Origin of the sequence: Paenibacillus plantiphilus (genome assembly GCF_927798095.1) — a bacterium.
GTDB lineage: Bacteria > Bacillota > Bacilli > Paenibacillales > Paenibacillaceae > Paenibacillus_Z > Paenibacillus_Z plantiphilus.
In genome coordinates this window covers 173,015-230,685 of sequence record NZ_CAKMMF010000008.1, presented here as the reverse complement: position 1 = coordinate 230,685, position 57,671 = coordinate 173,015, and the positions used below count along the sequence as shown (strand labels likewise).

Here is a 57,671-nt window from a genome sequence, read left to right as displayed (position 1 = left end):
TTCGCTATTCCTCCGAGCAGCTTAATAAAGTCATCCTGATCGATTGTAACCGTTGTCGCATCATTGTAATTTTTAATCCGGAAGCATCGCTGGCAAATTGCCGGCTCCCGCTCAAGCGCTGAATCCGGGATATAGCCCGGTTTGTCATTCGCTGTTGTCTGCAGCTTCACGCCACAGCCAGCGCATCCGCCCTCTACCAACTGCTTATTCGTCACTTCTTGTGTTCCTCCTCGGGCCATAACCCTTTTTTGCGTAGATTATAGAGGGCAATTCTCTCGATCCTCCGATTAATGCGGGTCATCACGCCTTCATCATTCGGCGCAATAGGACTTACAAGAATTGTAAATAAACCCATCCGTCTTCCGCCCAGCACATCTGTCAGCATCTGATCACCGATAACAGCCGTTTGCTCCACTGGCAAACCGAGCTCTTTAAGCGCTCTATGGAACGCCTTGTTCGCAGGCTTGCGGGCCGCATGAACGAAAGGAATCTGGAGCGGGCTTGAGAAATTGGACACGCGCGTCTGATTATTATTCGAAACGATGACAACCTTAAAGCCAAGATCGCGCACATGATCAAGCCATTCCACCAGCTCCGGCGTGGCGAGCGGCACTTTGGCGCCGACAAGTGTATTGTCGAGATCTGTAATAATCCCTCTTATGCCCTGCTTCTGCAAAGCATCCATATCAATATTATAAATGGTATTGACGCGCATATGCGGCAACAGCCGTTCAAACATAGTTTCGACTCCCCTGCTATCGCTATCATCGAAACTATACCATACAAAGGGAATTCCTTGCAAAGGCCGCTTGCAGCCTGAAAAACCGGTCGGGAGGATGCTGCGCATCATTCCGACCGGTCTTGTCAGCTTATTCGCTTGCGTAAATTCTTGATTGTCGCATCGAACTGCTCGGCTTCTTCCTTGCTTATCGTTCCATTGCTGTACATCGCCTTCTCAAACACAACGATCACGAATGACAGCTCCCTCTGCAGCGGGGACATCCGCTCAGACCACTGTGATATCGTTTCGCGCACGGTCTCATGCGTGCCACGATTAAGTCCCTTCTTGCGGCCGTAATGGATAAGCCGGTTTGTATCCCTGACAATCCGTTCATTTACAGTAGCAGCACCCCAGCGATAATGGTTCCATAACCCGGCAATTTGCCGTCTTTGCCATACTGCAATGACAAGCAGGAGCACTACGAATGCTGCTATAGAAGACCATAGCGGTATATTGAAGCCTTTTGTGCCTGCCTCTTGCATGTCAGCAGACGAATCAGCTTCGATATCTGAGGTATCCACACTTTGATTTTCCGGCATGGCATAAGGGAATGTGAAGCCAGCGGTAGGCTCGAAAGGAAACCATCCATAGCCTTCAAAATACACCTCTACCCATGAATGCGCATCCGCGTTCCGCACCGTATAAGTGCCTTTCCCCTCTGGATTCATATCGACACCGATCGCATCTCCCAGACGCAGCGTTTCCGGATCGATAGGCAGGCTTCCGGGCGCATAGCCTTTCACCCAACGGGTAGGAACGCCGATTGAGCGTGTCATGACAGCCATCGCGGTTGAATAATAATCACAATAGCCTTCCAGCATTTCGAATAGGAAAGCATCTACGAAATCCTTGCTTTGTCTCTTCGACAGGTCAGGCTCATTCGTATACTTGAAGTTCGTTTGCAAATAGGCTTCGATCGCCTTGACCTTATCATAAGGTGTAGCTTCATTCTTCGTAATATCGAGAGCCAGCTCTCTTACCCTTGACGGCAGATCCGAAGGCAGCTGCAAATACATCGATGAGATCTCCGATGCAGTCTCTGCTGCAGCTACGCTGCGCAGCTTATTCACATCCAGGACAGGAACCTCCGAAATGATGGAATATTTGTCAGGGTAGTCTGTTTTACCGGCAGGCAATCTCAATTCCCATGACTGCGGCAGCCATTCGAGACTTGGGAGGTAGCTCTTAATCTCATTAACCGATACGATCTGAGATACCGGACTCGCACCGAACAACACCGGATACGTATTCTCACTCAGAATGTTGACGGATTGGTCCACCCGTATCGTCTCGACATTCTCCTCTATGCCGCCGGATTCAAGAATCTGTTCTGGCACAATAGCTCTAACCGATGCCTCAGCCTGCTCTTCCGGCGATTCCTCCCAGCCGCTCCCCGTGTACAGCGCTCTGGTCTCGCCTCGCCAGTAGCTCTTTCTCGTTGTCGTAATGTCCATGACCGGAGAATAATCAAATTTGAAGCCATTGCCGAGCTCCTCATCATTGCGGCTGTAGCCTGAGGCGCTGTTCCCCTTGCTTTCGCTGCCGGAGCCTGTCCCTTTATCACCGATTACGGATATGACTTCCTCGCCCCTTGCTTCTTTCCAGGCGGTATAGGGGTCTTTCAGTATGGGATCAATAGAAGGAACGAATATTCCTGCGCCCATAACAAGCGTAATAATAAGCAGCACCGGCAGGAACAGGCTTACCGGATATTCAAGCAGATGCGCCCAGCTCTCAGGATGCTTCTCCTTGAAATTGAGAAAATGATTGGCAACCAGCCAAGCAAGTCCAATAAATACCGTCCACGCAATCTCCCCCCACAGATAAACAGGTGAGAGCAATGAATCCGTAATTGTAAGGGAGAGCAGGATGAAGCTCAGCACAGCAATTATGCCGAGACGCCGCTTGCTGCACAGCAGGATGACATGGAAGCCAGCCCAAATGCCGAGACTTAGCCAGAGATAAGGCGTAAGCGGCTGGAACTGCCACTCAAGCCATTCCTTCCAATCGCCCAAGCTGCCGATCTCACCAGTAAAAGATATCCATTCGTAATCCGTTAATGCCAAATTAATCAGGATCAAGGCCAGAAGCTGTACAGTAATTGACAATGCTTTGGAGGAGATGAGTGCGGCTGCGACAAATGTCGTCAACAGTACAGCATGAATAATCGTGTACGTCTCATCCCACCAATAACCGTCAAAGCAGCGAATCCAGGCAAAAATCAGCAATGTCGTAAAAACGATGGTTAATTGCGTGTACCAGTTCGCTATCAGCCACTTACCCAAGGATCGATACATACTCATGAGGCACTCCCTCCTTCCAGAGCAGCGGGCAGCTCCTGAAGCGCGCTGATTGTATGCACGATGAAACCGTTGCGCTGCAGCATCTTCAGCCATTCCTTGCCCTTCCCGCCAGGCTGAGGCACGTCATCGCCATTCCTCTTCAAATGAATAAGGACGGGAACGACTCCTCTCCGTTTCAGCCATTCCATGACAAGAACAATTTCTTCTCCTGTCTGAGGACTGACGATTACCGCAAACGAGCCACTCGGTACAAACGAGGCGGATTGTCTAATTGCCCGATATAATGGTGTGTTCCCGTCAGGCTGCACGCTTACGAGATGATTCATAATAAGCTGCCGCTGGTTCGGGCTCGTATTGGGAGCAAAGCCCTCATTGGTATCGCCGACCGAAATAATTCCTGTCGCTGTAGAGCGGCGGAAGCCGAAGTCCAGCATAGAGGCAACGATGGATACGGCAAGCTCAAACTGTTCCGGCCGATCATATGCGCCCGCATAACGGTCCAGAAGGAACATCGTCCGTGGCAAAGACTCTCGTTCGAATTCTTTCGATTTCCATTCACCGGTTCTCGCTGTCGCATTCCAATGGATACGAGAGAGCTTGTCCCCGTAAATATACTCGCGCACCCCGTTGATTTGTGTTGTTTCCTTGGCTGACAGTCGCGAAGCGGTCGTTGAATAAGGACCCTTTGCCCCCCGTTTCAGCTGCTGCCAGCTGCGGATCGCGATTGTACGCGGGTAGACGTAGACAGGCTCTGTTGATTCAAATGTTCCCGAATGCTCGAACAACCCAAAAATATCGCAGGTCGAGCATTCCGTATGCGTAAATCGATAAACGCCTCTCTCCAAGGGTGGTGTCGTATACGTGACATCCCCTTGTCTGCGGTAGCTGGGCACGAACGAAGCCTCGAACGGTATTGAGCCGCCGTTCTGCCGCAACAGCACATCCCGAACAAGCACATATGGAATCGGCCATACTCCTGGAATCTGTACAGAGATGACGACGTCAAGCTTGCTTCCGGCCATCAAGTGCTGCTCTGCGCCCGAATTATGCGACAGCTTCCTGACGCCTTCAACTCCGGCGATTCCGCTCCAGCGTCCCAGCAGCAAATAAAGCAGCAGCACGTTGAAGATACAAAACAGCATAAAGGACGTCTTGCCGCCCTGAAAAAGCAAATACAGCAGCGAGCCAGCATATAGAATGCCGAGCAACCGCCATCTCATCTTCATTGCTTGTGCCGTGAGCATGAGATCTATCGCTCCATTCGCACAGGGACGTTGGTGCTATGTAGGACAGCGTGAATAACATCTTCTGCTGTCAAACCGTTCATTCTTGATTCTGTATGAAGCAGAATGCGATGCGCGAGCACAGAGGCAGCCAATGATTTAATATCATCCGGTATCAAATAATCACGCTCCTGCAGGTACGCCTTCGCTCTCGCAGCTGCAAGCAGCGATATCGCCGCACGCGGGCTGGCTCCCAGCTGAACACCGTTGTGATCCCGAGTCGCGCGCACAACACGAATCAAATAGTCGCCTACCGCTTCATCGACATGAACACGCTTCACATCCTCCATCAGCTTGGCAACCTGTTCAATATTCGAAACTGCGGACAACTGATCCGCCGGCGCGGTGGAGTTTGGCAGCATGATCATCTGGCGTTCCGTTGCCGCGTCCGGATAGCCTAACGTAATCTTCATCATGAACCGGTCAAGCTGCGCTTCCGGCAGCGAGTAGGTTCCCTCGAACTCTATCGGATTCTGCGTAGCGATGAGTACAAACGGATTAGGAAGCTGGTAGGTTTCGCCATCTACCGTCACATTGCGCTCCTCCATCGCTTCAAGCAATGCGGATTGCGTCTTCGTTGTGGCCCGGTTAATCTCATCGACAAGCAGCAAATTCGCCATCACTGGACCCGGTCTAAATACGAATGCCTCATCCTTCGGATGATAAATAGCAACACCTGTAATATCAGTCGGCAGCAAGTCAGGATTGCATTGAATTCTGCGGAAATGTCCGCCTATCGTTTTCGCAAGCGCTTTCACAAGCTGCGTCTTTCCAGTACCGGGCACGTCTTCGAGCAGTATATGTCCGCCGGCAAGCAGAGCGATCATTAATTGTTCAATTTCATTGCTTTTCCCCAAAATACAGCTTTCCAAATTGCGACGTATAGCAGCACACAATGAATAATCTGTCGTACGGTTTTCCATGTCTCTAGACCCTCCCGGATGTTATGTAAAATTCACCATTCTATTATTTTACAAAAAATACAACAGACAGTACAGCTAATAATTCACCAAAAAAAATTGGAGAATCCTACAGGATAACGTTTCTCCGCCGCTGGCGTCTCGAAAAGACTCGCTAATCACGCGCAGAACGAGCTTGCTGGCGCAATAGAACATAGAAAAGCCCTTCAAACCGCCGGATGAGGGCAATGTGAAGGGCTTGATTACATATTGAAACAGCTCCCGGCATACGGCAGCGTGCGCTGTCGCATCACAGGCAGTCGCTCGCGCACTAGCCTTTCGGTCTGACCACAAGCGCTGCCAGAAAGGAGAAGATGATCGCGGCGGAAATGCCTGCGCTCGTCAGCTTGAAAATGCCTGTAATGACACCAATCCAGCCATCCTTTTGAAGCTCGGTCAATGCTCCATGAACAAGCGCGTTGCCGAAGCTCGTAATCGGAACGGTTACTCCCGCTCCAGCGAAATCAATCATCGGCTCATACCAGCCGATACCGTCTACAATCGCCCCTGCTACAACCAAGGCCGCCATCGTATGAGCAGGCGTAAGCTTGACCACATCGAACATGAGCTGTCCCAGAACGCATATTGCCCCTCCAACTACAAAGGCCCACAAATAAATCATGCTTGTACACTCCTTCCGTTATGGCTGCCGCGCTATCGCGACTGCATGGGCAATGCAAGGGATGCTCTCCCCCTGCTGATAGGACAACGGAGACAGCAGCGCGCCGGTCGCTACGACAAGAATCCGTTTCAGATCGCCATCTTTCTTCAGCCGCTTCAGCAGGTGGCCATAGGTTACAACCGCTGAACAGCCGCAGCCGCTCCCTCCCGCTTGAACCTTCTGCTGCTGCACATCGTAAACCATTAATCCGCAATCCGAGAATACCGTCTGATCCATCGGAACCCCGTCTCGCATAAGCAAATCGTTAGCAATGGGATGGCCCACGCCTGCAAGATCGCCGGTCACGATCAGATCATAATCTTGGGGCTCGCGCCCCGTATCGTTGAAATGCGCTTTAATGGTATCCACAGCAGCAGGCGCCATCGCCGCTCCCATGTTGAATGGATCTTTGATCCCCATGTCGGCAATCTTGCCGATCGTCGCGCATTCAACTACCGGACCTTCGCCGTCAGCAGCGACTACGACCGCTCCCGAGCCTGTTACCGTATATTGCGCGGTCGGCGGCTTTTGCGAGCCGTATTCCGTTGGATAACGGAACTGTTTCTCAGCCGTGCAATTATGACTGCACGTACCGGCCAGCACATATTGCCCGGAGCCGGAATTGACGATAAGCGAGGCGAGCGCCAGCGTCTCCATGGAGGTGGAGCAGGCGCCAAAAACGCCGATATAAGGAACGCCCAGCGATCGTGCCGCAAAGCTGTTGCTAATAATTTGATTCATCAGATCTCCGCCGATAAAATAGTGCAGCTGCTGCTTGTTCACTTTAGCGTTCTTCAGCGCAAGATCAGAGGCTTGCTCCAGCAGCAGACGTTCCGCCTTCTCCCAGCTCTTCTGCTGCATGTCCAGCTCGGGATGAATCAGATCAAAATCAGCGGCAAGCGGACCCTCGCCCTCATCCGGCCCGACGACTGTAGCTGCTCCGATAATGACAGGACGTTTCTCAAACCACCACGTTTGTTTTCCTTTGAGCATGTCAGTCAGTGCCCCCTGATGCCAAAAATCATATAGATGATACCGACGAAAAAGGCGGCTACTGTGCCATAAACGATAACCCCGCCCGCCAGCTTGAACATATTGCCGCCCACGCCAAGCACAAGACCCTCGCTGCGATGCTCCAGCGCTGCCGAGCACATGGAATTGGCGAAGCCGGTTACGGGCACAGCGCTGCCGGCTCCGGCCCATTGTGCGAGTTTGTCATATACGCCCATGCTCGTAAGAACGACTGCAATGAAGATAAGAACGGCAACTGTAGGATTGCTTGCATCTGTCTTGGACATGCCAAAGACGTGGACAAACATGTCTTGAAGCGCTTGTCCGATCAAGCAGATGGCCCCTCCAACGACAAAAGCTCGTAAGCAATTGGCCGCTACCGAACGATTAGGCTCATGCGATTTCGCGAACGTCTGATACTCTTTAGGCGACATGGTCATTTTTTTATACTTGTTGCGTGCTGCGTTCTTGGTGGCCATTGTTTTAAACACCCCTAAAAGTTTTTGCGTGCCCTGCCCGACTTGTCGAGCAAAAACTTGCTTCGGAAGCATAAGCTTCGTTTTTGCGTGCCCTGCCCGACTTGTCGAGCAAAAACTTGCTTCGGAAGCATAGGCTTCGTTTTTGCGTGCCGTGCTATTTGAACAACGTCTTACCCAAGTATTTGTAATAAACGGTTTCATTATGCTGACAGGCATCCATCATTTGCAATTCTCGCAGCACGATGAAAAATAATGTATCTTAATTGACAACAAAACCGTCTGGACGGTATAGTAAATTGAGAGGTGATAACGATGAATCGTAATTCTAGACGCCATGCTGTCTTAACTGCTGCTTCCTATATTGTAAAAAATCACGGTGTCGAAAAACTCACACTTGAAGCTGTGGCCAAAGAAGCTGGAATTAGCAAAGGCGGATTGCTCCACCACTTTCCGAGTAAGGAAGCTTTACTCATAGGAATGGTGGAAGAGTTGACAGACCATTTTGTTGCGGACGTTACTGCCAGGGCGGCCAATGCAGCTGCTAGTGCTGGCAAGTGGAGTCGAGCATATATGGAGGCAACCTTCGATGATATTAATAAAGGCGGTATTAGTACAGCATTTACGGCTTCACTATATGCAAACCCCGATTTACTCGTAAAGCTGGAGCGTGTATATTCGGATTGGCAAAAAAATATGGAAAACGACGGGATTGACCCCGTGCAAGCTACGATAGTCCGGCTAGCGGCCGACGGGCTGTGGTTCTCAGAATTGTTTGGATTAGGAAAGATCGACGAGGATTTGCGCGAAAAGGTAATCCACAGCTTGAGAAATATGATCGATTAAGGAGGGGATATTGTTGAACTCATATTTCTTATTAGCTATAGCCATCTTAGCCGAAGTATTCGGCAGCTCTATGCTTAAAGTATCCAATGGCTTTAAGAAGCTGTTCCCTTCTATAGGAGTAATCATCGGGATGGGATTAGCGTTATATTGCCTGTCTCTAGCTCTTAAGGCCATACCATTAGGCACTGCCTATGCGATATGGTCTGGTGTAGGAACTGCTTTAACTGCATTAATAGGTGTCATCGTATATAAAGAAGGCTTTAGTTTCAAAAAACTAGCAGGTCTGGCCCTGATTGTTGGCGGCGTCGTAATTATGAAGCTTACTGGCGGCTCTCATTAAGTTGTAGAGAAAAGGAGGCTGTATGATGAAAGGATATATTGCACTAGCAATATCTATTGCCGGAGAGATATTTGGCACTTCAATGATTAAATTGTCCGCAGGCTTTACTAATCTAATTCCTTCTGTTGGTGTCATGACAGGTTTTGCGATAACCTTTTATTTTTTATCCATAAGTCTTAAAACGATTCCATTAAGTTTGGCTTATGCCATATGGGCGGGAGCAGGAACAGCTTTAACCGCGTTGATTGGCATATTGATATGGGGAGAACCATTCAGCGTTTATACAGCTGCAGGACTAGTATTAATAATCGGGGGTGTAGTGTTATTAAATTCCTCTAAAAGTCCGGAGAGCGTATCCGAAGGTCAAAGCTAGTATAGGTTTAGCCCTCTAATGGGAACTCCCGATAGCACGATGAAAGCAAAGCAGCGGCAGTCTAAGACTTGATTTTCGAGTCCTGGTCCGTCGCTGTTTTCTTGTATTGATTCGGGCTAAAATCTGCTGTTTGAGCAAACAGCTTCATATATGTAATCAAAGCTGCCTGCAAACATGGCAGCCCGCAATCATTTCAACTGTACCTCCGGCCTAAAGCAGAGCAATTAGAAGAAGCAGCACAAGCAGCACGTAAAGCACAAGCGCCAGCACAATGATGTTTCGCCTCATGCACGAGCAGCTCCTCTCGGGTTGGTATAGGCTACTGTACAGCTTATGCGGACAGGTGCGGATGCGGAGATTGTCCTTCAAATATACTCCCTTGCGGTGCAGCTTATTTTGTACGGCATTTTCTTTTGACAAATTGTAGAAATTTAATTAGGATATCAGAAGTAGTTGAATCTGCAAGACGAATGAGGGATGCTAATTGGCAAAGGTTGATCTGGCAGCTGATTCTGCCGCTGAGTTTCGCATCAGAAGTATCATGATTCCGCTGGTTGCTATTATTGCAGGCGTCTTCATGGTCATTCTCGATGCCACTGCGATGAACGTTGCGATTTCGCATCTGGCGCTGGATTTCAACACGACGATGGTTACACTGCAATGGACGATCTCCGGCTATTTATTGGCGCAAGCCGCCGTTATTCCGCTAGCAGGCTGGCTCTCAGACCGATATGGGGCCAAAAATATTTTTCTCATCTCTATCGCACTCTTCACAATTGGCTCCATTCTGTGCGCAACACCAAATTCGGCAGAATGGCTCACTGTATTTCGCATTTTGCAGGGGCTTGGAGGCGGAGCGGTGCTGCCGGTCGCAATGGCTTACATTTTTCGGTTAAGTCCGCCTCATAAGGTCGGAACGATCATGGGGATGATGGGCATGCCCATTCTGTTCGCCCCTGCAATTGGCCCCACTCTCTCCGGCTGGCTGGTTGAGTTCCATTCCTGGAGATGGATTTTTATCATCAATTTACCCATCGGCATTATGTGCGTTCTGCTTGGCATGAAATATTTGCCGAAGGTTGAACGCAACGCAGTAGCCGGCATGGACTGGCTTGGCATGCTGCTGGGCCCAATCGCTTTTGCCGCTTTATCCTATGGTGTCAGTGAAGGTGCGACTAGCTGGACCTCAGATAAGACGATAGCCGGGCTTGTCATTGGGGGCGCGGCATTGATCGCCTTCATTATCGTCGAGCTTAAGGTCCGCACGCCGCTGCTGGAGCTCCGAGTGTTCCGCTCTGTCGATTTCTCGCTCGCTATTGTGGTGCAGTGGATCGGACAGTTTGCGCTTTATGGCGCTATATTTCTGCTGCCCCAATTTCTTCAGCAGGCCCGCGGCTTCGGCGCATTCGATACCGGTCTCATTCTAATGCCGCAAGCGATCGCCTCTGGACTTATGATGCCCGTCAGCGGCTGGCTATACGACAGATTCGGTATCCGTTGGCTGGTCGTAGCAGGTCTAACTCTTATCTCTGGCGCGATCTATCAATATTCTTTGGTCGATGCGACGACAGTTGGAAGCGATCTGCTCATCCCGCTCATTATGGCAGGCTCAGGCATGGGATTAATGATGATGCCTCTCAACACTCATCTGATGGGCAAAGCGCCGCGCGAGCTTGTCAGCCGCGTAACCTCCATAACAAACGGCTTGCTGACAGTTGTAAACTCATTTGCAGTCGCTTCCATCGTCACTATACTGACCGCCAATATTGAAAGCAGGCAAACAGCAGTAATGGAGTCTGCCGTGCAAACAGCAGAATCAAAGCTTGTCCTCCCCGAGCTATTGAAGGGAGCGGCTATGAAAGGCTATGACGACACGTTCAGTGTCATGCTCTTCATCGCTATCTTTGGCGCTGTACTTGGCTTAACACTGCGGCGCAACAAGAAAATTTCCGATAAGTCCCAGGCGAAGCAGGCTCAGATTGAAATCATGCATGGTTAACTGAAGGTCATTGCAACGAATGACCTCTGAACCGCTTCCACAGTCTTACTTGTGCGAAGCGGTTCATTTTTGTCCAAATAAGAGATACAATGAAGGTATATGCTTTTGTTTCGGGAGGAGATTCATCACGTGACCAAGCGACCATTTTATTTTCTCGCTCGAATCGTTCTGATAATGATCATTACGTTGGCAGCTCTTCCGCTTAAGGAAGCCAGCGCGGGTTTCTTTGATCGGATTTCTGATATTTATAATGCGCCTGAGAGAGTAGAGGAGCTTACGGATTCATTCAGGAAAGAGCAGGAGCGGATGACGCAGGAGCTCAGCGATCAGAAGGATCGGCTGCTGGAGGCCCAGCAGAGCGCGGAACAATATGCGCGTCAGCAGGAAGAGCTGATGAAGCAGAATGAGCAATATCAGCAACAGAATGAGCAATTAATCAATCAGAACAATACGCTGCTCCAGCGGATGGAGGCGATGGAGGCTGAGAAATCGGAGCGGAGCCAGCTCTATCGCAAAATTATAATGTCCGTTCTCGTAATCGTCGGTCTGGGACTTCTCTATCTGCTGTCGATTCGCATATGGCGCTATAATGTCTGGCGCAAGCATAAGCGTTCAGGCGGGGGTGCGAAGCCGTGGATGTAAAGGTCCCTACTCCACTCGGCCATGTACGCGTCTCTCTCGACAATGAGGACACGCTCCATGTTCTGCACCCCAAGTCCATCCTTGCGTATCAAGGCGCGCCTCAATCTCGCGAGGATCGATTCATGGATCTGGCCGGCGCCTATAGGAAAAGAAAATGGATTCGCTCCAAGCTGGTAGGCCAGAGTGAGTTCATTCTCGGACTGCCTCCTGGCTGTCAGCTGGAATCGGTTGCGATCGGGCCCAAGAGCGACCTGATGTTCGATTTTCGCCATGTCATGTTCTATACGGACGGACTTCATATGAAGAGCAAGATTCAAAAAATTAAGACAGCCTGGATTACACAAGACTGGATCAGAATGAAATTCACCGGACCTGGGACACTTGGCATTATTACGACAGGCGATCTCATCACGATGCAGCTCCACCCATCCATTCCATTGTATGTGGAGGCTGGCTCGCTGATCGCTTATCCAGACAGCGCGAGGATCAAGCTGGCCGTATACGGCAATCAGCTGGCCAGTCAGCATATGAACGTGCAATGGGAAATGACCGGCTCTGGGCCAGTTCTCATTCAATCCGGTTCGCGTGATGCAGGTCTGATGGAGCAGTTGCAGGGCGGCGGCATTGTCAAGCGAGTTCTAAGAGAACTGCTTCCTTTCGGAAGTATTTATATTAAATGAGCGATTCATAGACATCGTATAATCGGAGGCAATCATGTCGGACTATATTATTCTGGATATTGAGTTTAACGGCCGCAAGTTTGCCAGCGACAAACCAATGGAGGTTATTGAGATCGGGGCAGTCAGATTGAATGCATCACTGCAGCCGATGGATGAATTTTCTGCTTTCATCAAACCGATCTTTTTTGCGAAGCTGAATGGATTTATTAAGAGGAAGACTGGCATACCCCAAGAGGAAATTGACAGTGCGGCAAGATTCCCGGCGGTCATTGCCCAGTTCATCCAATGGCTGAACAGAAGCGATGCCTTCTTATTGATCACATGGGGCGGCGAGGATCTCAAGCGGATCGTTTTCGATACCCGGATGCACAAGCTGGACGATTCCTACTGGCTGGCTGCCAACTACTTCGATCTGTTGAAAGGCTTTCTGCGCTATAAAAATTTAACCAATGATGTCAGCGTCGAAGGTGCGTTGTCTGAGCTGGGCATACCATCGACAGGCTCTGCACACCGTGCTCTGGATGATGCGCGCATGACCGCTGATGTGTTCAGAAGGGTAATCGACGGACTGGATTTCGCCCATACACAGCAGTTCAAGGATGTCTACTCCAACGCCAAGGAACGAAGAATGGTGAAGGTAGCGGTACGGAATATGGCTGCACAAAAAATGGTCCCCCAATGGGAGACCGTTGTCGAACAATATTTGAAGGACAGAATATCGCTTGACGATCCTCGAAAGCTGGCCGAGCTCAAGCAATATTTTGCCGCAGCGGTAGATAATCGCCACCTCTAAGTGTTTGGAAAAATCCAGTGCCTGCGCACTCGCTTCGTTTGTAGCGGGTGCATGATACTTTACGAGCAATGGCTGACAGGGAGGTCCCTGCCAGCCATTATTCGATTTCACATTATTCAGAAGATGGAAGCCCATCCGATGACGAGGTCAAGCTTGTAGCCGTAACGTCTGCAAGCATTGCGTTTACTCTACCTTTCTCCCATCTACCCCGTCTGACCAACCTGCTGTACGCCTGCCGCCTTCTTATTCGCTGCCGATTTGCGGACGAACAGGAGAATAAGCAGCACGATGCCAACCGCCCCCATACCGAAGAACAGTCCGCCCATCATCCACGACGGGAGCCAGGTTCCAAGGATGAGACCTGTCGAACCGACGACGTTGGCGACAAGGAATTCCATGCCGCTAATAGCCATGTAGGGACCACGATTATGAGCGGGAATTATCGATGCCAGATAGGTCTGCTTCATCGTAGCAAACATGACTTGTCCACAGCCTGCCAGACACATGAATGGAATGAGCAGCCAAATTTCATTGCTCACGCCAAGCACACCGTAACCAGTCGCGCATAAGAAGATCCCAACAGCCATTAACCATTCGCCTGAAATACGTTTCGCCAAAGAGACGATGAATATGGATGCCAGGACGATGACCAGCGCATTCACTGCGATCAATAATCCATACATCCGAATGCCATCCAGCATCAGAACACCGCCAAAAAGCTCATAAAGCCGTGTCCCAAATTCCTTGTCCAGCCGGACGCTAGTATAGTTTTTCGACAAGTATTCCAGTGACAATGCCAGCGCGGATGCAAAGACGAATGCAAGGAACATCCAATCAGTGAATACGACACGGTATTTGGCGAGAAAGCTCTGCGACGGCTTAGGAATGGCTGCGCCTCCGTCACCAAGTAACGGTTCTGCAGAAGAGACAGCATCCGCCTGAGGCTTGCTTTCTCGAATGAAGAATACAAGGACCCCAAGCGATATGAACGAAGCAACAGACATGCCGATGCAAAGCGTAAACAGTTGCTCGCGGAACAGCAGGCCGCCACCCAAGCTTCCAATGAGCAGCGCGACATTGTTGATCCAGTAGATCGTACTATACACTAAGGTACGATTGCCTCCGTTGCTGCTGTCGACAATCATCGATTGAATGGCAGGCATGCTCAACGCGGCGCTGGCATTGATAACCAGCATCGTCGCATAGGTCATTTCCGGCGAAGTCCACCATTGTGAGTTGGCCGCTCCCATTACCGCTATTGAGAATAGACGCGCACCTTCCGCGATAATCATCGTGCTGCGGCGACCAAGCCTGTCAGTAGCAAAACCTCCCAAGCCCCCGCCGATGAAAATGCCGACTACATTAAACAATAAGAGAATACCGGCCATCCGTTCGCCAAAGTGCATCGATAAATATATCGCCATAAAGGGAAAGACCATACTGCCTACCAAGGTGCTTAGAAACGATTCTCCGATTCGAAGCTTTATATTGGGATGCAGATCTCTCAGCTTGGCGCTCGGCGCTTGTTTGTTGGTTGGTTCATTTTGTATCGTTCCCATCTACTTCGCCACCGTTGTGGTCCGGCTGATGATCACTTGGGCCATTTCTTTCGTTAGTCCTTGAACATGAGGCGGCTCCATCATGCTCATATGCTCGCCGGTAACCGCATAGGTGCGAATGCCGCTGCGCGACATCGACTTCCATGCGCGCGGATCAATCGGCTCATGTCCAAATGCAGAGCTCTCGGTTACATAGAAAATATCGATTGTCGATGAGATTGGTCCCGGATATTCGTATCGCTGCAGCGCTTGCCCGTTGCGCACCATCACATCAACATATCGGCGGGCTGTATCGGCTGTTACTGCCTCTGGCATATCTCCGCGTTCCTTGGCCCGCTGGAGAACAAGAGCGCCTTTCTCCTCGGAAGACAGCCCGTTCAGACTGGCACGGTCGATATCATACAAAACTGCGAGATATTCCCACACATCTTCTTCGATCGCCAGCTCTGATTGCACGATTCTTGCCTCATTATAACGTGTATCGAGAAGTCCGATAAAAGCCACCTCTTCGCCCAATTGCTCCAGCCTCCAGGCCATGTCATAGGCTATCGTCCCGCCTAGCGACCATCCCGCAAGCAAATACGGACCTTGCGGCGCGACTTTGCGAATTTCTTCTATATAACGCCGCGACATTTCTTCCAATGTGGAAAGCGGGGCTTCATCCGACTCATAACCTACCGATTGAATGCCATATATGGCATGGCCATCTTCAACAAGGCCCTCAATAAGCCCCTGATAGACGAGCACGCCGCCGCCCTGAGGATGAATAAGGAATAATGGCGGCTTATCCTTAGCGCCTGCCCCGCGCTTGAGACAAACCAGACATTCACTTGCAATCGTATTCCCATTGTCAATGTATGCAGCAAGCTTCTCGGGCGTAGGCTCTCTCAAAAGTGCAGCCAACGTAATTTCCGCCCCAAACCGCTTGCGAATACCGCTCAGCAGAGCTAGCGCCTTCAGTGAATGACCGCCAAGCTGGAAGAAATCATCGGTCATGCTAATAGGACGCTTGCCGAGCACCTCCTCCCATAGACGCAGCATCTCCAGTTCAACCCGAGAGCGAGGAAGAATGATGACCGTATTGCTGTTCCTATTCGACTCCTGATGCTTCGCAATATGGACCAGCTCCTTGCGGTCCATCTTTCCATTTGCATTCAAGGGAAGCTCCTTCAGGATAGTGACAGATGTCGGCAGCATATAATCCGGCAATACCGCAGACAGCAGCTCCAATATCGCTGCTTCATGAAGACTGCTGTCAACGACTGGAACTGCGAAAGCGGATATCGACAGATCAGCGTCTTCCCCGATAACGACAGCCGCAGCATTCTGCACGCCCGGCAAGCTCGCCAATACTTGCTCGATCTCTCCAAGCTCAATGCGATAGCCGCGGATTTTGACCTGATGATCAACTCTGCCTATGAACTCAAGCAATCCGTCCGGGGACATGCGAACAGAATCGCCAGTCCGGTACAGGCGTCCTTCCAAGCTCGGATCAAATGGGTTCGGTATGAACTGCTGTAGCGTCAAGCTCTCATTGTGCAAATAACCGCGCGCCACGCCGACGCCGCCAATGTAAAGCTCGCCGATTACACCATGCGGAACAGGCTCCAGCTGCTTGTCCAGCACATACGCCTGAATGCCGGTTAAAGGCTCGCCAAGCGGCACTGTGCCGCAGGCAGACCGCCCCCGTTTGGCATCCACCCGGTATGACGTGACACCGATCGTCGTCTCCGTTGGTCCATAGTGATTCATAACGATGCAGCTAGGGGCAAGAGCCATTGCCTGCTCCACCACCTCCCAATGCAGCGCTTCCCCGCCAAGAATAAGACAGCGTCTCGGCAAAATATTGCCCTGCTGCGCAGCAAGCAGCGCTTTCAGATGCGAGGGCACAATCTTCAAGCAATCGATTCGGTTGCCTTGAAAATATTGGGCCAGCAGCTCCGCATCCGCTGCGCGTTCCTTCGAAATCATATGAACCTCGCCGCCCCCGCAAAGCGCAGGGAATATAGCGGTGTTGCCGAGATCAGCCGCAATCGTAGTCACCGTTGCGTAGCTGGCTCCAGCTCCAAGCGGCAGCCGGTCAGCGATTGCCGCTGTATAATTAGCCAAGCTGCGATGCTCGATGACGACTCCCTTCGGCCGTCCTGTAGAGCCTGATGTATAGATGACGTAGACGGCATGATGGGGTGCTGGACCGTCAGCCAAATTATCCGCATCATGACGAAGCAGCAGCTCCGCATCCCTGTCTACATTAAGCTGTGGAAGATTCAGCCTCTCCAACAGGCTATAAGTCGCTTCATGTGTAACAAGTAATGACAGGCCTGAATCACGAACCATATCGCCCAGCCGTTCCAACGGGAATGAAGGGTCCATCGGCACATATGCGCCCCCGGCCTTCATAATCGCCAGCAGACCGACAAGCATATCTACAGATCGCTCCATGCACAAACCAACAAGCACCTCGGAACCAACACCGCGTGAACGCAGCTCACGGGCAAGACGATTCGCCGATACATTCAATTGTTCATAGGTAAGACGTTCAGCTTCAGCTACGACAGCTGTGAAGTCGGGATAACGCTCCACCATTTTCTCAAAGACACGATGGATCAGCTTCGCTTCGCCCACTGGATCGGTTGCTCCCGTCGTCAGCGATGATGCCGCTCTGCGAACGATTGCTTGCTTGTCCCTCTCATTCAGCAAGGGCAGCTCGCCGATAGGAAGCTCCGGTGAAGCTGTCATCGCATCGATCAGCGTGTGGAACGCCGACAGCCAGCCCTGAATCGTGGCCTCCTTAAACAAGCGGGTGCAATAATTGAGGTGCAGCGTCATTCCGTGCTCGCGCTCTACAAACGTAAAGTTCAGATCGAACTTCGTCGTTCGGGTATCCACCTCCCGCAGCTCCCATGCCATCCCTTCTGAAGGACGCATATACTCCTGCTGGCGCATCATTTGGAACAAGACATTTACTAGCGGCGGACGAGAGCGGTCTCGCACCGGATTGAGCCTGTCGACGATCAGATCGAACGGATATTCATGATTCGCGTAAACGTCCAATGCCAGCGCTTTGCAATGGGCCAGCCACTCGCTGAAGGGTTGTAATGTATTCAAGCGGAACCGAAGCGGAAGCGTGTTGACGAAAAATCCGATTAACGGCTCCAGCTCCAGCCTGCTCCGACCAGCATCGGGTGTGCCTATCAACAGATCCGTTTGTCCGGTCAGACGGCACAGAAAGGTTGATACTGCCGCCATCATGAACATGAACGGTGTCGTATCCGTATCCCTTGTCAGCCTTTCAATACGCTCCACTGTCTCCTTGCCAAGCTCCAGCGAGGCGATATGACCATCATACTGCTGTGTCTCAGGACGCGGATAGTCGGCAGGAAGCTCCAGCACCGGCAGCGTCCCTTGAAGCAAATCGAGCCAGAACGCCTCCTGCTTTGCCAAGGCGCCGCCTTCCAGCCGCTCGTTCTGCCAGCTCGCGTATTCTTTGTACTGAATGTCCAGTGTAGGCAGCACCGCATCTGTTCGGTTGGCCCAGGCACTGTGAAGCGCGGCGATCTCATGGACGAACACTTCCCAAGACCATGCGTCGCCAATAATATGATGCATATTCAACCAGATCCAATGACGATCTTCCGCCTTCTGAATGACGCATACGCGGAATAATGGACCCTCGTGCAGGTCGAAAGGAACACTTAATTCCCTGTCGGCAGCCATCTCCATATGCTTCTCCTGCGCAGCTTCATCCAACTTCCTGATATCCTCATATGCGATGGGAATGTCATTGCCATCATTGATGACCTGCAGCGGTATTCCGTCCTCCAAACGGAAGGTCGTTCGAAGCAATTCATGACGTCTGACTACAGTCCGAATAATCGCCTGGAACACGTCCAGTTGAAATGCTCCGACAAGCTCGATGGCAACCGGCATATTGTAGGATGCATTGGCTGGCTCCGACAATTGAACAACGTATAATCTTCGCTGCGCGTGTGATGTGGGATAGTGCTCCGCCAGGGGAAGCGGCTTGATCGGCTCATCAGGCACGCCCTCTCCCTTGCCCCGCTCCACCCGTTCTGCCAGCTCGGCAATCGTCCCAAGCTCGAACATCTCCTTCAGCGTAAGCGTAACTCCGAATACTTTGCTCAGCCGAGAGCGCACCTGAGTCATCGTCAGCGAATGACCGCCCAGCTCGATAAAGGTGTCCCGAATGCCAATGGAGCGGACATTCAGCACCTCCTGCCAAATCGTGCGAATTGCGAGCTGAACAGCGGTTGCCGGCTCATCATCTGCCGATACCCCGCGTTTCTCCGGTTCAGGAAGCCGCTTGCGGTCAACCTTGCCGTTCGCGTTTAGCGGAAGCTCTGCGAGCCGGACAAAGTGATCCGGCATCATATAGAAAGGCAGCTTATGGTGCAGCAGCCGCTCCAGCTCTTCCGTATCGGCTTCGCCAACGAAATAGGCCAGAATCCGCTTTTGCCCATTGGAATCCTCGCGAACCAGGGACACACAATGCCGCACGCCTTCATGCTGACGAAGCGTCTCATCGATCTCGCCGAGCTCGATCCGATGCCCTCGCACCTTCACCTGATGATCGCCGCGTCCCAGAAATTGAAGCTGACCCGCATCGGTGAAAAGGCCAATGTCGCCGGTACGATACATTCGCGGCCCTGTTCCATCCCGAAACGGATTTCTGACAAAGGCCGCTTGCGTGCGAACCTCATCATTCAAATAACCGCGCCCCACGCAAATACCCGTAACGCAAATCTCGCCTGGAACACCCTGCGGCACTGGTCTTAGGCTATCATCAAGCAGGTACAGCTTGGAGGAAGCAATCGGTACTCCAAGGTGAACATAGGGATATTGGGTCGATACATCGTTGTCGACAAGTGCATGCAGCACATCATCCGATGTTTCCGTCGCCCCGTACGTATTGATAACGGCAACATGAGGATACGCCTCGCTCCATCGCTGCCATTGCGAGACAGCCAAGCCTTCTCCTGTGGATAGCATCGCCTGAAGCACGGGCAGTCTGCCCTCTGACGGGGACAGAACGGTCCTCGTCTCCAGCAGCATCTCGATCATCGACGGCACAAGCTCCAGAATCGTAATCCTATCCTGCTCCAGCGCGTGAAGCAGGTTCAGCGGGTCCTTCGCAATGTCATCCGGATAGATGACAACCGTCGCTCCCGTCATCAACGGCGCCAGAAACTGCCAGACGGATATATCAAAGCAATGTGACGCATTCTGCGCTGCAATGCTGTCTGCATTCATGCCGGAGACTTCGATTTTGGCTGCAATGTGGTTCATCATGCCGGCATGCTCAATCATCGCTCCCTTGGGAACGCCTGTAGAGCCTGACGTATAGAACACGTTCGCCAGATCATGCCATTCATTCACAGGCTCCGGATTCACAGCCGCGAAATCGTTGAAATCGAACGCATTCTCCATCCCTGCTGCTATTCCTGTTACTTCCCCTTCATTCATGAGCACAAGCATTGCCTTGGATTGTTCGCCAAGCACATGGAGCTTTGCTCGATCCGCTTCCTGCGGCGCTGTAATGAGCGCCTTCATTCCGCTGTCTTGAACGATCGTCCGCACCCGATCATCGGGATATGCAGGATCAAGCGGCACATAAGCGCCGCCGGCTTTCAGAATGCCGACAATCGCAATCAGCATGTCCAGTGACCGATTCATCCAGACGCCAGCGAGCATATCTCTGCCAAAATGATGCGCGCGCAGTCCATTCGCCAGCTGATTCGCTCTGGCATTCAACTCTCCGTAGGTTAATTGCTCGCTGCCGCATATCGCGGCTGTCCGGTCGGGATGCTCTCCTGCATGCTCTTCAAACTGCAAATGAGAGAGACGATGGAGCTTCTGACCTTGAATGTTGGTGCTGTTAAATTGAATAACGAGCTTCTCGTATTCATCCAGCGGCATAATGGGAAGTCTATTAATCGGCACATCGAGACCTTCCGCAATTCCGCCCAGAACGGTCTCATAATGAGCGAACATCCGGATAGCCGCTTCACGCGTAAATTTATTCTCGTCGAGAATTACGCTGAGCGTCCACGCACTCGAACTGCGCCCCCATCTCCACTGGATAGGAACGACGGATGCTGCATATTGAAGCTCTTTCAGCTCATGCTTCAGCGTTGTGCCTTCAACCTCCGGACACAGGCGGGGATTGTCCCTCACCTCCACACTGCTGTAGAATAATGGTTCTTCTCCTGAATGAACGCCTGCTAATGCAGCAAATTCCTCTGCTGGCAAATACGCATATTGGCGCATGGCATCAAGTTTATCGTTCAGCTCTTGTATCGCACTCGCAGCCGTAGCACTGCGGGAGATCGACAGGCGAACAGGAATCGTATTCGTATAATTACCAATCAAGCGCTCCATGCCAGCGGGTGGAATGCCTCGTCCATCAACCGATAAGCCGAAGGACACCTCCCCCTCCCGTCCGTATACCCGAAGCAGCTCCGCCCAAGCAAATACGAAAAGTGATTCAGGCGATACCCCGTTTCTCTGTGCAATAGTGTCAAGCTGGGCGGACAATTCCGGCGGCAGTACCGTTTTCCATTCTGTCGTACGCTGTGCCAAACCTTTATCGATACGATTCTCCTGCAGCATTCCAAAAGGAATCGATGGCGCAGTGAATGAGGAGAATGCTTCCGCCCATATGGGCTTCGCTGCACGCCAGCCTTGATCTGCAAGCCATGCGCCGTATTGGGCTTGCGCATCGGCTTGGACTTGAGATTGCGCAGACGCTTCATCCAGGACTGCTCCCGCGTTTGGCAGCTCTTGATCTTGCAGCAGAGCAGCATACAGCGCGATCCATTGCTCATGCAGCGTCAATCTGCTGGCTTCATCCAGAATCGCCTCGTGGTAGAACCAGCACAGCTCCGCCTCGTTATCCTGCAAGAGTCGAAGCTCTGCAGCGGCGAGCGGCCCTTCTTGCACATCGAGATTGTGCGTGAATACATCGCCATTGAACTTGCTCGCCTTCACTATTGCAGAATCGTCCGTTCCCGTTACGGTCAATGGATTGGGAAGCTCCTTCAGAACAACCGCTGCCTCACTTCCCCTAACCGTGCGAAATACAGTCCGCAGCACTGAATTTCGAGCAATCAGCTCATCCCATGCCTTGGACAGCAGGCCGGAATCAATCCGGCCATGCAGACTATGCGTGCATCTAACGATGCCTGCCGCTGCGGCTCCCTCGGCCTTCAAACCCGCCGCTCTTTTCAATATTGACCGCTGTACAAATGTCGTCTCCACAATGCGGGCCACATTCTCTTTCGTCACATACGTCATTGCGTCACATCCTCTCTTCGGCCGTCAGACAGACACCTCTGCCAATCCGAGTTCAACAATAATGATCATCCGATGCCATTAATTCACGGCCTATTATTTCTTTCATTTCCGGTTCCGCCGACCGAAGATAGAAATGCCCCCCTGCAAACAGCCGAAGCTGAAAATAGGATGACGTATGCTCGCGCCAGCCCCGAAGCTGATCAAGAGGAACCGCTGCATCCTCGGTCCCGCCGAAGGCTGTAATGGGACAGCCTATTACGCGATCCGTCACATGCCGGTAGGTATCCGAAAGCTTGAAATCAGCGCGCAGAGCGGGAAGCAGCAAACTCCGCAGCTCCTCGCTTTCCCGCAGCCCGCTCCGCGCGCCATTCAACTGCTCCAGGCGAAGGATGAGCTCATCGTCAGACATCGTATGAAAGTGTCCGCTCAGCCGCGGGATGTGGGGGGCCCGAAAGCTGGAGACGAACAAATGCTGCGGCTCTCTCATGCCGCGCCTTCTTAACTCACGTGTCAATTCGAAGGCGATCAGGGAACCGAGACTATGACCGAAGAAAGCAATCGGCTTGTCACTCAGCCCCTGCAGGGCATCCGCCAGACCTTCAATTAGTGCTGGCAAACTATCCATTGGAGCTTCGGCGATTCTCTTCTCCCGCCCAGGCAGACAGGCGGACCATACCTCAACACCGTTCCCGAACGATTGGAACCAGCCGCTGTAGAACGATGCACCGCCTCCCGCATGGGGAAAGCAAATTAAGCGCACGCTTGCTCCCTCATCAGGCGAAGGACAGATCAGCCATTCCACATCAGTGGCTGCCGGCATTTTCCCCACATCTCCTTTATCACGCAAATATTTCATCCCAATCAGCCGTCTCATCCACACTCTGGATGTTCATTCTTGCCAATTTAATAGAGGGATCGTCTCCAAGCTGATTGAGCACATATTCGATTTCGGTCAGGAAAGCATCAATGGACGAAGGATAAAATTTATCGCCGTTATACAGCGTATGAATGGCAATTTCCGACTCCGACTCGTACAAGGAAAACTGCAAATCGTCCTTCACCTTAGACTTGTCATCCTGCACATCGCGGCGGACAGCTCCCCTCCGCTCTTCCTTCAGCGGCCTCGCAGCAATGTCCTGCAGCTTCAGACCATGCGAAGCATTGTTCTGGCCGATCAGCACAATATTGAACAGCGTTTTATCCTCGCCACTCTGCGACCGTGCATCGCGCACGACCAGATCATACGTATATTCCTGATTGGCAAAAGCCTCGTAAGTCCCCGCTGTGACGGATTCGATCACCTCATAGCCGGACGGATTGCCCGACAGGTCTGTGCGCAGCACGACCGGATTGATAAACAACCCGCATACACGCTCCAAATCCGGATGAATGCGCCCGAACATCGTCGAACCGATTGTGATCGTCGTTTGATTGCACCGTTTGGCCAGCCAAATATTCAACCCTGCCAGTACAACAGTAAATATGGAGCCTCCTGTCGCTGCTGCCAGCTGGCGAAGCCGTCCTGCGAGCGGCTGGCCGAAAACATGTCTGCGTGTTGGACTGGCTTCCAGCTCGCTCCGTTCACTAACCGTGAGATTATCGAGGGGCAGCTGCGGCAGCTCCACATCCTCCGACAGCTGGCGTTTCCAATAAGCCCTCTGCTGGTCCAATTCACCGCGCTCCAGTCGATCAGCCTGCCAATGTATAAAATCACGGTACTGTACTACCGGCTGCAGCGCCGCCTCGCCGCCCTGCACCGCAGCATTGTAATAGGCGCCGACATCATCCATTACTACCTGATGCGACCAAGCATCAGCGCCGATATGATGAGCATTGACAATAAGAACATGCCGCTCTGAATCCAGCTTGAACAACGCGATGCGGAAGAAAGGCTCTCCACTGATTGCAAATGGACGGGCTTGCTCCGATGACATGAAGGCTGCAACCTCTCGCATTCCCGCTTCATAGGTTAAGTCCGTCAGATCGCTATAAACAATGTTCGGCAGATGAGTATCCGCTGTTTTCAAATACGGAATCCCGTCCACTTCCTCAACTACCGAGTGCATCATGTCATGCCGCAATGCGGTTCGCCGAAACGACTCCAGGAAAATATCCGTTTGAAGCGGACCTTCCAGCTCTGTCGCCCATACCATTCCAAGCGCCTCATCCTCGGAATATTGCATATGAAACCAGAATCGCTTCTGCGCATGGGACAATTCCACAAGCTCCTCTTGCGGGCGGCTTGGAATCGGTCTCAATGGAGCAGCTGTCGCTGCCGCTTCACTAGCCCCCTTCAAGGCAATAAATCCAGCAATGCTGCCGATCGTTGCATCGCGGAAAAACGTTCGCAACGTCAGCTCCTCGCTAACCTCAAATTCCGCCCGCATACGGTAAACAATTTGTGTGGCGAGCAGCGAGTTTCCACCCAACTCGAAGAAGCTGTCCCTCACGCCGACAGATTGGACGCCCAGCGAGTCGCGCCAGATCCCCGCAATCGCCAGCTCGACCTCTGTCATTGGATGAGCAGTCTCCTCGTTCGCAGGGAGGGCTCTCTCCGGTATCGGCAGCGCTTTGCGATCGATTTTTCCATTTGCGGTAAGCGGAAGCGCCTCTAGAAATACGACATAAAGGGGTATCATATATTCCGGCAGCCTGGACTTTAGCAGCTCGTGAATGGCTTGCGCAGATTGTTCAGCACCCGCAGCCATAACAATATAAGCAGCGATACTGTTCTCGCCTGTCTCTTCCTCAATAATGAGAACGACATTATGCCGAACGTTCGGAAGGCTGTCAATCGTCGCCTCGATCTCTCCAAGCTCGATTCGAAACCCGCGAATCTTCACCTGATGATCGATTCGCCCCATATAGATCAGCTCGCCATTGTCCGTCCAGTATCCGCGGTCTCCCGTCCGATAAATCCGCTCGTCCGGTTCAGTTGGAAAAGGATGCGGCAGAAACGCAGCAGCAGTCTTCTCGGCATCATTGATATATCCCATTCCAAGGCAGCGCCCGGATACATAGATTTCTCCAGGAATGCCGATGGGGACAAGCTCCAGACGATCATCGAGCACATGCAGCTGCGTATTGATTACTGGCTTGCCTATCGGAATACTTGCTATCGACTCATGAGGAGCCGATGCAAGGATATGATGGGTAACATCGTCCGAGCATTCCGTTGGCCCGTAAGCGTTAACGAGCGGAATGTCAGGATAGGAGAGGAACCAGCGTCTAGCAAGCGCAGCCGGAAGCGCCTCTCCCGTTAGAACCAGATAGCGCAGCTCTCTCAGCTTCGGAGCTTCGATAATGCCAGCTTCGATCATGCTGAGGAACGAGCCGAGCATCGAGGGCACAAGCTCAAGAATAGTCAGCCTGTCCGCTTCAGCGCTGTTCATCAACGCCACGACATCCCGGGCGGTCTCATCCGGGTAGACGACCACTGTGCCGCCAGCCATGAGCGGGACAAGACATTGCCAGACAGAGATATCGAAGCTCTGTGAAGCATTCTGGCCGATGATGTCGTTCTCTGTAATTTCCATATCCTTTATTTTGGCAGCGGCGTGGTTGAGCATCCCGAGATGGTACACGCCCGCTCCTTTGGGCAAGCCGGTTGATCCTGAGGTAAAAATAATGTAGGCGGGATCGTCGGGCTCCACCACAACGGCAGCAGCACTAGGCGACAGATCAAGCGCGGACCGTTCCGATAATGCCATTGGATTTACGATCTCAATGTCTCCGCCTGGAAGCTTGTCCTTGCAAGCTTCGGATGCAATGGCCAGTCCAATGTCCGCTTTGGCGATCATATGCTGAATCCGCTGGGCAGGATATGCCGGGTCGATAGGAATATAGATGCCGCCAGCCTTGAACACTGCAATCAGAGCAATCAAATACTGCTCCGAACGATCCATGCAGACTCCCACAGCAGCGCCCTTGCTCACTCCTCTCTCCCGCAGGCAAGAAGCCAGCCGATTCGCCTGCTCTTCCAGCTCGCCGTAAGTCAATGAGCGGCTGCCGCATCGCACAGCAATCCGATCAGCCGTCTCATGCGCCCGAAGGGCAATCATTTCATGGATCGTCCCCGTCTCTGGCAGCGTCCATTGTGTATCATTCCAACGGCGCAGCAGCTCCCGCTCCTTATCCGTCAGAATAGAAAGCTGGCGAATAGCGGTCGCCGGCTCATTCATTGCAGCATCCAGCAGATTGATATAATGCTCCGCCATGCGGCTCATCTGTTCCTCCTGGAAGAGATCAGCATTATATTCAAACATGCAGAACGCATCATTTTCACCCAAATAAATTTCCAGCGACAAATCGAACTTGGATGTCCCCGTGTCCAATAATTCAAAGGAAAACGATAGGCCGGACATGTCCTGTTCGGCAGCCAGCTTGTTCACATTAAACAAGGTTTGGAAGATCGGATGATGGCTCGGATCATGAACGGCATTCCATTCATCGGCCAGCATATTGAAGGGCACATCTCCGTGATCCATAGCCGCCAGCATTCGCGCCTTCACAGTATCCAGCAAATCTGCGAATGGACGGTCGCCTTGAATCTCCGTTCGAAGCGGCAGGGTTCCTGCGAATGTGCCGACTACGTGCTCCAGCTCTCTCCTTGAGCGTCCTGAAGTATTGAAGCCGACGATGATGTCCGAATCTCCTGTATAGCGATTGAGCAGCGCTTGGTAAGCAGTCATCAACGTCATGAAAACCGTCGCTTCCTTATCATTGGCGAAAGCTTTCACACGCTCCAGCAATGGTGCATCCATCGCGAACTTGAACGTTCGCCCTCGATACGTCTGCACGGGAGGTCGTGAAGCCTGAGCAGGAAGCTCCAAGATCGGCAGCACTCCCGCAAGCTGCTCCCGCCAGTAGGCAAGCTGCTTTTCCTTGACCTCCTCCAGAGTCGTCTCCTGCCATGCTGCCGCATCAATATAGTGCAGTCTCTTCTCATCCGCAGCCGCTTCCTCGAACTCGCCAGCGCCACCTAAATGCCGCTCATATGAACGAAGCGTCTCTTCAACAATTCGCATGATGGACAAATAATCGGCGACGATATGATGGACGACAAAAATAATCGTATGCGCCGTATCGCTCTGTCTAACCATCGCTATGCGCACGAGAGGTCCTGCGCTTAAATGGAACGGGGCCCTGCTTGCCGTACGGGCAATACGTTCAATTGCCTCCCCCTGTTCAGCGATTGGTGCATCCTTCACACATACAAGCTCCAGCGGCACATCCATCGTGGCGAGGATGCGCTGGACAGGCTCGCCCTGTCCATTCACCTCGAATATGGTGCGCAGCGATTCATGCCGCTTGACGATATCCCCTAACGACCGATGCAGGAGTTCAACATCAAGAGCCCCAACTAGCCGGACCTGGGCCGCAATGTTATACATAGGCGTCTCCGGCTCCAATTGATCGAAGAACCAGATCGGACGCTGCGCAGCCGAGACAGGGAATGTGTTCCCTGTCCGCTGGATACGCTCAATCGGCTTCATCTCTTCCTTGCGCTTGCTCTGCTTGAGCTTGGCCAGCAGCAGTGCCCGCTGATCCTTCGGCAGCTCATCAAGCCTGTCTTTCCAATGATTCATCATTAACGCTCCATTCCGCCCGAAACTTCTTGAAGCATCCGCTCGATCTCCTCTTCGGACAGCCCTGCCAGTTCATCCAGAAGCGCATCGTCATCCGCCGAGGCATCTGTCAGCTCACCGATCTTGGTCAACATCGTTTCAGCGAATTGTGCAATGCTTGGTCCTGACAGCAATTCCACCACGGTAAAGGAAACACCCGTGTCCTTCTCGAGACGGCTCCTCATCTCCATCGCCAGCATGGAATCGAGCCCCATTGTATTCAAGGACTGCTCCAGCGACAGCTTATCCCTGTTAATGCCCATCACTTTGGAGACGACCTCTATGATCCCCTCTACGATCAGACTCCGCCTTGCATCCATGTCCTGCTCGGTAATAACAGCCAGGAGGAATTCGTCCCCGCTTCTGCTTTCACCTTGACCATCCTCCTGGACGACGTTGCGCGCATTCTCAACCAGCTCTCTCACCATGGCAGGAATCCCGGTCTGATAGTTGCGGTCTGCGACAATCGACCAATCGACCGCAACAACCGTCACATTCGGCCGATCTTGCTCCATTGCCCGTCCCAACGCAAGAAGGCCCTGCTGACCTGAAATCGGGTAATTGCCCCGCTGTTCGAAGAAATCGTTCAACTGCAGCTTCGCCGCCATGCCAACCTCTGCCCATGGTCCCCAGTTGATGCTCAGAGCAGGCAAATCAAGCGATCTGCGATAATAGGCGAAGGCATCCAGGAAGGCATTGCCCGCCGAATAATTCCCTTGTCCGGCCGATGTGAGCTGCGCCGCTACCGATGAGAACATGACGAAGCAATCCAGCGGCTCTCCACGGAGCTGCTCGTGCAGATTCCATACACCTGCGATTTTGGGACGCGTTACAGCTCGGAACGATGCTGCATCCATATTCATTAGCAGCTGAGGCTTGGCGAAGCCAGCCGAATGAAAGACGCCGCGAATAGCTGGCCAGCCCTCTGCCTTGTACTGCTTCAGCCACTGCGCGAAGGCTGCCCCATCCGAAATATCAAAACCTGCGATATGTACGGACGCACCCATCCGTTCAAGCTGGCGCACCGCTTGAATTCGCTCACCGATGACATCACCGGAGTCTATCGCGCTCCATTCACTGCGCTCTGGAAATGTATTCCGGCCAAGCAGAATCAGTCTTCGCGCACCGCGTTCGACTAGCCAACGGGCAACGAGCAGACCGAGACCGCCGAACCCTCCGGTGATCAAATAGCTGCCATCAGCCTTGAACTCCGGCGGAATAGGCGACCCGCAATCGGGCACAGGCTCGAATCGGGCAGCAAAGCGATCCGCCCCGCGATAAGCGAGCTGATCATCGCCCGTCCTTTGCTGCAGCAGCTCATTCTTCAGCATTTCTACCGATTGCGCCTCATTCGCAGCATCCAAATCGACGATGCCGCCCCACAGATCGGCATGCTCTTGATGTCCGATAACCCGGGCCAAGCCCCAGATAGCGGATTGGGCAACAGAAATCGGCTCTGCATTGTGCAGAACTGGCTGTGATCCCATTGTGACAAGCCAGAGCCGCGGCTTCCTCTTCCACTGTAATGAAGCCATCGCCTGCGTTAAATATAGAACGGAGTGGCAGCCTAGTTGTTCCGCCCTCTCCAATTCCTCGCTGCTAAGCTCAGCATTCGCTGCTGCATCCAAGCTCCACATGTGCAAAATGCCAGCAATGGCATCGTTGGTTAAAGTCTGCGGCACATCCTGCAGCAGACGGTTGTATTGCTCCGGCTCCTGCGGATTGATGACAAAGGAGCGATCTCCTCCACTGAAATAACTCTCCCCCGCATGAACCGTGATAACGTTATTCCCAGCCGCTTCAAGCTTGCTTGCGAGCGTATTGGCAGTCTTGTTCTTATCCGCCAGCAGAATCCATGTACCCAAAGCCGGAGCAGTCGCGCTGACATCTTCGGACCGGGATGACGGCAGCTCTTCCGCCGCTGTTTGCTTCCATGTGATACCGTAATAATCCGGCGCTTTGAACGTTGCCGTCTCACGCTGCATCGCGCGAGCGCGGCAGCCGTTAAGCTCGAACCATACACGTCCATCCTCGCCGATGAGCCGAACCGTCGCGACTAATTCAACCTCGTTAAACGACTCCACCTTCGCATGGACCCATAGCTTGCCAGAAGGACGCTTGAACAGCAGAGCGCTCTCAATGCCTGTAGGCATATAAACCGTTGCATCCTCTGGATGCTCCGGAAACGGCATACAAGCAGCCATCGTTTGAAGACAATAATCCAGCAGGACGGGATGAACATCATAATGGTCTAGCGTCGATGACACCTCATCAGGCAGTGAGAGCTCGGCAACGGCCTCCAGCTCACCTTGCCGCAAGCTGTCGATCCCTTGAAAGACTGGACCGTATTCCAAACCGAACAAGCGGAATTTCGGATACAGCTCCGGCTTGTCGAATTGCTTGTCCAAATGCAGCTTGAGCATATCCACCCGTGCTCTGCGCGGTGTCCGAACGAAGCTCGGCCGAATGCGGCCCGACGCATGCAAGGCGCCAATGGCACGCTCCGCGCCGCTTCTCGTGTAAATCTTGAATGCCCCGGTTTCCGCATCCAGCGCAAGTCGCGCCGGCTGAGCGCCCTCCTGCTGCAGGAACATCGCTTTCGCGAATCGAATATCGCTCACATGCACAGCTGGACATTCGCCGAACGTCTCTTGCGCTGCCGCAATTGCTGATTCGATATAGGCCGCTCCCGGATAAACGATACGGCCTGCAATTTGGTGATCCTTCAAGTAAGCAAGCTCGGAGCAATCAATATCCTGTTCCCAGACTGTGGACGTTGCGTCCGCTCGCTTGCCCAGCAGCGGATGCTGCGGAACCCCGGTACGATAGATGCTTGATGATAACGATTCGCTCCAATAGCGCTCCTGCTGCCATGGATAGCCAGGAAGATCAATAAAGCGTCCACTGCTGCCATTTACGGCATTCCAGTCAATCGCAAGCCCATTGGCATACAAGGCTCCTAATGAAAAGAACATTTGCTGCCGTTCTTTCTCATTGCGGCGAATGGAAGGAACAGAAAAGCATGTCCTCCCTTCCTTCGATGCGCACTCCTGAATGGAGTTCCCCAGCACAGGGTGAGGTCCGATCTCTGCATACAAGCGGAAGCCGTCTCCGATCAAAGCCTCCATCGCTTGAGCGAAGTAGACCGGCTCGCGAACATTGCGGAACCAGTAGGCGCCATCCAGCTCAGTTCCATTCACACGGCCTCCCGTTACAGTGGAATAGAGTGGAATGTCAGCTTCTTTCAATTGCAGATCGTCCAGAGACAGCAGCAACTCATCCTTCAGCACATCCATATAATGACTGTGATAAGGCACTTTCACCTGCAAATAACGGACGAATATGCCCTTTTGCTCCAGAGGACGCACAACATTGTCCAGCGAAGCCTCATCGCCCACAATTGTAACGGCATTGGGACTGTTAACCGCCGCGATGGAAACTCTGTCCTCAAAGCCATGCAGCGCTTCACGCGCTTCCGCGAGCGATAGGCCAACCGCCACAAGCTTGCCCTGTCCGGTCGTCGTTTGCTGGAGACGGCTGCGGTGATAGATTACCCGGCACGCATCTTCCAGATTTATTACGCCTGCGGCCAGAACAGCCGCCGCTTCCCCTGCACTGTGGCCTACGATAGCAGCAGGATGAATGCCCCATGATGCCCACAGAGCCGTCAGCGCAACCTGAATAATGAAATTCGCTGGCTGGGAAATTTCTGTCTCTTCCATACGAGAAACATCTTCATTCTTCATCATTTCATCGAGTATGGAGAATCCAGCCTGCTTCTTGAACGCATAATCAGCCTCGACCGCCGCCTTGCGAAACACCGCTTCCTCCGCCAGCAGCTGGCGGCCCATCGCCCACCATTGCGGCCCCATTCCGGTATAGACAAATACGACACCATCGGCGCCATTCTGAGCGCGGCCTTTCCCAATCCCGGGGCCACTCTCTCCGTTCTCCGCCAGCGCCAGTCTCTCCAGCAGCGACTCCTTGCTGTCAAAGCCGATGACAAGCCGTTCAGGATGCTGCTCACGACGCCATACTGCTGTATGCAGCATGTCTTCCAGCCATGATTCGCCAATTCCCTCCTCGCGATTCTCGATGTATTGACGGATGCGGCCAGCCCATTCACGTACCGCTTCTTCACTTTTGCCCGTCAATGGGAGCAGGCGCAGCTCATGAGCCGGTTCTGCCTCTGAAGCCTCTCGTCCCGTCTCCACAGGAGCCGCCTGCAGAACAGCATGGGCATTCGTTCCACCGTAGCCGAAAGAATTGACACCGGCCACTAGCGGCTTCCCGCTGCTGTCATCCAGCCGCTGCAGCTCTGTTGGCACCTGCAATTTCAACGAATTGAAGTCGATATCCGGATTCGCATTCAGGAAATGCAAATGAGGCGGAACGACGCGCTCCTTCAACACAAGCGCCGTCTTGATTAATCCAGCAATTCCGGCAGCCGCTTCCGTATGTCCGATATTCGTCTTGATCGATGATATCCAGCACTTGCTGTCCTCCGCACGTCCTGAGGAAACTACCGTTCCTATGGCATTGGCCTCAAGCGGATCGCCCACAGGCGTTCCCGTTCCATGCGCTTCCATATAGGAGGCTTGTGAAGGAGCCAACCCAGCCTTGGCGAATGTTTCCCGCATTAAAGCGATTTGCGATTCCTTGCTCGGAACTGTAATTCCCGGCGTATGACCGTCCTGATTGACCGCCGTCCCCCGAATTAAAGCATAGACTCGGTCTCCGTCCGCAACTGCCTGCGCGTATGGCTTCAGTACAACAAGCCCAGCCCCTTCCCCGCGCACATAGCCATCCGCCCGATCATCGAACGCTTTGGAGCGACCCGTTGGCGAGAGCATGCCAGCCTTGGATTCCGAGATGAACGGATCCGCGATAATCATCGCGTTAACGCCTCCGGCAATCGCAAGATCAGCATCGCCGCTCCATATGCTCTGACAAGCAAGATGAACCGATACAAGCGAGGAGGAGCATGCTGTATCCAGCGCAATACTAGGACCGCGCAGATCATACAAATAGGATAGGCGCGCAGCAAGCATTGTGAGTGAAACGCCTGTTGCGGTATGAGAGCCAATCTCGTGAAGATTGCTTTCCTTGAAGGAAAGCACCTGATAGTCCATGCAGAAACCGCCGATGTATACCCCAGTCCGGCTTCCAGCAAGCTTGCTTGGCACGATGCCCGCATCCTCCAGCGCTTCCCAGCTTGTCTCCATCAGAATGCGCTGCTGCGGGTCCATATGATTCGCTTCACGCGGCGAGACGCCGAAGAATGCGGCATCAAAGCGGTCAAGCCCTTCAATAAACCCTCCCCACTTGGCATGCGATCGTCCCGTTCGACTCCGATCAGCTCCATAAAAGCTCGACATGCTCCAGCGTTCCTCAGGAATTTCCGTTATCGCATCCGTTCCTGCAAGCAGCATGTCCCAGAACTTCTCCGGCCCATGCGCTCCGCCAGGAAATTTGCAGCCGATGCCAACGATAGCAATCGGCTCCGACGATGCTTGATTGATTGGTTCTTTCATGTCATCCTTCTCCTTTCCCTTCCAAGATCGCTGCCTTATGCCAGCTGTTGGCCCGTCTCGCTCAGTAGCGCCTGCCGCAGATAAACCGCGCCTACTGCCATATCAAATATCGCCATGCCCATCGGATTGAACATAATTGTCTGCTGTGCTGGCAGCGCTGCAAGCACTCCGGCATCTAATAAATCAGCGATGGAGAGCGTATCCTCCTTCTTCAAACCTTTGTGAAGATGCAGCATCTCGATATCCGTTTTCTCCCGGCATACCTCATCCCAATCATCAACGACAATACCGCCCTTGACATCGTCATAAATAGCCGTTGTGTAATCGCGAAGCGACACATTCAGTTGAAGGGAGCCCTGCTTGGGGCTGCGGTCAACATAAGGTTCTTTAGAAACTGTGCAAGTTATGAACACGTCGGCATTGTCGTACGCCGCTTGCCAGCTGTCTACGATGCGAACCTTATCCCTGTAAGCCTCCGGTATATCGGCCTGCGCAATTCCTTTAATATCATAAATAGCAATCTCGGACACGCGATCCCCGATTAGCTCCGCGCACATGCGAAGATGGTATTGTCCGATTGGACCGAAGCCGATAATGCCCACCTTCGCTCCTTGCAGCGGACGAGCCCGATCATATTGACGCAGCATGAAGCCGCTGACCGAGGCCGTTCGTATCATGCTAAGCAGCGCCGTATTAATAATGCCGACCGGTCTTCCCGTATTCGCTTCGTTCAATATGACGACACTATGCGCCCTTGGGATCGACTCCTGAATATTGCTGGGAAAGCTGGCGATCCACTTAATTCCGGCAATATGATAATCCCCGCCCAAATAAGCAGGCATCGCGATAATCCGGTTGCTCTTATCTCCAAATCGCAAATATGGCTTCACCGGCTGCACAAAATCACGATCGCGCATGCAAGCAATTGCCCCTTCGATATGGTGGACCTGCTCCTCCCAATTAACTCCCATAGCATTAATATCCGCTTCATTCAAATACAGCATTGTCCATCTCCTTCATGGCTTATCAGGCCTTTATCTCTTGTTCCAGATGATTCTCCTCAAAATTGCGTACCCAATTATGGTTATAGATCGTGTTCATATAACGTTCGCCGCGGTCAGCAAGAATAAATACGGCATTTGCTGAACGGATACTCTTGTTGTCGGTGAAATATTGTTTGATTGCTGCATAAACAGAACCGGAAGAACCGCCGGCGAACAGGGAATGCTTCAAATAAAGCTCATGACACATCGCTATGGTTGTCCATTCGTCGATCATCACAACTTCATCTATCTTCGCGCTGCTTAGTATGTTGGGAATCATGCTGGAGCCTATGCCGGGTATAAAGCGCTTGCGGGGTTGTCCTCCAAAAATAACACTGCCTACAATATCTACTGCTACAATCTTCGCATTCGGAAATCGTTCCTTCACTTTCTGGGACACGCCTGTTATCGTTCCCCCGGAGCTCACGCCGAGGAAGACATAGTCAACGGAATCGACTGTATCACAGATCTCGTTGCCAAGCGTCTGGTAATACGCCTCTGCATTATAAGGATTCTGATACTGATTGACCCAGTACGAATTCGGTATGCTCTCTTTCAGCTCGCAAACCTTCTTGATTCGATTCAGCAGATAGCCGCCTGTGGCATCCCGTTCCGTTACCTTGTGCACGGTAGGGTCCATCATGCGGATCAGCATTTCGTTCTCAGAAGAAATATTCGAATCGATTACGCAATGGAATTTCAAGCCGTAATAACGGCAATATGCACTCAGCGCAATACCGAAATTGCCGGATGTTGATTCGATCAGGACCGTATCCTGGTTAATCTCCCGCTGGCGCAGCAGCTTCTCGATCAGGAAGGAAGCTGCCCGATCCTTGACGCTGCCTGTCGGATTCATATATTCCAGCTTGGCTAACACTTGAATATGCTCCAGACCTTCCATTTTTAGCCGGACTACTGGTGTATTGCTTGGCGTGTGCAAAATATGCTCTATCATTTCACTTCCCCTTCGCCTTAATGGATTTTCTGACATCCCTTGAAGAGTCTGGGGGTTATGCGTTACAATGAAAAGAGGGTTTTTGACAGCTCGTTTCCGAGCATGGCAAAAAAACCTGCGTACGAGACCGTAAACCATGTGGCCCTGGGAAGCTTTTGGCGACGGTCTTATTCATCCCTCATCATACGAAGCTCTTCTTCATCGATAACCCCTCTACCATTTAAATTGCAAATTGCGTTCTCGCTCAGACATCGCTAATCCGCAATGCCCTACCTCACCCTCACCTCCTCAAATTTGATCCACCTGCTCATCATTTCATGTAAACTCTGTAATCCCGTAACGAACAGCGAATATTGCCGCTTGTGTGCGATCTCTGAAATCCATCTTGGAAATAATATTCGATACGTGCAGCTTCGCAGTCCCCTCAGAAATGAACAGCTTGTCCGCAATCTCCCTGTTGTTGCAGCCCATCCCAAGCAGCTTTAACACTTCCTGTTCGCGGTCTGTCAGCTTCTTGTAGCGCAGCAGCTCCGCTTCGTGCTGATTCGTTGTTGATTTTGCTTTCTTCAGCTCATGGACAAGCTGTTGGGAAATGACGGGTTGAAGCACGACTCCACCTGTCGCCACCGTCATAATTGCACTAATAATAGACTCTGCAGGCATCTCCTTAAGCAAATAGCCGCTCGCCCCTTCATCCATCGCCCGCAGCAGCAGCGCATTGTCGTTGAAGGTAGTAAGGATCAATACCTTTATCGCGGGATACTTCTGCTTGATGAGCCTTGTTCCTTCCACACCATCGACCTTCGGCATATAAATATCCATAACGACAACATCGGGACGATGCTGCTCTGCCAACTCAAATGCTTCAAGACCATTGGTCGCAGTTCCGACAACCTCCAGATTGTTTTCCAGTTGCAGAATCGTGACAAGCCCTTCCCGCATGATCGTTTGATCGTCAACTACTAAGACGCGTATCATCATCTCTCTCCTCAAAGGGGGTTAATTGAGCCGGAACGGTTATCGAGACCTCAAAGCCGCGTCCTACATCGCTGCTAATCTGGAATGTTCCTCCGTGCTCCTCTACCCGATCACTCATGCTCCGCAAACCATACCCTTCCTTCACTAATGCGGTGCCCTCCCCATTATCCAGCATATTCAGTTCAATCTCACTGGAATTGCAATTCAGCTGGATGGCGGTCAGACTCGCTTTGCCATGCTTATGCGCATTCGTCAGAAACTCTTGAACAATGCGATAGATAGATAGTTGCACCTGTTGGGAAACTGCTGTCATATCTCCAGAGGAATGAAACGTAATATTCATTCCTGTTATTGCAGAAAAATCATTAATAAGCGTCCGGATCGATTCCAGAAATGCCGCCTTCCAATCATCATCGCGCATCGCTCTAACCGACATCCGAACCTCTTGAAGCGCTCCTCTGGCCAAATCCTCACACTTGAGCAGCGAGTCATAGCTCTTGTTCTGATCGATCGGATGCAGCTTGCGCGTTACTTGCAGCTGTACAAGAAGCGAGGTTAGCATATGCCCGATGCTATCGTGAATTTCCCGGGCAATGCGACTCCGTTCCTTGGCTGCCGCCAAGCCCTCCACCTGCTTGGCATACTGGCGCAGCTGGTCGTAGAGCTCTGCCGATTCCTGTCTTGCTTGCTGATAATAACGGATCAGTGATCCGATAAAGGTCAGGAATACAACAAATGCTGTATTGACAATAATCGACACAATATCAATGCTGTCCAGCAGACGATACTCCACCGTAAGCAATGTGACCCAATAAAAGACCAGCAGGATCAACCATGCGCTGACGAGATGCGGAGAACGTATCCGCATGAACAGAATAAGACCGACGAGACCAATAATACACTGATCCGGCAGATTGCCGCCGAGAAATACAAATCCATAGCTGCTCGCAGCCAGAAAATCAATTGCTGCTACGAGTAAAAACCATCTCATCTTCTTCGTATAGTCATACAAGATATGATTCGTAATAAATAGGATAATCGTCCCAATGACGAAAGCATCTTTCCAAGTTGGAATATCCGACTGAGCGAAGAAATAAACCGGACAATAGAGTAGAATAAACCCGATGCGCAGCGCAAATAGCATCCGATAATTAATAGGCCAAGATTTCAAGGTATTCCCTCCAACGTATAGACCGTATATCTTCGTACATATATCTTACATTATATCTCATTCCAAAGCCTACATATATATACCAATTGTTATAGACGGTTATCTGAATGACATAGCCGCTGTTCTTACAACCATAGAATTCCAGAGTATTATTTATGGCAAGGGCCAGATTTTAATCCTTCCTCTATATGCTAGCATGGGGGAAAAGCTCGTAAAGATGAACTGGGGGAATCAGATTTTGGGAATTTTGACACGTTTCAGTATGAAGAACGCCGCTGTTATTATGATTCTAGTTGTATGCTTGATTGCTGGCGGCATCTATTCCGTAACACAAATGAATATGGAGAAGTATCCCGCAGTTGATATTCCATTTCTTGATATCAGGATCGTATATCCTGGCGCATCGCCGCAGCAGTCCCTTGAGGATATCGGCAAGCCGTTGGAAGAAGCGCTCCGCAATATCAAGAATGTCGACAACTTATTCGTGGGTGCACAAGCGAATGCGCTGACGGCTACCGTTCAGTTCAGCATGAGCGCTGATGCTGCAATCGGCGAAGCGGATGTTAAAGAGGCCATTAGTAAAATGACGCTGCCAGCAAGCGCCAGAGAACCGGAATTATCCCCATTCAAGCTCGACCCTGAAATTTATTCTATCGCTGTTTATGGCGGTTCGGATGAGGCTCTTCGCGGTTTCATCGAGAACAAGCTCAAGCCGGATTTGACCTCCATTAAAGGCATCGAAACCGTCAAGCTGAAGGGCATCTCCGATTTGAATATCGACATTAAAGTGAAGCCTTCCGCATTGGATAAATACAAGCTGACCATTGAACAGCTGCGATCGCTGCTGCTGGCGAACAATCTGTCCGTCCCGATTGGCGAGCTCGAAACATCGCAGCAGACGCTTCCTATTCGAATCGACAGCACTTACAAGACAGCAGAGGAGGTTGCGAATTTCCCGCTCGGACTTCGGAATCCGGCAACGCCTGACGGCAAGCCGCTCCAAATCGTAAAGCTATCCGAGCTTGCAGAAGTTGCATTAAGAGCCGATTCTGACGCTGTCATTCAATTTAACGGACAGCCTGCGATCCAAATCGACATTATTCCGGTACCTGGTCAGGATGCTGTTACAATTGCCAAGGAAGTGAAGAAGGTGCTGGATGATTCCGCCTTCCCTGATGGCATTGAGTATCATGCACTGCTTGACCGTTCCATCGAAATCGAGAAATCCGTCAACGCGATGATGCGTGAAGTTATGCTCGGCGTCATTATGGCGGTCATCGTAACGATGCTGTTCCTGCGCAACCTGCGCTCGACGCTTATAGCCGTTATCTCGATTCCACTTTCCATGTTTGCCTCATTTATTATTTTGGCGAAGCTAGGCTACACCTTGAATACGTTGACACTCGCAGCAATTGCCGTTGCAGTAGGACGTGTCGTTGACGATTCCATCGTCGTCATGGAGAACATCTTCCGCCGTGTCAGCATAAGCAATAAGCGCGATGGACAGCTGATCCAGCAAGCAACCTCCGAAGTTGCAGGCGCCATAACCTCTTCCACGTTGACAACGGTCGCCGTGTTCCTGCCTTTGGCTTTTGTACCGGGCATTGTAGGGAAATTCTTCGTCCCGCTGGCATGGACGATCGTTATTTCACTGCTGTTCTCATTGCTCGTTGCCGTAACTGTTGTACCGCTGCTCTCAAATATGTTCCTTCTTCGCATCAAGCATACCGCTCCAAAGGAGAACATCGTGCAGCGCGGTTATCTCCGTTCCCTTAAATGGGCGCTTTCGCATCGCATGTATACGCTTGTTATTGCCATTGCCCTATTGGCTGGCAGCGGCGCTCTGGTGCCATTCATGGGCTTCAATTTCCTGCCATCCGAGACGACGCATTCTTACCGCACCGATATTACGCTCCCAACTGGCTCATCTCTTGCCAATGCCGAGAGTATCGTACAGCGGACTGAGGATCTCATCAATTCCCGTGAGGGCATTGAATATGTCCACTCCCAAATATCGAATGAAACCGCTTCGGTTTCATTCCAAATCAGTGAGGCAATCAAGGAGCCTGAAGAGCTCGTCACAGGGCTGCGCGAAGACTTCCTGAAGCTTGAAGGCGTCAAGACGATTGTTATTCTAGGGGTAAGCGGAATGGATGTTGCCGGCAAATTGTCCATGATCGTCAACGGTCCTAGCCTGGATGCGATAAAGGAAGGCGCCGCTCAAATGGTTGCAGCCTTGAAGGAAGTGCCAGGCTTAACCGATGTGCACAGTACGGCTGACGGCGAGAAGCCGGAAATATCCATCAGCTTCGACTCACAGAAGCTCGCAGAGAATGGACTTACTGCAGGAACCGTAGCCATGACATTGAAAAATATGGTGAGCGGCGAGAACATCGCCAAGATCAAAAATAACGGCACAACAACCTCGCTTCGATTGTCGATGCAGTTAAGCGGCAATGCGTCTATCGAGCAGCTCAAAAATCAGAAGGTCATGAACGCCCTTGGAGAGCAAGTAGCGCTCAAGAATGTCGGAACCGTTGAGCTGGTTAATAATCCGATTAAGATCAGCCACTTGAATCAGAAAGCATATTTGCGTCTTAACGCTACGATTACCGATTCCAATACCGGTAAAGTCGTCGGTGACGCCGAGTCAAAGCTTGAGACGCTGAATTTGCCGGAAGGCGTCACTTACGGCTCAGAAGGAGTTTCCAAGGAGATGAAGCAAGGCTTCATCAATACTGGCATCGCCATTGGCGTCAGCATCGTGCTCGTTCTTATCGTTATGCTGATTGCTTTCGGAGAAGCAAAGGTACCGGTTATTATTTTGTCGGCTATTCCTTTCTCTCTGATCGGCGCGATACTTGGCCTATTCGTAGTCAATGAAGAGATCGGCATTGCCGCTATGATCGGATTGCTCATGCTGAACGGGATTGTCGTCACGAACGCAATTGTGCTTCTCGACCGCGTGAAGCAGAATAGGCTGCAGGGCAAAGGGCTGCAGGAGGCGCTTCTCGAAGCAGGCGCAACTCGAATTCGTCCTATACTGATGACAGCCGTAGCAACCATCGGCGCCCTAATTCCGCTTGCCATATCAACCGAAGGCGGCTTGATCTCAAGAGCGCTCGCAATCGTCGTTATCGGCGGTCTGATTACCTCTACGCTCCTTACGCTCATCATTGTGCCTGTTCTCTACAGCTTCTTCGGAAGCCGTATGAAGCAATCTGTCGGTCATGATCGGCCAGCCTCGCAGACAGTATAGATGTAGAATTCAAAAACGTCCCGATCCTCTTGATGAGAGAATCGGGACGTTTTATTTTCCATCAGCCGACCGTTGTTCCTCTATGGATGCTGTCCCTCTAAGCGAACGGGAATCCAGCCTCTCAGACTGTTGATCAGCCACAAAGCATCGGCTTTTCCGATTTCATCTACTCGTATCGCACGCTCTTCAATTACCCCACCTGAGAGCAGCGCGGCACGCAGCGTGCCGGGCAGCAGGCCGCAATGGATCGGCGGTGTCACCAGTCGCCCCTCCATCTTGGCCACCACATTGCCTATCGTGAACTCCGTAATCTCTTCATCCTCATTCCACAGCAGCACATCGAACACATCGCCAGTCCCCTGTTTGCTGTCCACATACACCTGCCGGTTCGTTGTCTTGTGCTGTAAAAACACATGATCCTTAGGAACTGGGCGCGCCGCCAAACAAACAACGAACTCGTCAGCCGTCAATGGAACATAAGGCTGGGACTCGATTGAAACCGTCCCGTCTTTGTCCAGCAGCAGACGTACTCTTCTTGGATCGGAGCAGGAAGCCGCATAGTCTGCCAGCTCCACTCTGATACGCTTCTCATCGCCGTTGAATCCAAAGAATGCAGCAGATTGCATCATTCGATTAATATGCTGCTCCAGCAAGCTGTAGGCTCCATCCTCCAGCAGTATCGTTTCCAGCAGTTGAAAAGCTGCAATATCCAGGCTTTCGTTGCCCATCTCACTCAACCTCCAATACTTACCGGATTAACGGAGCGATCACCCAGCAGTCGATAACTGGAGCAGTTAATTTGTCTGCTCGTCGTCTCTACGACAGATTGCAGCAGCACATCCGCTTTGAGCAGCATCTCATCATATTCACCTTCTGCATCGGACAGCATGACGATCGCGCCGCCGACTCCGATGGAAACCTTGCCTTTATTGCAGATAAGGGTACGAATAACAATGTTCATGTCCGCAGAGCCATTAACAGCAAGAAATCCGATTGCACCTGAATAAATGCCGCGCGGTCGTCCTTCCAATTGATCTATAATGCTCATACTGCGAATTTTGGGAGCGCCTGTCATGGACCCGCCTGGGAAGGCCGATCGGATACAGGATACCGCTGTCAGTCCTCTTCGAAGCTTGCCGCGTATCGTAGAAACCATCTGATGAACAGTCTCGTAGGATTCAATATCCATCAATTTCGCAACATGCACACTGCCAACCTCGCTAACCGCCCCAAGATCATTGCGCAGCAAATCGACGATCATCAGATTCTCCGAACGGTCCTTCTCACTTGACTGCAGACTTCTCCGAAGCCGTTCATCCTCGTGAGGGTCAGCGCTTCTGCGAATCGTTCCTTTAATCGGCTTTGCTTCTATTCCGCCATTTCTGTCTATCTTGACGAATCGTTCAGGTGATGAGCAGAGAATCTGATAATCGCCAAATTGCATATAAGCTGAATAAGGAGCAGGGTTGTTCCTGCGCACATTCAGGTACAGCGCAAACGAATCTCCCCCATAGGAGGCGCTAATCTCATTCGTCAGATTGATCTCATAGGTTTCACCTTCGCGAAGCAGCTGTTTCGTTCTGCCAATCGCCTGCAAATATTCATCATGTGACTGATGCAGCTTGAAAATAAGCTCGTCTCCTTCGCTTACCTCCGTACCGAGATTACTCCCCCTGCATTCTGCTAGCGCTAACCTCTCACTTCCATCAGAGCTTGTATCCGACATTCGCGATGAAGCAGCAATCGCGCTAAGACGCGCCTCCATCTCCTCAAACCATTGTTCAGCGGGCTCCTTCTCCTTCACAGGTGTCAGGCTCAGCAAGTAGATTTGCTCCTTCAAGTGGTCGAAGACGACCAACCGATCGGCCAGCATGAATGCCGCATCCGGCAGCTCAGATATATGGGGATGTTCCCCGCCGCTCTCTATCTTCATCTCATAGCCCAAATAACCAACAAAGCCTGTATTATAATCAAAAGGCAAATCCGTGTCGCATCGGATATCCTCAATCGTTCGCTCGATATAATCGTAAACACTTTCCTGACGGGATGTTCTGCTGCCCCAAGCAGTTACGATTTCAAGCTCGCCCGTATTTGCCCTATAGGACAGCCGCTGACTGTAAGGCCCGCCGAAAGCTCCCATATAGGAAAATCTCGCCATCCCATTTTCCGTTCTGCTGCTATCCAGCCAAAAAGAGTACGGCTCCCCAGCATACAGCTCAGTAAACACAGACTCTGGCGTTGTGAAATACCCAAGCTGTTTAACATGAACCTCATACTTATCTGTTGCATCCACCAAGCGTTCTCTAAACTCCTTCATAGAAGGAACGATATTGCTTTGCCTTAGCTCATCAAGCGGCCTGCGTTCTGATTGATCAAGCTGAGCTTGGCTCAAATATGTGTCCGTCAACGCCTTGAAATTGCACAGCAGCTCGCGTCCGCATGCTGTCTCGATCGATTCAGGATGAAATTGCACGCCCCACACCGGCCGCAGCTTATGTCGGAGCCCCATTATCAATCCATCCTTGGTCCAAGCGTTTACTTCAAGCTCATCTGATAGAGGCGCTTCCACTACCAGCGAATGGTATCGTACGACCGCTGTTCCTTGCTTGATGCCGGCGAATAAGCCGGAATTATTATGGTACAGCTCACTTAATCGTCCATGCATCGGCTCCGGCGCAGAAACTACCTGAGAACCGAATACATGTCCGATGCCTTGATGACCAAGGCAAACGCCAAGTACAGGCACATCGGCATGTGCAATGGCTTGGAGGCATATGCCAAAATCCTTGCTGTTGCCTGGATTGCCTGGACCCGGCGAGATGACGATATTATCGAAGCGGCAGCCCGCTATCTCATGCCATTGCAAAGCGTCATTCCGGATGACAAATGGCTCCTCGCCGTTTATCTCTGCCAGCAGCTGGAATAAATTAAACGTATAGGAGTCATAATTATCGATCAGCAACGTCTTCACGGATACACCCCATTTGCAAATGATTTCAATGAATGGTCAATGCTAAGCCGCAGCCAGCATCCCATTATTATAACGTTCGATTCTAAAAGGCGAAAGGTTAATTCGATGGATTCAAAAAAAGCTCCCAAACAGGGAGCCGTGTTGTCATTTTGGCTGTTCAACCAGCTTTTTCGCCTGCTCTAGCTTCTCCAGTCCAGCATTCAATCCCGCTAGAAACAATCGATTTTTTTTATATTCGACCAAGTCGCTAATCTCCAATTCATCATAATACTCCAATAGGGAGTCCAAGGCTCTTACTTGTGCCCTAGTCCCATAGATCATATTCTCTTTGCTAGCATTCAGCAGCTCCCGGACATCCTCGCTTAAATCCTTCGGAACCTGCTGATTATCCAGAAAATCCCGGTATGAAATGATTTGCTCCTTATAGCTTTGTACATACTCATACCCTTCCACAGTAGGCTGCGGATTGTTCAAGAATTCCGTCTCGAAAATGACAAACAAAGCGCTGCTCTTAAATGCCTCCTTCGTAAAATCCACAATTTTCTTCTCGAAGGCTTTATACAATACCGCATCATTCTTTCTCTGTTCCTCTTTCTTTTGTTGCTCCTCTTTCTTCCTCTGCTCCTCGGCCTTGGCCTTATCCGCAGCAGTTTCTGCCACCGTCGGCGCACTATTGTCAGATGGCAACTGGACAGTTCCGATGATGATCATCGCTGCAAAACATGTGACGGCAAGGGCAAGGCTAATTTTCATGCGCCTTTTTTTTATACGTTTCTTATCCCTATCTGCCGTGAGAAACAACGAAATTAAGTAGCCAATACATGCTATTGAGGAAAACAACCACCCAAAACCAAAAACATTATACATAAAAGCCTCCCTAGTTGAAATGATATGTATATTTTACCAAACTATTTCTGAAAGTAATATTGGTTTTTTTCTTGATCGTTTTTTGCTCGTAGAAATTCGGAAATGACAATAGGCTGCCCCACTGGAGCAGCCCTCACCTTTACTTCTTTCTCTATTTCAGCAAATCTTGTACCAAGCGTACTACATTCTTCGTCGTGAATCCGAAATACTCCATAACCTCGCCACCAGGCCCAGAAGCTCCGAATGTTTCGATCGCCAATACATTTCCGACTTGCCCCGTATAGCGCTCCCAGCCTAGCGAAATGCCAGCTTCAATTGCTAGCCGCTTCGTGACGGAGTCAGGAAGCACGCTCTGCTTGTAAGCTTCGGGCGCCCGATCGAACAATTCCCTGCTCGGCATGGCCACCACCCGAACGGAGATGTTATCCCGCTCCAGCTCCTCTTTGGCGCTCACGGCAAGAGATACCTCGGACCCCGTTCCGATTAAGATGACATCTGGCTGAGAATTGGTTTCCGTCAAGATGTATGCGCCTTTGGCTACCGCATCCACGTTCGCTTTGGTCGCTTCATAGACCGGAAGGTTCTGTCTGCTCAGCACCAGAGCTACCGGACCTTCGTTTTGCCCCAAGGCGTACGCCCACGCGCTTGACGTTTCGTTCGCATCGGTCGGCCTGATGACGGTAAGTCCCGGAATCGTGCGCAATGCAGCCAACTGCTCAACAGGCTCATGCGTAGGTCCGTCTTCCCCCACGGCAATGGAATCATGAGTAAATACGTATATTAACGGCAGCTTCTGCAGGGCAGCCAACCGGATCGCCGGACGCAAATAATCGCTGAATACAAAGAAGGTGCTTACGAATGGTTTGACGCCTCCATGCAGCGCCATGCCGTTCCCAGCTGCGCCCATCGCGTGCTCGCGAACGCCAAAGTAGATGTTGCGGCCCGAATAGGAGTCAATGGCGAACATTTGCTCACCCTTCATGTCTGTCATCGTCGAATGTGATAAATCCGCGCTGCCGCCGAACAGGGCTGGAACGGTTTTCACATATTGATTAATTGCTTCACCGCTCGCCACACGGGTAGAGATCGTCTTGGATGCATCGAAGGAAAGGATATCTTCGACGCCGAGCAGCACAGAACCGTCGATGGCTTGCTTGAGCTCCTTGCCTAATTCAGGATATTGCGCAGCATAGGAGGCAAGCAGGTCGTTCCATTGTTTCTCTCTGGCTGCCCCCTCCCCCTTAAGCTGCTCGAAATGTACTTTGACTTCTTCCGGAACAGTGAACTCTTCCTCATGCTGCCAGCCGTAGGCTGCCTTGGTTGCGATCGCCTCTTCTTTGCCAAGTGGGTTGCCATGTGCTTTGTTCGTTCCCGCTACCTTGCTGCCGTATCCGATAATCGTTCTGATTTCGATAAGCGTCGGTTGAGACTCATTGCGCTTCGCCGCGCCGATCGCTTCGGCAATCCCCGCCACATCATTGCCGTCCTCTACCCGTATATATTCCCAATTCGCCGATTCCGCTCTTTTTTGCATATTTTCACCGAAAGAAAGATTTAGCGCCCCATCCAATGAAATGTCGTTGGAATCATACAGAACGATTAGTTTGCCAAGCTTCATATGCCCAGCCATGGACATCGCTTCGTAAGAGATCCCTTCCATCAAGCAGCCGTCACCGACAAGCGCATATGTGTAATGATCGACAACAGGGAAACCGTCCTGATTGAATTTCGAGGCCAGATGAGCTTCTGCCATCGCCATTCCGACCGCCATGGCAATTCCTTGTCCCAAAGGCCCCGTTGTTGCGTCTACACCATCCGTATGGCCGAATTCGGGATGCCCCGGCGTCTTGCTGTTCAGCTTCCGAAACCGCTTCAAATCATCCAGCGATACCCCATAGCCGGACAAATGCAGGAGACTATACAATAACGCAGACCCGTGACCCGCAGACAGAATGAAGCGGTCGCGGTTAAACCATTTTGCATGGCCGGGATTATGCTGGAGCAGCTTGGCCCAGAGGGCGTATGCCATCGGCGCAGCTCCCATTGGCAGTCCTGGATGACCGGAATTGGCGCTATTAATCGCATCGATGGACAAGGTTCGGATCGTATCGATAGCTAACTGATCAATCGTTTTTGTCATTGGCATCTTGTTCTCTTACTCCCTTTCTCTTCATGGCACTTTTTTCTCTTTCCTAAATCCACTATAATACGAATAACATCCATATAAGTAATTAATAGATTTTACAGGAGCTATAGATCATGTCTATGACAAATAATTATGAATTGTACAAAGTATTTTATTGGGCTGCGAAGACAGGCAGCTTGACGAAGGCGGCCAAGAACTTGTATCTAACCCAGCCCAGTGTCAGCCATGCCATCAAGCAGCTGGAGGAACGCTTCGGTATCGCCTTGTTTTATCGGAATTCCAAAGGTGTTACGCTGACGCAGGAGGGAGCCGTGCTCTACTCCTATATTGAGCAGTCGCAAATCTTAATATCGCTCGCGGAAGAAAAGATGGCTGCACTCAAAAACCTGGATAGCGGCGAGCTTCGGATCGGCGGAAGCGATTCGCTGTTCAAGCATTATTTGCTCCCTTATTTGGAGGACTACCATCATAACCATCCCGGCATTCGGCTCCACCTCAACCACGGTACGACCCCGGAAATCATCACATTTTTAAAAGAAGGTCGAATCGATCTGGGTGTTGTCCGCATGCCTATCCATGATTCACAGCTTGAAGTGAGGGAAAGTATAAAGCTACAGGATTGCTTCGTAACAGGGGCGCGTTATGCCGAGCTTAGGGGCGTGGTTCTCTCGCTGGACAAGCTGCTGCAATACCCCGTTATCCTGTTCTCGCGCAATAGCCGGGCACGGATGGCGATAACGGAGCTGTTCCAAAACTATGGTTATACGCTCAAACCTGAGATCGAGGTCGGAAGCGTAGAGCTTCTCATCGAGTTCGCGCGGAAGGGCCTGGGCATATCTTATGTAACTAGAGAGTTTGTTGCGAAGGAGCTGGAGGAAGGCTCTCTCTTCGAAATTCAATTAGATGTGCAGCTGCCGCCTACACACGTGGGGATCATGACGATGCGGAATATGCCCCTCTCCCGCGCAGCAAGCAGCTTCATTGCACTCGTTCAATAGATTGTTCTGTGTCAGAGCGGGATAAGTATCTCCGTTCCAATGTCAGGAGGGTGCTATAAGATTGGTGCGAGTCCGCCATCGCTTACGCCATCATAGAATAATATCCTTTACACGCAAAAGCTTCCGCCATATATAGACATTACTTTTTGTCCTTCGCTTTATTACGATTTATTTGATTCACTGTATATTACTTCGTTTTCAGTCTCCACGATATTGTGCTCTTTACAACTGAGACTAGAGTCAGCAAATAACGCCCTCCCGTTCGAGATGACGTTCATCCGCTACCGCTTCGCCTTATAAAACTCATGATACAGCTTCATGAGCGCCCGCTTCTCGATCCGCGACACATAGCTCCGCGAAATGCCCAGCTCCTTAGCGATTTCTCTTTGGGTCTTCTCCTCTCCCCCATGCACGAGGCCAAAACGGCCGACGACGACTTCCTTCTCCCGATCATCCAATATGTCGAGGTTTTTGTATATTTTCGACTTCTCGATTTTCAGCTGTACTCTGTCCGCAACATCATCGGCTTCCGTGCCAAGGATATCTATTAGTGTAATCTCGTTGCCCTCTTTGTCAGTTCCAATTGGGGCATGCAAGGAAACATCCTTGCGCGTTTTCTTCAAGGAACGCAAATGCATTAGAATCTCGGTTCTAATGTCATTAGTGTTGCTGAGCGCGTCCTTAGATTATTAAAGATTTCATTACTTTCCCGACACGGTCGGAAATGATGTAATTCGCCAAACCATCATATCTGGTTGGGGTTTCATTGATTATGATCATGCATTCCCCTCTGTAATACTTTAACAATCCTGCTGCGGGATAAACAGACAGCGAGGTGCCTGCTATCACGAGGATCTCTGAGGTCGCAATTAAATTTTTAGCGATTTGAATAACTCCTGAATCCAAGTCTTCTTCGTACAAAGTAATGTTCGGTCTGACAATTCCAGCACATAATTGGCACCTTGGAATGTTTTGTCTACTATTCAGCACAAATTGCAGGTCGTATTTCTCTCCGCATACCATGCAATAATTTTGCCTGGTCGATCCATGTAATTCAATCACTTGTTTGCTTCCCGCTTGTTGATGGAGTCCGTCCACATTTTGAGTGATAATCGCTTCTAATTTTGTCCGGTTTTCCAGTTCAACAAGAGCAAGATGAGCATCATTTGGCTTTGCATTTGGATGAAGAAGATATTTTCTGTAATATTGAAAAAAACGTTCCGATTCCCCTGCAAGGCAACTTTTTGATAGAACTTCTTCAGGTAGTACGCTATTTCCATCAATGTAAGCTTTACCTGATCTATAGTCAGGTATTCCACTTTCAGTGGAGACACCAGCACCACCAAAAAACACAATGTTTTCACTATTATTCACAATAGCTTTTAATTGTTGAAAATCCATCCTTATCACCTCTACAACAAAAATAGCCGTGATTAACGGCTATTTACTTCAAAACGCTGCAATTGTTCTTCAGATAAATCAGAGGGCTCAATTCCATGATCCGCACAATATTTATCAAGGGCACGAATATTATATATCTGCTCTTCCTTGGAAATCGGGACAGCAAAAACCCCATCAGGAAATGCAGAATCGAAATTTAATTTATTCCTATCTTGAACGTTCAAAAAACGAGCCTTTATTCCAGTTTGACTCTTTTCAAAACGAACCTGTCTATTCGAAACCTTGCTCATACTTAGTCCCTCCTACCCTTTACACTCTACACTTTTGCAAAATCGTAGCGGCGCCGTATTCATTAAAATACATCGTCAAATTTCCAATATGTTTGGCACCGATTTTCTCGTAGAAGCCAATGGAAGTTGTCTTGGATTTAAATTGGACAAATCCATCAAAGCCCCTTTGGACAGATACTTTGCAAGCATATGCCATTAGATGCTCTCCGACGCCGGCAAAAACTCTTTCCGAATGCTGATATTTATTGTGGGGTGCCGATTCAATATTGGCTACTTCAATAAAATTACACTCAGGCTTATCATTTGACCTTGATGCGATTAGTCCCTGAGCAATTTTTGGCTGTGAATGGGTACATAAAGCAAAAACTTCAAATCCCTCGACCATAGGTGCTCGCCAATCAAAAACCCACCCCTTGTTTTTGAAGATTTGAAACAACTTCAAATCCTTTTGAGTAAGTTGTTGAAAGAAAACATCGTGGCTTTCCCCTGTCTGTAGGTTAATGATCATAACATAGATCCTTTATATATTCTTCCCTACATTGTACTATAAATAAGCTATTTTTTATACAGTGCAGTGCAATAACAAGGCTATTCATTGGAGATGGGTTGCCGCTCGGATCCCCCTCCTTTTTCCGGATAACCGACTTTTTCTTTACTCATAGCCTTCTTCCCGCTATTATGACTTAGAAGGCGCATTCATCAGTCGTATTCGTCAATTCCGACCATCTTGCGGTTAATAACTTCACATAGTCCAAAGAAAACAATCCATAATGCCCCAGTGCATACCCATCGTTTACTTCAATCAATAAAGTTTCCCCTTTATCGGTTATACCAATATCTACAGCATATCCTTTGGGAGCGGATCTGAATTGCATGACGATATTTTCAATGACTCGATAGTCGAAATGCGACCTCCAGTTCCCCCTATACCTGCGAACATCTAGAATATTCCCGTATCTGACGAAGCATCTCCACTCCGCCACGAATTTGACCACATCCGAACATAATATCTCAGGATCTTCACCGTTTGTCCCGCATCCCATTAAATCCTTCGTGCCTCTAACCACAACTCCGGTAAACTTTTTATCCTCAACTGGCTTAATGAATACGTTCCATTTCTCTGGATTATTTGCGATCACGCTCAGTCTTGACTTCCATACTTTTCTTCCCAAAAATGCAGTTAATTCTTCTGGATAGTCCATTTCTGGTGCAACAATATCGTATTTGCGAAGCATGGTTCTGACGTCATCGACATAACTGACAATAACGTCTTCCTTTTGATGATCAGACAATTCATTTACGTCTTGAAAATAGCGTATTTCAAAACCCATTTGTTTAAATCCGTCATAAGCAGCATAAAAATTATGGTTTACGATTTCATTATCAGGGCCTTTTTTTAGGTATATCTTCAATAGTAACTCACCACCTCAAATTTATGCTGAGCTATTATGATCTGGAATGAACTACTCTAGAAAATGTGCGAACTTATCCGGGGAATTTCGAATGTCTTGAGCCAGCTTCTCGTACTCCGCAGACAATTTGACCGAACGATATATACAAATATAGTTAACACGGACTACTCCCGTGTTGACTATAAGCAGCAATAAGGGAATTGGATACCAAAAGCACTTGGCTCAAGGAATGGCATCGTTCAACTGTCCCGCGAGTAAAATCATATAAATCCTTTTTTCAAGCTGCGCAGAAAATGATGATACACCTCATGCGGAAATAGATGGAAGGAATCCTTCATTGCTGCACACGTCGAAATAAGAATATCTGTTCCTTCGGAATTGATTTCAAATTCGATCCCCCGGGAAGTCAAATAGCGAAAGATCGCTTGTTTACTGGAATCGCAGTCATTTTCCCCAAGTCGATATTCATCTATCATTCCAAAAACCGACTTCTTCATATCTAATAAATTCTTCTCTGCTAATTCCAGTTCTATGTGATGAGCTCTTCCCTCTTCGGCAAATAAAAGTTCAAACAAAGCATTGAAGAACTTCTTGTTTCTTCGGCACTCCTTCTTCACATCGGAAAATTGTATATTCAGGAAGAATGATTCAACTTCATCTTGGTAGGTATCCAGCAAAGCAAATCGCGAACCATAGCCGAGACTTTCTACCAGACCGGTATAATACCATTTCTGATCTTTATAGCCACGTTTAAATTTATCCCATACCTTATCCCCGTAGAGTGCCGTTTCTCGTCGAATAGACCGAAGATTATTCAGCTTGTCCGCACAAGCCAGTTGCCTGAGAGCAAGATCGGCGCTCTTCAAGTATTCCAGGGTATGCTCTTTGCGTGTTTCCCAAGATGCGTTCTTATCTGGCTCAGAAGCTCCAAGAACGAGTCTCAAAACCTCCTCCCCAAACTGACTGCGAATCTCCTCTTCAGTTGTGTCTGTATCCTCCAACGTGTCGTGAAGCAGACCGGCAATTATAATTTCTTCTTTACATTTGGCCTCAATCAAAATCATCGCCACCCCGAATGGATGGCTAATATATGGAATATTAGTACCCTTTCTTTTCTGATTTTGATGCGCTTGAGCAGCAAATTCAATGGCCTGATCAATTTGATTCATTCATCTCACACCCCACTCCTATTTCGTCTAATTAAACTCATTACCAATAACTGCATTTATCAATTCAACAGATAATGCATCCACGCATGCTTTTCCAAGACTCAAATCCACAAATACAATCCTAACTTCCACGCCATCTCCACTATCATATCTGATTGGCTGATTAATGACCGAAAGACCAGGCAGCCAGGGATAAAGCAGATAAACCTTTGCAGCTCCGTACTTCTTGCCGTAAGTATATGCTTGATACATATCCGCTTGCGAAATACCGTAGTCCGGGGTGGTCGTGAGCCTCTTCCACTTTGTATCCAGTACGACAACCCCAGATGGCCCTTGAACAACGATATCTGGTTGCAATTGAAACCTTGCCGGGTTATGGAACAACCTGAAAGTTCGATCCTGCGTCTTTACCTGTAAAAGGGGATGTGTAAGAGCTTTTTTTACAATTCCCGCCACGTACCGTTCATACACCACCTCCATCGGAAACAGCAACGCAAAAGCATGACTATCGCCTTTGAACGGAGTAAAGCTTTGGCCGGACAAGAACAAGCGACACCAGTCCAAGATCGTCTGATAGTCCTTCATCATTCGATCCGTTGAAATACACGCCCAGTCTTGTTCCAGATGTCCTGATGTCTCGACGTTGTCAAACGCGGCCAATAGCAAGTATAGATCCTTCTGATTATCGACACTTCCGTTTAACCTCATCAATAGCTCAATTGTGGTTTTGATCAGCCGATTCTCGGGACGATTGATACTATATTCGTCATATTCGACATAGAAGCGTTCCTTGTGAGCAGCATTCAGCTTAATATGCTGGGCAATCTGCAGCTTTCCCTTATAAAAGATCTCGTTATCACGATGTTCCCGATAATCAGATTTCAGTCCGCGCTTGACCAATGTCATAGCCTCTTCTATAAACATGCGGATGAAGATGTCGAGCAGATGGTTTTTCTCCGCTTTAAGACTTGTCGAACCGAATTGTTTATTCGGAATATCCTTGATGAACCGTAACATATGGATAAAGATCCTTTTCGTCTCTACTTCAGAGCTTTCCTCATCCCAAGTGTATATTTTCGGCAGAATCTCAATTTGAGTACCATCCCTCATCGCAATGACACCGACATAATTTTTGGCGCTGATGACCTTGCCAATTCCTCTCCTGCTCGACAAGCTCATGAATTCGAGCGGCTCTGCCCCATTCTTAGTCACTCTATTTTCCAATATTAAATGCTCCAGGCAGTTGAAGGCTGACTCAGACAAATATTGATAACCATGCGATATCCCATCCGGATTCTTGCATATGGAACCATATTCTTTCAACTTAATTTTAGTATTCTTGCTGCTCTTGTTAAACAAATGCATCTTCATCGCCTCACCTATGCAAGACTATTGTGATCGTAAATTTTGCGATAAGCCTCGATCTGACTGAACGCAGCACCGTTAATCTTATAAGTAAAATGATCCTCCAGATCATGCTCGTCCAAAATACCGAATAGCTCATTCACAATAACCTTGTTCCGTGCAATAAACTGCTCCGGATCCAGCTTATTATTGTCACTCAATACAAGGCGAATCTTCTCATAGTTATCATAAAAATACTCCTGCAGCAGTGGAATGATCGTATGCTCAAATAGATGCCCCAACTTCTCCAGCGTTGGCTCTTTGTACAATTCAAAAAAATATGCGTGTCCGATGGTATGCTCCCGATCGTACAACACCTCAATTCGCTTATTCAAAGCTTCCAGCATCTTCGCTATATTCAACAGTTCTCCGTTAACGACTATCGAGGCAAGAGTACTAGGATCTGGCATCATTTCGGCAAATGAAAATCTCCTGCGCAGCGCCGTATCCAGACGGGCTATTGAACGATCCGCCGAATTCATTGTAGCTAATAGGTATACATTATTAGGAACGCCAAATAAATCTTGAGAATATGGCAGCTTCAACATGATTTCTTCCGGCATGCCTATTCGTTTCGTTGGCTCTATTAAGGTGATAAGCTCACCAAATATTTTGGAGATGTTACCCCGATTGATTTCGTCAATGATGAAGACGTAATTGTTGTTATTCGATTGGATGGCGGAGCTGACATGCCCCGTCTTTTGTCTTTGCAGGATGGTAAGCACATCCGACAGCGAAATTCGATTCAATCGGTATACTGACCCTTGAGTCATAACCGTGTTTTCATTCAGCTCCATGATGTTCTCCCGAATATCCTTGACTAGCCACTTTACATCCCGGGAACGCTTAAAAGTGTCTACATCTTCAAGCCATTCATAATCTCCCGTCACCACACCAATAGCATCTATGGTTTCTTCATCATACAGGACCAGGACAATATCCCCGCTTCGCATCTCGTTAATAAAACGGGAGATGATCATCCTTCCTCCAAACTGGCTGTAATCCGTTTCTTCGTTCACGATCTCACCATAAGAATCCCATCCGATGCGAATTCTATTATTGTTGAAGCAGTCCCTCTTGACTGGATTCTCTTTGGATCCCCACAGGGAAACCTTCCAAATTGTTGGTTCCTTGCGGATTCCGTAGTCGTTGCTGGCTTGTACAATTGGCTTTTGAGCTTCATCGCAGAACCGTTTAAACACTCCAGGTACAATCTCGTAACCTATTTCTCCTGTCACAGTGTCCGTATTGTCATCAGATACCAGCTTCGGCTTGATCCCTTCGATAAATTCCTCATAACCATAGGATTGATGAAAGGTTGTGAATGCAATTTGTCCATTCGCCTTATATGCTTCAAACCGCCTCTTGATTTGATCATATCCGTCTGTCTCGGCTTCCTGGAGAATGGCAATTACAGGCTTCCTTTCAATCATTGATACCGCATATAGAACAGTATGATAGGTTTTGCCGGTTCCTGGGGGACCATAAAGGATGGTATTCTTGTCTAAAAGCAGCTTATTTTCAGCATTTCCCATAGAAGCTCCCTCTGTGGCAATAGAATTTTCACTCAACTTGCTTGACGCAACTTCAGAACCTAGCCCGCTCTCTCGCCCTCTCAGAAACTCCTCATAATAATCAAGACTGTACTGGAATGCTTTATTACCCGCTCTTTCGTTCACTAAGTTAAAATTCTCCGCCTGCTTCATGGCTTCTCTCATGCTGCTATACTGACTTGCATCAGCTATTTCGAACACATTGGTCGTCTCTAGTTTAATTGTTGACAGCTTTGCTGGGGAAGTGGATAAAGCTGAAACATATTGCATGACTGTACCTTCAGAGTAAGGTTGTCCGTCCGCTTTCTTCTTTCGCCTCAACCAGTTGGTGTATTCTTTTTTTAGCAATTTACTTTGATTTTCCATTGGGATTCACCTTTCATCATCGTTCTGCCACCCAAGCTATTATGTAATGTTAAATCTTATCATAAATTGGGAATTCGACATTCCACCTAGTTCTTCCTGCCTAGAAATACTGTAGGCGATATATCGGCTGATCCACTTTACTCACTCCCGTATGTCTTTCCTCCATTATGATGGTTCACAGCGACCTCAGATTGTCAGCAACTATATGTTCTGCTAAAAAAGCACTGCGATTTCTCAAATTGAGATCGTAGTGCTTCTAAACCTGTATTCATTATCGGTGACTCCATATTTCGCAAAAAAGAATTATAACCGTTTAACGCGGGAGAAACCCCTTTATGAGTCAGCAAATAACGCCATCCCATTCGAGATGACGTTCATCCGCTATCGCTTTACCTTATAAAACTCATGATACAGCTTCATCAGCGCCCGCTTCTCGATCCGCGACACATAGCTGCGTGAAATGCCCAGTTCCTTGGCGATTTCTCTCTGTGTCCTCTCCTCTCCCCCGTGCACCAGACCGAAACGGCCGACGACGACTTCCTTTTCCCGATCATCCAATATGTCGAGGTTTTTGTATATTTTCGACTTCTCGATTTTCAGCTGGACCCTGTCTGCGACATCATCGGCTTCCGTGCCAAGGATATCTATTAGTGTAATCTCGTTACCCTCTTTGTCAGTTCCAATTGGATCATGCAAGGAAACATCCTTACGCGTTTTTTTCAAGGAACGCAAATGCATAAGAATCTCGTTCTCGATACATCTCGCCGCGAATGTCGCGAGCTTCGTGCCTTTGCCCGTTTGGAAGCTTTCGATAGCCTTGATGAGGCCGATTGTGCCAATCGAGATCAGATCCTCCAGATCTTCCCCCGTATTATCGAACTTCTTGACGATATGCGCCACCAGCCGCAGGTTGTGCTCGATAAGCAGATTGCGCGAATGCTGGTTCCCCTCCGCCATCAGCTTCAGATGCTTCATCTCTTCTTCCTCATGAAGCGGCTGCGGAAAAGCGTTGTTCTTCACATACGATACGAGCAGTGACAGCTGTTTGATGAACAGTGCTATCGTCGCAAACAATCCCATGAACCGTACACCCCCAGGCTGGATTACCGGGGACAACCTGTTCCCCCCGGTGCACATTAAGTCGGTTCTTCATTCTATGTAGGCAGCGGCCCAGATGTGCATGATTTATCGACTGCCTTGGCCGGACGCATAGTTCGTTCTACCGAGGCGAAACGGCAATACCAGACCTCTATGCTACATTTATATGAGCAGGATAAGTGAATTCCAATTATTCTGTTGGATGTACGTCCTCTCAAGTTGAGAACGCAGTGTCGGCCATGTGAAATTTAGATTATGCCATGAAGCTTCCAAGCGCCCTGAATGTCCTCGGTTATATCGTCCGCCATCTTCTCCAATCGCGGACCGTACGAAGACGCATACACAAGATATGATGGAAAACAAGCAACTGATTGAAAAAAGCAATCGTTAAAGCCTCTTAACAAAAAATAAGACCACTGCCTTTTCACGGACAGTAGTCTTATTTTCATCGTTCATGTGCGCTGTTAAAAACCTCAGTTGTAGGCTTTTACTTCGTCAATGTATAGTGTTGCTTCTCCTGCTCCGCCGCTTGGCGTTACAAGTTGAATCCCAACGGCGTTCACCGACTTCAAGTCATCTGCATGATAGGCTGGCTCGCCGCTGCTTGCAATCGGAGTCATGTTCGAGAAATCGATCCGCAACGTGGTAAAGCCTGCGTCATTTGCTGCTAGAGCCCCAGAATCAATCCACACCTTATAACCCCGCAATTGCAGAAACAGCTTCGCTTGAACATTCTCGGCAGCAGTGTCGATTTTCACCTTCGCTTCAATGCCTTTAAAGCTGCTGAGATCAAGGTCCGCCATTGTGCTGACAGCCAAAAATTCTCCGCCATTCTGCCACAATGCTGCCGTCTTGAGAACATTATAGTTCTCGCTGCCTTCGGTATAAACAGCCTGCGTAACGGTCAGGCTGCTCGCGTTCCCCGCCCAGCCTTCCACATCCTGTTCAAAGCCGTAAGCGACCACGGGCTGAACCGCTTGAAGCGATATATCCTTCAGATGCAGCTTGGCCGTTCCCCCGTCGTTGCCAATCTCTTCAATCTTGATCCCGATAACTTTAATATCCTTCAAATCAACACCGCTCACTTTAGCCGCATCCGCCAAGGAGATGGTTAGTGCTGTGTAGCCTGCCGAATCGATAGCAACCGGATTGCCGCTGTCCACCCATGCCCAGCCCGTACCGCTCTTCATGAACAACCTGGCTTTGACCGTCCCTGCGCTTAATTTGACATTAGCCGTCAAGCTGCCCATGCCCGTCAGATTCAGTCCGGACGGAATCGTCGATAGCTCGAACTCTTCGTTCCATACCTTCGTTGTGGCATTCTGCCCTGTATTCATAAGCGGAAAATCGACGGTCAGCGTCTTCTCAGCATCATCGTAGGCCATGTTTTGTGCTTGTGCGGTATTGCC

39 protein-coding genes and 1 pseudogene (2 of these 40 running past the window's edge) are annotated in these 57,671 nt (G+C 50.2%); 9 read left to right on the top strand and 31 right to left on the bottom strand.

Annotation, left to right across the window (positions count from 1 at the left end):
- The 8 genes from yqeH to spoVAC form a co-directional block, all read right to left on the bottom strand.
- Positions 1-239, bottom strand: the 5' end (the start) of a protein-coding gene (gene yqeH / locus L6H65_RS09495) for a ribosome biogenesis GTPase YqeH (protein WP_236340564.1). The gene continues 907 nt to the left of window position 1, outside the view; the window shows 239 of its 1,146 coding nt (coding positions 1-239); its start codon is at positions 237-239; its stop codon lies beyond the left edge, outside the window.
- The gene (locus L6H65_RS09490) at positions 212-847 is read right to left on the bottom strand and encodes a YqeG family HAD IIIA-type phosphatase (protein ID WP_371877684.1); all 636 of its coding nucleotides are present in this window, start codon (positions 845-847) and stop codon (positions 212-214) included. Before L6H65_RS09490 ends, yqeH begins: the two co-directional genes overlap by 28 nt.
- 17 nt (positions 848-864) lie before the next feature.
- Positions 865-3,084: a transglutaminase-like domain-containing protein gene (locus L6H65_RS09485; RefSeq protein WP_236340560.1), complete on the bottom strand. Its 2,220-nt coding sequence runs from the start codon at positions 3,082-3,084 to the stop codon at positions 865-867.
- Complete coding sequence (locus L6H65_RS09480) at positions 3,081-4,328, bottom strand: DUF58 domain-containing protein (protein ID WP_236340558.1); 1,248 nt, start codon at positions 4,326-4,328, stop codon at positions 3,081-3,083. The genes L6H65_RS09485 and L6H65_RS09480 overlap by 4 nt, the downstream gene beginning before the upstream one ends.
- Before the next feature lie 5 nt (positions 4,329-4,333).
- Positions 4,334-5,290 (bottom strand): AAA family ATPase, encoded by a 957-nt coding sequence (locus L6H65_RS09475; protein WP_236340549.1) that lies wholly within the window; start codon positions 5,288-5,290, stop codon positions 4,334-4,336.
- A gap of 307 nt (positions 5,291-5,597) precedes the next feature.
- The gene (gene spoVAE, locus L6H65_RS09470) at positions 5,598-5,948 is read right to left on the bottom strand and encodes a stage V sporulation protein AE (protein WP_236340547.1); all 351 of its coding nucleotides are present in this window, start codon (positions 5,946-5,948) and stop codon (positions 5,598-5,600) included.
- Positions 5,949-5,966: 18 nt separating this feature from the next.
- Positions 5,967-6,980, bottom strand: coding sequence for a stage V sporulation protein AD (spoVAD, locus tag L6H65_RS09465; protein ID WP_236340538.1), 1,014 nt, complete (start codon positions 6,978-6,980; stop codon positions 5,967-5,969).
- Positions 6,981-6,985: 5 nt separating this feature from the next.
- Positions 6,986-7,477: a stage V sporulation protein AC gene (spoVAC, locus tag L6H65_RS09460; RefSeq protein WP_236340527.1), complete on the bottom strand. Its 492-nt coding sequence runs from the start codon at positions 7,475-7,477 to the stop codon at positions 6,986-6,988.
- A gap of 312 nt (positions 7,478-7,789) precedes the next feature.
- Here spoVAC and L6H65_RS09455 point away from each other — a divergent pair, with 312 nt between their 5' ends.
- The 7 genes from L6H65_RS09455 to L6H65_RS09425 all read left to right on the top strand — a co-directional run bounded on the left by L6H65_RS09455 (position 7,790) and on the right by L6H65_RS09425 (position 13,147).
- Positions 7,790-8,320, top strand: coding sequence for a TetR/AcrR family transcriptional regulator (locus L6H65_RS09455; protein WP_236340525.1), 531 nt, complete (start codon positions 7,790-7,792; stop codon positions 8,318-8,320).
- A 13-nt stretch (positions 8,321-8,333) separates the two neighbouring features.
- Entirely contained in the window at positions 8,334-8,660 is a 327-nt protein-coding gene (locus L6H65_RS09450) for a DMT family transporter (protein ID WP_290370354.1), read from the top strand.
- A gap of 25 nt (positions 8,661-8,685) precedes the next feature.
- On the top strand, positions 8,686-9,033 hold the full coding sequence (locus L6H65_RS09445) for a DMT family transporter (protein WP_290370358.1): 348 nt from the start codon (positions 8,686-8,688) through the stop codon (positions 9,031-9,033).
- A gap of 484 nt (positions 9,034-9,517) precedes the next feature.
- Entirely contained in the window at positions 9,518-11,032 is a 1,515-nt protein-coding gene (locus tag L6H65_RS09440; RefSeq protein WP_307728320.1) for a DHA2 family efflux MFS transporter permease subunit, read from the top strand.
- A gap of 129 nt (positions 11,033-11,161) precedes the next feature.
- Positions 11,162-11,674, top strand: coding sequence for a coiled-coil domain-containing protein (locus L6H65_RS09435; RefSeq protein WP_236340521.1), 513 nt, complete (start codon positions 11,162-11,164; stop codon positions 11,672-11,674).
- Entirely contained in the window at positions 11,665-12,354 is a 690-nt protein-coding gene (locus L6H65_RS09430) for an AIM24 family protein (protein WP_236340519.1), read from the top strand. Before L6H65_RS09435 ends, L6H65_RS09430 begins: the two co-directional genes overlap by 10 nt.
- Positions 12,355-12,388: 34 nt before the next feature.
- Positions 12,389-13,147: a 3'-5' exonuclease gene (locus L6H65_RS09425; protein ID WP_236340504.1), complete on the top strand. Its 759-nt coding sequence runs from the start codon at positions 12,389-12,391 to the stop codon at positions 13,145-13,147.
- A 203-nt stretch (positions 13,148-13,350) separates the two neighbouring features.
- On the opposite strand, the gene L6H65_RS09420 is transcribed toward L6H65_RS09425, so the two are convergent.
- From L6H65_RS09420 to L6H65_RS09380, 9 genes are all read right to left on the bottom strand, one after another.
- Positions 13,351-14,706: an MFS transporter gene (locus L6H65_RS09420; RefSeq protein WP_236340501.1), complete on the bottom strand. Its 1,356-nt coding sequence runs from the start codon at positions 14,704-14,706 to the stop codon at positions 13,351-13,353.
- Complete coding sequence (locus L6H65_RS09415) at positions 14,707-22,020, bottom strand: non-ribosomal peptide synthetase (RefSeq protein WP_236340499.1); 7,314 nt, start codon at positions 22,018-22,020, stop codon at positions 14,707-14,709. It abuts the gene before it with no gap.
- A 52-nt stretch (positions 22,021-22,072) separates the two neighbouring features.
- Complete coding sequence (locus L6H65_RS09410; protein ID WP_236340478.1) at positions 22,073-22,840, bottom strand: thioesterase II family protein; 768 nt, start codon at positions 22,838-22,840, stop codon at positions 22,073-22,075.
- A gap of 19 nt (positions 22,841-22,859) precedes the next feature.
- Positions 22,860-27,611, bottom strand: coding sequence for a non-ribosomal peptide synthetase (locus L6H65_RS09405; protein WP_236340476.1), 4,752 nt, complete (start codon positions 27,609-27,611; stop codon positions 22,860-22,862).
- The gene (locus L6H65_RS09400) at positions 27,611-33,181 is read right to left on the bottom strand and encodes a type I polyketide synthase (protein WP_236340474.1); all 5,571 of its coding nucleotides are present in this window, start codon (positions 33,179-33,181) and stop codon (positions 27,611-27,613) included. Before L6H65_RS09400 ends, L6H65_RS09405 begins: the two co-directional genes overlap by 1 nt.
- 35 nt (positions 33,182-33,216) lie before the next feature.
- Positions 33,217-34,185 (bottom strand): 2,3-diaminopropionate biosynthesis protein SbnB, encoded by a 969-nt coding sequence (locus L6H65_RS09395; RefSeq protein WP_236340459.1) that lies wholly within the window; start codon positions 34,183-34,185, stop codon positions 33,217-33,219.
- 22 nt (positions 34,186-34,207) lie between these two features.
- A complete protein-coding gene (sbnA, locus tag L6H65_RS09390) occupies positions 34,208-35,179 on the bottom strand; it encodes a 2,3-diaminopropionate biosynthesis protein SbnA (protein ID WP_236340457.1) in 972 nt (323 codons plus the stop codon).
- Between the two features lie 315 nt (positions 35,180-35,494).
- Positions 35,495-36,157 (bottom strand): response regulator, encoded by a 663-nt coding sequence (locus L6H65_RS09385; RefSeq protein WP_236340675.1) that lies wholly within the window; start codon positions 36,155-36,157, stop codon positions 35,495-35,497.
- On the bottom strand, positions 36,135-37,328 hold the full coding sequence (locus tag L6H65_RS09380; protein ID WP_236340455.1) for a sensor histidine kinase: 1,194 nt from the start codon (positions 37,326-37,328) through the stop codon (positions 36,135-36,137). The genes L6H65_RS09385 and L6H65_RS09380 overlap by 23 nt, the downstream gene beginning before the upstream one ends.
- A 238-nt stretch (positions 37,329-37,566) precedes the next feature.
- On the opposite strand from L6H65_RS09380, the gene L6H65_RS09375 reads away from it, so the two are divergent.
- Entirely contained in the window at positions 37,567-40,587 is a 3,021-nt protein-coding gene (locus L6H65_RS09375; RefSeq protein WP_236340453.1) for an efflux RND transporter permease subunit, read from the top strand.
- A gap of 80 nt (positions 40,588-40,667) precedes the next feature.
- Here L6H65_RS09375 and L6H65_RS09370 read toward each other — a convergent pair whose 3' ends face one another.
- The 4 genes from L6H65_RS09370 to tkt all read right to left on the bottom strand — a co-directional run bounded on the left by L6H65_RS09370 (position 40,668) and on the right by tkt (position 46,565).
- The gene (locus L6H65_RS09370; RefSeq protein WP_236340451.1) at positions 40,668-41,315 is read right to left on the bottom strand and encodes an aminotransferase class IV; all 648 of its coding nucleotides are present in this window, start codon (positions 41,313-41,315) and stop codon (positions 40,668-40,670) included.
- Positions 41,316-41,320: 5 nt separating this feature from the next.
- Positions 41,321-43,558: an aminodeoxychorismate synthase component I gene (pabB, locus tag L6H65_RS09365; RefSeq protein ID WP_236340445.1), complete on the bottom strand. Its 2,238-nt coding sequence runs from the start codon at positions 43,556-43,558 to the stop codon at positions 41,321-41,323.
- Positions 43,559-43,702: 144 nt separating this feature from the next.
- Complete coding sequence (locus tag L6H65_RS09360) at positions 43,703-44,311, bottom strand: hypothetical protein (RefSeq protein WP_236340443.1); 609 nt, start codon at positions 44,309-44,311, stop codon at positions 43,703-43,705.
- Between the two features lie 265 nt (positions 44,312-44,576).
- Positions 44,577-46,565 carry a transketolase gene (gene tkt, locus L6H65_RS09355; protein WP_236340666.1) on the bottom strand — a complete coding sequence of 663 codons (1,989 nt, stop codon included), beginning with the start codon at positions 46,563-46,565 and terminating at the stop codon, positions 44,577-44,579.
- Between the two features lie 125 nt (positions 46,566-46,690).
- On the opposite strand from tkt, the gene L6H65_RS09350 reads away from it, so the two are divergent.
- Positions 46,691-47,569: a LysR family transcriptional regulator gene (locus tag L6H65_RS09350; RefSeq protein WP_236340663.1), complete on the top strand. Its 879-nt coding sequence runs from the start codon at positions 46,691-46,693 to the stop codon at positions 47,567-47,569.
- 281 nt (positions 47,570-47,850) lie between these two features.
- On the opposite strand, the pseudogene L6H65_RS09345 reads toward L6H65_RS09350, so the two are convergent.
- From L6H65_RS09345 to L6H65_RS09300, 10 genes and pseudogenes are all read right to left on the bottom strand, one after another.
- A pseudogene (locus tag L6H65_RS09345) lies at positions 47,851-48,225 on the bottom strand (sigma-70 family RNA polymerase sigma factor); the annotation flags it as partial.
- Positions 48,226-48,250: 25 nt separating this feature from the next.
- The gene (locus tag L6H65_RS09340; RefSeq protein WP_236340434.1) at positions 48,251-48,970 is read right to left on the bottom strand and encodes an NAD-dependent protein deacylase; all 720 of its coding nucleotides are present in this window, start codon (positions 48,968-48,970) and stop codon (positions 48,251-48,253) included.
- A gap of 32 nt (positions 48,971-49,002) precedes the next feature.
- Positions 49,003-49,260, bottom strand: coding sequence for a hypothetical protein (locus L6H65_RS09335; protein ID WP_236340423.1), 258 nt, complete (start codon positions 49,258-49,260; stop codon positions 49,003-49,005).
- Positions 49,261-49,279: 19 nt separating this feature from the next.
- Positions 49,280-49,768, bottom strand: coding sequence for a GNAT family N-acetyltransferase (locus tag L6H65_RS09330; protein WP_236340415.1), 489 nt, complete (start codon positions 49,766-49,768; stop codon positions 49,280-49,282).
- Positions 49,769-49,943: 175 nt separating this feature from the next.
- Complete coding sequence (locus L6H65_RS09325) at positions 49,944-50,672, bottom strand: ATP-grasp domain-containing protein (RefSeq protein WP_236340413.1); 729 nt, start codon at positions 50,670-50,672, stop codon at positions 49,944-49,946.
- A 260-nt stretch (positions 50,673-50,932) separates the two neighbouring features.
- On the bottom strand, positions 50,933-51,841 hold the full coding sequence (locus L6H65_RS09320; RefSeq protein ID WP_236340411.1) for an HD domain-containing protein: 909 nt from the start codon (positions 51,839-51,841) through the stop codon (positions 50,933-50,935).
- 27 nt (positions 51,842-51,868) lie between these two features.
- Positions 51,869-53,065, bottom strand: a complete 1,197-nt coding sequence (locus tag L6H65_RS09315; protein WP_236340409.1) for an McrC family protein — start codon at positions 53,063-53,065, stop codon at positions 51,869-51,871.
- Positions 53,066-53,220: 155 nt separating this feature from the next.
- Entirely contained in the window at positions 53,221-55,068 is a 1,848-nt protein-coding gene (locus tag L6H65_RS09310) for a DUF8426 domain-containing protein (RefSeq protein WP_236340407.1), read from the bottom strand.
- Between the two features lie 477 nt (positions 55,069-55,545).
- Entirely contained in the window at positions 55,546-56,244 is a 699-nt protein-coding gene (gene sigK, locus L6H65_RS09305; protein ID WP_236340398.1) for an RNA polymerase sporulation sigma factor SigK, read from the bottom strand.
- Between the two features lie 491 nt (positions 56,245-56,735).
- Positions 56,736-57,671 carry the final stretch of a glycosyl hydrolase gene (locus L6H65_RS09300; protein ID WP_236340396.1) on the bottom strand. The gene runs 3,996 nt beyond the window's last position, so only the last 936 of its 4,932 coding nucleotides appear in the window; the start codon falls outside the window, past its right edge; its stop codon occupies positions 56,736-56,738.

Coding starts and splice junctions, on each gene's coding strand:
- L6H65_RS09490 (WP_371877684.1), bottom strand. CDS start 847: ATGCGCAGCATCCTCCCGACCGGTTTTTCAGGCTGCAAGCGGCCTTTG.
- L6H65_RS09485 (WP_236340560.1), bottom strand. CDS start 3,084: ATGAGTATGTATCGATCCTTGGGTAAGTGGCTGATAGCGAACTGGTAC.
- L6H65_RS09480 (WP_236340558.1), bottom strand. CDS start 4,328: ATGCTCACGGCACAAGCAATGAAGATGAGATGGCGGTTGCTCGGCATT.
- L6H65_RS09475 (WP_236340549.1), bottom strand. CDS start 5,290: ATGGAAAACCGTACGACAGATTATTCATTGTGTGCTGCTATACGTCGC.
- spoVAE (WP_236340547.1), bottom strand. CDS start 5,948: ATGATTTATTTGTGGGCCTTTGTAGTTGGAGGGGCAATATGCGTTCTG.
- spoVAD (WP_236340538.1), bottom strand. CDS start 6,980: ATGCTCAAAGGAAAACAAACGTGGTGGTTTGAGAAACGTCCTGTCATT.
- spoVAC (WP_236340527.1), bottom strand. CDS start 7,477: ATGGCCACCAAGAACGCAGCACGCAACAAGTATAAAAAAATGACCATG.
- L6H65_RS09455 (WP_236340525.1), top strand. CDS start 7,790: ATGAATCGTAATTCTAGACGCCATGCTGTCTTAACTGCTGCTTCCTAT.
- L6H65_RS09445 (WP_290370358.1), top strand. CDS start 8,686: ATGAAAGGATATATTGCACTAGCAATATCTATTGCCGGAGAGATATTT.
- L6H65_RS09425 (WP_236340504.1), top strand. CDS start 12,389: ATGTCGGACTATATTATTCTGGATATTGAGTTTAACGGCCGCAAGTTT.
- L6H65_RS09420 (WP_236340501.1), bottom strand. CDS start 14,706: ATGGGAACGATACAAAATGAACCAACCAACAAACAAGCGCCGAGCGCC.
- L6H65_RS09415 (WP_236340499.1), bottom strand. CDS start 22,020: ATGACGTATGTGACGAAAGAGAATGTGGCCCGCATTGTGGAGACGACA.
- L6H65_RS09410 (WP_236340478.1), bottom strand. CDS start 22,840: ATGCCGGCAGCCACTGATGTGGAATGGCTGATCTGTCCTTCGCCTGAT.
- L6H65_RS09405 (WP_236340476.1), bottom strand. CDS start 27,611: ATGATGAATCATTGGAAAGACAGGCTTGATGAGCTGCCGAAGGATCAG.
- L6H65_RS09400 (WP_236340474.1), bottom strand. CDS start 33,181: ATGAAAGAACCAATCAATCAAGCATCGTCGGAGCCGATTGCTATCGTT.
- L6H65_RS09395 (WP_236340459.1), bottom strand. CDS start 34,185: ATGCTGTATTTGAATGAAGCGGATATTAATGCTATGGGAGTTAATTGG.
- sbnA (WP_236340457.1), bottom strand. CDS start 35,179: ATGATAGAGCATATTTTGCACACGCCAAGCAATACACCAGTAGTCCGG.
- L6H65_RS09385 (WP_236340675.1), bottom strand. CDS start 36,157: ATGATACGCGTCTTAGTAGTTGACGATCAAACGATCATGCGGGAAGGG.
- L6H65_RS09370 (WP_236340451.1), bottom strand. CDS start 41,315: ATGGGCAACGAAAGCCTGGATATTGCAGCTTTTCAACTGCTGGAAACG.
- L6H65_RS09360 (WP_236340443.1), bottom strand. CDS start 44,311: ATGAAAATTAGCCTTGCCCTTGCCGTCACATGTTTTGCAGCGATGATC.
- tkt (WP_236340666.1), bottom strand. CDS start 46,565: ATGACAAAAACGATTGATCAGTTAGCTATCGATACGATCCGAACCTTG.
- L6H65_RS09350 (WP_236340663.1), top strand. CDS start 46,691: ATGACAAATAATTATGAATTGTACAAAGTATTTTATTGGGCTGCGAAG.
- L6H65_RS09340 (WP_236340434.1), bottom strand. CDS start 48,970: ATGGATTTTCAACAATTAAAAGCTATTGTGAATAATAGTGAAAACATT.
- L6H65_RS09335 (WP_236340423.1), bottom strand. CDS start 49,260: ATGAGCAAGGTTTCGAATAGACAGGTTCGTTTTGAAAAGAGTCAAACT.
- L6H65_RS09330 (WP_236340415.1), bottom strand. CDS start 49,768: ATGATCATTAACCTACAGACAGGGGAAAGCCACGATGTTTTCTTTCAA.
- L6H65_RS09320 (WP_236340411.1), bottom strand. CDS start 51,841: ATGAATCAAATTGATCAGGCCATTGAATTTGCTGCTCAAGCGCATCAA.
- L6H65_RS09310 (WP_236340407.1), bottom strand. CDS start 55,068: ATGCAATATGTTTCAGCTTTATCCACTTCCCCAGCAAAGCTGTCAACA.
- sigK (WP_236340398.1), bottom strand. CDS start 56,244: ATGGGATTGTTTGCGACGATAGCACTGTTCATCAAACAGCTGTCACTG.